Origin of the sequence: Pseudoalteromonas sp. S1727, assembly GCF_005886375.1 — a bacterium.
GTDB classification, from domain to species: Bacteria; Pseudomonadota; Gammaproteobacteria; order Enterobacterales; family Alteromonadaceae; genus Pseudoalteromonas; species Pseudoalteromonas haloplanktis.
The window spans coordinates 1-57,671 of sequence record NZ_PNDT01000001.1; the positions used below are offsets into that span (position 1 = coordinate 1).

At 40.8% G+C, this 57,671-nt stretch carries 50 protein-coding genes (1 of these 50 running past the window's edge); 22 read left to right on the top strand and 28 right to left on the bottom strand.

The genetic code is table 11. The features are described from left to right. Positions 1-149 precede the first annotated feature (149 nt). The 8 genes from CWB85_RS00005 to CWB85_RS00040 all read right to left on the bottom strand — a co-directional run bounded on the left by CWB85_RS00005 (position 150) and on the right by CWB85_RS00040 (position 9,107). The gene (locus CWB85_RS00005) at positions 150-563 is read right to left on the bottom strand and encodes an ExbD/TolR family protein (RefSeq protein WP_138553728.1); all 414 of its coding nucleotides are present in this window, start codon (positions 561-563) and stop codon (positions 150-152) included. Positions 564-566: 3 nt separating this feature from the next. Then, positions 567-1,244 (bottom strand): MotA/TolQ/ExbB proton channel family protein, encoded by a 678-nt coding sequence (locus CWB85_RS00010; RefSeq protein ID WP_138553729.1) that lies wholly within the window; start codon positions 1,242-1,244, stop codon positions 567-569. A gap of 80 nt (positions 1,245-1,324) precedes the next feature. Further along, on the bottom strand, positions 1,325-4,258 hold the full coding sequence (locus CWB85_RS00015) for a TonB-dependent receptor (protein WP_138553730.1): 2,934 nt from the start codon (positions 4,256-4,258) through the stop codon (positions 1,325-1,327). Positions 4,259-4,448: 190 nt separating this feature from the next. Beyond that, positions 4,449-5,408, bottom strand: coding sequence for a FecR family protein (locus CWB85_RS00020; RefSeq protein ID WP_138553731.1), 960 nt, complete (start codon positions 5,406-5,408; stop codon positions 4,449-4,451). After that, positions 5,401-5,892 (bottom strand): RNA polymerase sigma factor, encoded by a 492-nt coding sequence (locus CWB85_RS00025; RefSeq protein ID WP_138553732.1) that lies wholly within the window; start codon positions 5,890-5,892, stop codon positions 5,401-5,403. Before CWB85_RS00025 ends, CWB85_RS00020 begins: the two co-directional genes overlap by 8 nt. Before the next feature lie 73 nt (positions 5,893-5,965). Next, positions 5,966-7,117: a TonB family protein gene (locus tag CWB85_RS00030; RefSeq protein WP_138553733.1), complete on the bottom strand. Its 1,152-nt coding sequence runs from the start codon at positions 7,115-7,117 to the stop codon at positions 5,966-5,968. Between the two features lie 12 nt (positions 7,118-7,129). Then, a complete protein-coding gene (locus CWB85_RS00035) occupies positions 7,130-7,717 on the bottom strand; it encodes a biliverdin-producing heme oxygenase (RefSeq protein WP_138553734.1) in 588 nt (195 codons plus the stop codon). A gap of 241 nt (positions 7,718-7,958) precedes the next feature. Further along, positions 7,959-9,107, bottom strand: a complete 1,149-nt coding sequence (locus CWB85_RS00040; RefSeq protein ID WP_138553735.1) for a PA0049 C-terminal domain-containing protein — start codon at positions 9,105-9,107, stop codon at positions 7,959-7,961. Between the two features lie 151 nt (positions 9,108-9,258). On the opposite strand from CWB85_RS00040, the gene CWB85_RS00045 reads away from it, so the two are divergent. Continuing rightward, positions 9,259-9,507, top strand: coding sequence for a hypothetical protein (locus tag CWB85_RS00045; RefSeq protein WP_016708760.1), 249 nt, complete (start codon positions 9,259-9,261; stop codon positions 9,505-9,507). Between the two features lie 117 nt (positions 9,508-9,624). On the opposite strand, the gene CWB85_RS00050 is transcribed toward CWB85_RS00045, so the two are convergent. Next, positions 9,625-11,322 carry a sensor domain-containing diguanylate cyclase gene (locus CWB85_RS00050; protein ID WP_138553736.1) on the bottom strand — a complete coding sequence of 566 codons (1,698 nt, stop codon included), beginning with the start codon at positions 11,320-11,322 and terminating at the stop codon, positions 9,625-9,627. A 236-nt stretch (positions 11,323-11,558) separates the two neighbouring features. Between CWB85_RS00050 and CWB85_RS00055 the strand changes: the two genes are divergently transcribed. Beyond that, a complete protein-coding gene (locus tag CWB85_RS00055) occupies positions 11,559-12,434 on the top strand; it encodes a delta-class carbonic anhydrase (RefSeq protein WP_374954835.1) in 876 nt (291 codons plus the stop codon). Between the two features lie 39 nt (positions 12,435-12,473). Here the strand turns inward: CWB85_RS00055 and CWB85_RS00060 are convergent, their stop codons facing one another. The 3 genes from CWB85_RS00060 to CWB85_RS00070 form a co-directional block, all read right to left on the bottom strand. After that, the gene (locus CWB85_RS00060; RefSeq protein WP_016708763.1) at positions 12,474-13,151 is read right to left on the bottom strand and encodes a response regulator transcription factor; all 678 of its coding nucleotides are present in this window, start codon (positions 13,149-13,151) and stop codon (positions 12,474-12,476) included. Then, on the bottom strand, positions 13,151-14,707 hold the full coding sequence (locus tag CWB85_RS00065; RefSeq protein ID WP_016708764.1) for a sensor histidine kinase: 1,557 nt from the start codon (positions 14,705-14,707) through the stop codon (positions 13,151-13,153). The genes CWB85_RS00060 and CWB85_RS00065 overlap by 1 nt, the downstream gene beginning before the upstream one ends. A 177-nt stretch (positions 14,708-14,884) precedes the next feature. Next, positions 14,885-16,225, bottom strand: a complete 1,341-nt coding sequence (locus CWB85_RS00070) for an MFS transporter (protein ID WP_016708765.1) — start codon at positions 16,223-16,225, stop codon at positions 14,885-14,887. A 144-nt stretch (positions 16,226-16,369) separates the two neighbouring features. Here CWB85_RS00070 and CWB85_RS00075 point away from each other — a divergent pair, with 144 nt between their 5' ends. Beyond that, entirely contained in the window at positions 16,370-16,705 is a 336-nt protein-coding gene (locus CWB85_RS00075) for a zinc ribbon domain-containing protein YjdM (RefSeq protein ID WP_138553737.1), read from the top strand. A 191-nt stretch (positions 16,706-16,896) separates the two neighbouring features. Next, entirely contained in the window at positions 16,897-17,574 is a 678-nt protein-coding gene (locus CWB85_RS00080; protein WP_138553738.1) for a glutathione S-transferase family protein, read from the top strand. Positions 17,575-17,644: 70 nt separating this feature from the next. Here the strand turns inward: CWB85_RS00080 and CWB85_RS00085 are convergent, their stop codons facing one another. The 3 genes from CWB85_RS00085 to CWB85_RS00095 all read right to left on the bottom strand — a co-directional run bounded on the left by CWB85_RS00085 (position 17,645) and on the right by CWB85_RS00095 (position 20,971). Beyond that, a complete protein-coding gene (locus CWB85_RS00085) occupies positions 17,645-19,372 on the bottom strand; it encodes a SulP family inorganic anion transporter (protein ID WP_016708768.1) in 1,728 nt (575 codons plus the stop codon). A 132-nt stretch (positions 19,373-19,504) separates the two neighbouring features. After that, positions 19,505-20,161 carry a tellurite resistance TerB family protein gene (locus tag CWB85_RS00090; RefSeq protein WP_138553739.1) on the bottom strand — a complete coding sequence of 219 codons (657 nt, stop codon included), beginning with the start codon at positions 20,159-20,161 and terminating at the stop codon, positions 19,505-19,507. An 87-nt stretch (positions 20,162-20,248) separates the two neighbouring features. Further along, a complete protein-coding gene (locus CWB85_RS00095) occupies positions 20,249-20,971 on the bottom strand; it encodes a HugZ family pyridoxamine 5'-phosphate oxidase (RefSeq protein ID WP_138553740.1) in 723 nt (240 codons plus the stop codon). Between the two features lie 251 nt (positions 20,972-21,222). On the opposite strand from CWB85_RS00095, the gene CWB85_RS00100 reads away from it, so the two are divergent. Beyond that, positions 21,223-22,287 (top strand): efflux RND transporter periplasmic adaptor subunit, encoded by a 1,065-nt coding sequence (locus tag CWB85_RS00100; RefSeq protein ID WP_171038963.1) that lies wholly within the window; start codon positions 21,223-21,225, stop codon positions 22,285-22,287. Next, positions 22,287-25,382: an efflux RND transporter permease subunit gene (locus CWB85_RS00105; RefSeq protein WP_138553741.1), complete on the top strand. Its 3,096-nt coding sequence runs from the start codon at positions 22,287-22,289 to the stop codon at positions 25,380-25,382. The genes CWB85_RS00100 and CWB85_RS00105 overlap by 1 nt, the downstream gene beginning before the upstream one ends. Positions 25,383-25,458: 76 nt before the next feature. Here the strand turns inward: CWB85_RS00105 and CWB85_RS00110 are convergent, their stop codons facing one another. Then, complete coding sequence (locus CWB85_RS00110) at positions 25,459-26,052, bottom strand: LysE family translocator (protein ID WP_138553742.1); 594 nt, start codon at positions 26,050-26,052, stop codon at positions 25,459-25,461. A 100-nt stretch (positions 26,053-26,152) separates the two neighbouring features. Between CWB85_RS00110 and CWB85_RS00115 the strand changes: the two genes are divergently transcribed. Further along, on the top strand, positions 26,153-26,602 hold the full coding sequence (locus tag CWB85_RS00115) for an Lrp/AsnC family transcriptional regulator (protein WP_016708774.1): 450 nt from the start codon (positions 26,153-26,155) through the stop codon (positions 26,600-26,602). A gap of 305 nt (positions 26,603-26,907) precedes the next feature. Then, a complete protein-coding gene (locus CWB85_RS00120) occupies positions 26,908-28,575 on the top strand; it encodes a methyl-accepting chemotaxis protein (protein WP_016708775.1) in 1,668 nt (555 codons plus the stop codon). A gap of 144 nt (positions 28,576-28,719) precedes the next feature. Here CWB85_RS00120 and dps read toward each other — a convergent pair whose 3' ends face one another. Further along, positions 28,720-29,232: a DNA starvation/stationary phase protection protein Dps gene (dps, locus tag CWB85_RS00125; protein ID WP_016708776.1), complete on the bottom strand. Its 513-nt coding sequence runs from the start codon at positions 29,230-29,232 to the stop codon at positions 28,720-28,722. Positions 29,233-29,517: 285 nt separating this feature from the next. Here dps and CWB85_RS00130 point away from each other — a divergent pair, with 285 nt between their 5' ends. Continuing rightward, positions 29,518-30,885, top strand: a complete 1,368-nt coding sequence (locus tag CWB85_RS00130) for an alkaline phosphatase PhoX (protein WP_016708778.1) — start codon at positions 29,518-29,520, stop codon at positions 30,883-30,885. Between the two features lie 43 nt (positions 30,886-30,928). Here the strand turns inward: CWB85_RS00130 and CWB85_RS00135 are convergent, their stop codons facing one another. Both CWB85_RS00135 and CWB85_RS00140 read right to left on the bottom strand, forming a co-directional pair. Beyond that, a complete protein-coding gene (locus CWB85_RS00135) occupies positions 30,929-31,495 on the bottom strand; it encodes a PepSY-associated TM helix domain-containing protein (protein WP_138553743.1) in 567 nt (188 codons plus the stop codon). Continuing rightward, positions 31,488-31,952, bottom strand: coding sequence for a DUF4920 domain-containing protein (locus CWB85_RS00140; protein ID WP_244390301.1), 465 nt, complete (start codon positions 31,950-31,952; stop codon positions 31,488-31,490). The genes CWB85_RS00135 and CWB85_RS00140 overlap by 8 nt, the downstream gene beginning before the upstream one ends. A 165-nt stretch (positions 31,953-32,117) precedes the next feature. Here CWB85_RS00140 and CWB85_RS22730 point away from each other — a divergent pair, with 165 nt between their 5' ends. The 3 genes from CWB85_RS22730 to CWB85_RS00150 all read left to right on the top strand — a co-directional run bounded on the left by CWB85_RS22730 (position 32,118) and on the right by CWB85_RS00150 (position 35,448). After that, positions 32,118-32,438 carry a TonB-dependent receptor plug domain-containing protein gene (locus tag CWB85_RS22730; RefSeq protein ID WP_249314741.1) on the top strand — a complete coding sequence of 107 codons (321 nt, stop codon included), beginning with the start codon at positions 32,118-32,120 and terminating at the stop codon, positions 32,436-32,438. Next, positions 32,410-34,344 (top strand): TonB-dependent receptor domain-containing protein, encoded by a 1,935-nt coding sequence (locus CWB85_RS00145; protein ID WP_249314742.1) that lies wholly within the window; start codon positions 32,410-32,412, stop codon positions 34,342-34,344. The genes CWB85_RS22730 and CWB85_RS00145 overlap by 29 nt, the downstream gene beginning before the upstream one ends. A gap of 129 nt (positions 34,345-34,473) precedes the next feature. Then, positions 34,474-35,448, top strand: coding sequence for a GNAT family N-acetyltransferase (locus tag CWB85_RS00150; protein WP_138553744.1), 975 nt, complete (start codon positions 34,474-34,476; stop codon positions 35,446-35,448). A gap of 4 nt (positions 35,449-35,452) precedes the next feature. On the opposite strand, the gene CWB85_RS00155 is transcribed toward CWB85_RS00150, so the two are convergent. Then, positions 35,453-36,232 (bottom strand): DUF2189 domain-containing protein, encoded by a 780-nt coding sequence (locus tag CWB85_RS00155; protein ID WP_138553745.1) that lies wholly within the window; start codon positions 36,230-36,232, stop codon positions 35,453-35,455. Between the two features lie 347 nt (positions 36,233-36,579). On the opposite strand from CWB85_RS00155, the gene CWB85_RS00160 reads away from it, so the two are divergent. After that, positions 36,580-38,265 (top strand): sensor domain-containing diguanylate cyclase, encoded by a 1,686-nt coding sequence (locus tag CWB85_RS00160; RefSeq protein WP_016708784.1) that lies wholly within the window; start codon positions 36,580-36,582, stop codon positions 38,263-38,265. Between the two features lie 111 nt (positions 38,266-38,376). Here CWB85_RS00160 and CWB85_RS00165 read toward each other — a convergent pair whose 3' ends face one another. Together CWB85_RS00165 and CWB85_RS00170 are read right to left on the bottom strand one after the other, a co-directional pair. Next, positions 38,377-42,357, bottom strand: a complete 3,981-nt coding sequence (locus CWB85_RS00165; protein ID WP_016708785.1) for a S8 family serine peptidase — start codon at positions 42,355-42,357, stop codon at positions 38,377-38,379. Positions 42,358-42,447: 90 nt separating this feature from the next. Beyond that, positions 42,448-42,987, bottom strand: coding sequence for a hypothetical protein (locus CWB85_RS00170; RefSeq protein WP_138553746.1), 540 nt, complete (start codon positions 42,985-42,987; stop codon positions 42,448-42,450). Between the two features lie 252 nt (positions 42,988-43,239). Between CWB85_RS00170 and CWB85_RS00175 the strand changes: the two genes are divergently transcribed. From CWB85_RS00175 to CWB85_RS00200, 6 genes are all read left to right on the top strand, one after another. Then, a complete protein-coding gene (locus CWB85_RS00175; RefSeq protein ID WP_138553747.1) occupies positions 43,240-43,773 on the top strand; it encodes a GAF domain-containing protein in 534 nt (177 codons plus the stop codon). A gap of 261 nt (positions 43,774-44,034) precedes the next feature. Further along, positions 44,035-44,625: a transcriptional regulator BetI gene (gene betI, locus CWB85_RS00180; protein WP_016708789.1), complete on the top strand. Its 591-nt coding sequence runs from the start codon at positions 44,035-44,037 to the stop codon at positions 44,623-44,625. A 1-nt stretch (position 44,626) separates the two neighbouring features. Next, the gene (gene betB, locus CWB85_RS00185; protein WP_138553748.1) at positions 44,627-46,090 is read left to right on the top strand and encodes a betaine-aldehyde dehydrogenase; all 1,464 of its coding nucleotides are present in this window, start codon (positions 44,627-44,629) and stop codon (positions 46,088-46,090) included. Beyond that, positions 46,090-47,760 carry a choline dehydrogenase gene (betA, locus tag CWB85_RS00190; protein WP_138553749.1) on the top strand — a complete coding sequence of 557 codons (1,671 nt, stop codon included), beginning with the start codon at positions 46,090-46,092 and terminating at the stop codon, positions 47,758-47,760. The genes betB and betA overlap by 1 nt, the downstream gene beginning before the upstream one ends. A gap of 134 nt (positions 47,761-47,894) precedes the next feature. After that, positions 47,895-49,112, top strand: coding sequence for a BCCT family transporter (locus CWB85_RS00195; protein ID WP_138553750.1), 1,218 nt, complete (start codon positions 47,895-47,897; stop codon positions 49,110-49,112). Positions 49,113-49,121: 9 nt separating this feature from the next. Continuing rightward, positions 49,122-49,829, top strand: coding sequence for a TorF family putative porin (locus CWB85_RS00200; RefSeq protein ID WP_016708793.1), 708 nt, complete (start codon positions 49,122-49,124; stop codon positions 49,827-49,829). 219 nt (positions 49,830-50,048) lie between these two features. Here CWB85_RS00200 and CWB85_RS00205 read toward each other — a convergent pair whose 3' ends face one another. The 4 genes from CWB85_RS00205 to CWB85_RS00220 all read right to left on the bottom strand — a co-directional run bounded on the left by CWB85_RS00205 (position 50,049) and on the right by CWB85_RS00220 (position 53,461). Continuing rightward, positions 50,049-50,855: a substrate-binding periplasmic protein gene (locus tag CWB85_RS00205; RefSeq protein ID WP_016708794.1), complete on the bottom strand. Its 807-nt coding sequence runs from the start codon at positions 50,853-50,855 to the stop codon at positions 50,049-50,051. Between the two features lie 151 nt (positions 50,856-51,006). Beyond that, a complete protein-coding gene (locus CWB85_RS00210) occupies positions 51,007-52,251 on the bottom strand; it encodes a hypothetical protein (RefSeq protein WP_138553751.1) in 1,245 nt (414 codons plus the stop codon). Next, positions 52,248-53,084 (bottom strand): ABC transporter ATP-binding protein, encoded by an 837-nt coding sequence (locus tag CWB85_RS00215; protein ID WP_138553752.1) that lies wholly within the window; start codon positions 53,082-53,084, stop codon positions 52,248-52,250. Before CWB85_RS00215 ends, CWB85_RS00210 begins: the two co-directional genes overlap by 4 nt. 2 nt (positions 53,085-53,086) lie before the next feature. Continuing rightward, on the bottom strand, positions 53,087-53,461 hold the full coding sequence (locus CWB85_RS00220; RefSeq protein WP_016708797.1) for a GntR family transcriptional regulator: 375 nt from the start codon (positions 53,459-53,461) through the stop codon (positions 53,087-53,089). 94 nt (positions 53,462-53,555) lie between these two features. Between CWB85_RS00220 and CWB85_RS00225 the strand changes: the two genes are divergently transcribed. The 3 genes from CWB85_RS00225 to CWB85_RS00235 are packed head-to-tail and all read left to right on the top strand — an operon-like array spanning position 53,556 to position 56,950. Next, on the top strand, positions 53,556-55,076 hold the full coding sequence (locus CWB85_RS00225; protein ID WP_138553753.1) for an alpha/beta fold hydrolase: 1,521 nt from the start codon (positions 53,556-53,558) through the stop codon (positions 55,074-55,076). A 3-nt stretch (positions 55,077-55,079) separates the two neighbouring features. Then, positions 55,080-55,814 (top strand): ABC transporter ATP-binding protein, encoded by a 735-nt coding sequence (locus CWB85_RS00230; protein ID WP_016708800.1) that lies wholly within the window; start codon positions 55,080-55,082, stop codon positions 55,812-55,814. Then, positions 55,811-56,950: an ABC transporter permease gene (locus CWB85_RS00235; protein WP_016708801.1), complete on the top strand. Its 1,140-nt coding sequence runs from the start codon at positions 55,811-55,813 to the stop codon at positions 56,948-56,950. Before CWB85_RS00230 ends, CWB85_RS00235 begins: the two co-directional genes overlap by 4 nt. Positions 56,951-57,016: 66 nt before the next feature. Here CWB85_RS00235 and CWB85_RS00240 read toward each other — a convergent pair whose 3' ends face one another. Next, the gene (locus CWB85_RS00240) at positions 57,017-57,427 is read right to left on the bottom strand and encodes a hypothetical protein (protein ID WP_016708802.1); all 411 of its coding nucleotides are present in this window, start codon (positions 57,425-57,427) and stop codon (positions 57,017-57,019) included. 26 nt (positions 57,428-57,453) lie between these two features. Next, positions 57,454-57,671: the final stretch of a flavodoxin FldB gene (fldB, locus tag CWB85_RS00245; RefSeq protein ID WP_016708804.1), read on the bottom strand. It continues 304 nt past the right edge of the window; 218 of the gene's 522 nt are visible here — the last part of the coding sequence; its start codon lies beyond the right edge, outside the window — the gene reads right to left on this strand; its stop codon occupies positions 57,454-57,456.

The window sequence follows — 57,671 nt, forward strand, 5'->3', positions numbered from 1 at the left end:
AGGAGTTATAGCAATTAATTAGCTAATGCCGAGAACAACTACATGTCAAAATTTATGCCTTGTTATCACTGTATTTATCTGTCGCTATAAATGGTCAGTAACTTAACACGATTGGTATAAGTGATAACCCTGCTGAGTTATCACTTAACTTACTTTTTGTTTTCTTCGGTAATAAAGCTCATGCTGTTAATTCCAGCCTGTTGCACTTGCTCCATTAAAAAAACTACATTTTGATATTCAGTGGTTTTATCGCCACGGATATGCAAAATAGGCTGTGGTGTGATAGCGGCTTGTTCAGTTAAACGTTGAATTAGCTGCTCTTTGGTAATTATGTGTTCGGCCCAAAAATAACGGCCATCACTATCTACAGACAGGACGATAGTATTGGGCTTTGCATCTACTGGCTCGCTTTGTGCTGAGGGTAAATCTACCTGGATTGACTGATTGATCACCGGTACTGTGATAATAAAAATAATTAATAATACCAACATTACATCAACCAAAGGTGTCATGTTGATTTCATTCATGATCTCTTCGTCATCATTGTCAAAATTGAATGACATACATTATCCTGCCTTTGTCTGTACTGTGCCTGTTAAGTAATAGGCATGTAGTTGTGATGCAAAGCGATTTAATTGAATGAGCACCGATTTATTACCACGGCTAATCGCGTTGTATGCAAGTACTGCGGGAATTGCCACCGCTAACCCAAATGCAGTCATTACTAAGGCTTCACCAACAGGGCCTGCTACTTTATCAATACTCGCAGAGCCTGAAAGTCCAATGCCAATCAAAGCATGATAAATTCCCCACACAGTGCCAAATAAACCAATGAACGGTGATGTCGAACCAACTGAAGCCAAAATAGCAAGGCCGCCGGAAAGTGACTCGCGGGTATCATCTATATTATTTTTAAGCGCGGTAGTTAACCAATCAGCAAGTGGAACTTGGCCTTGTAGTTGTTCCTCATGATTTTGATGATGCTCTTTAGCTTGCAATCCTTGTACAGCCAACTGCTGAAAGTGCGGTTGCGGAGCCAGTTGCTCAACCCCGTTATTGATATCTTGCTGTTGCCAAAACTTAACCACTAAGTGCTTTGCTTTTCGTAATTTTAGTAGACTAAATAAGCGTACAAAAATAACCGCCCAGGATGCTAGCGACATCGCTAATAAAGAGAAGCCAACAAATTTAATGACTGCATCACTTTGCTGCCATAGCGCTGCAATTCCATAAGGGTTTTCCATTTTACTCTCCAACAACCTAATATGTATAAACAAGCTCAGCCGCAATGCGGCTGAGTTGATATTGTAAAAACATTTTTAATTTAAAAATGCGCCGTAAAAGTAAGTCGTGACGTACGTCCTGGGCCTGGCATTAAACTAAGTGCTAATGCATCGAGATAAAACTCATTGGTTAAATTGGCAATATTAAAGTTCACTTCCATATTATCCGTAATCGCATAACGTGCATAAATGTCAATCAATGTATAAGCGACGGTTGGAACATGGGGGGCTGATCCATGATAGTTCTGCCAGCTTAACTTTCTATCGTAGTCAGTATCTGGTTCACCGGTGTAAGTGACCCTTGTACCTATATCTAAGCTGTCATTAAAAAACTTAGCACCTAAGATTGCAGCGTAAGATTCTTGCGGTGGGATGTGATTAGCAACGTACATACCGGAAAACCCAGATTTGGAACAATCAGGGATTTCTCCTTGTCTGTTAGCGTATTGATTATCACGAAAACTTTGTGCTATTTCACTATCGCAAAGTTCAGCTTCAGTATAATAGGTGGCACTAAGATCGGTGTAAAAACGGCCAACAGTAAAGTGAGTTTGCAGCTCAAACCCTTTGGTATTAAAGCTGTCTGAGTTGCCCATAGCTAAACCAATATCAGTATCGCTGACTAAGGCTCTATCAACGGTTCGGCGGGTTATGTAATCTTCGATTTTGTTATCGAAGTAAGCAATTTTTACTCTGCTTTTTACTGAGTTAAATAGCTCATCATTAATATATGAAAAGCCAATTTCTTTATTCTTGGCACGTTCAGGTTCAATATCAAAGATACGACTAGATACAGACCAACCGCGTGTCGACTCCATTAAGCTTGGCATCCGCAGTGCTTCACTGTAACGCGCATAAGCGAGCCAAGTATCGCTCAACTGCATGTTAACGGCTAAGTTAGGAGCGAAACCACTGTTATCCCTTGCAGTTTTTTCGCTGGCGGTAAACGTCCCTAACGGTAGACTATTTTCACCCCAACCAAGAAAACTACTGTCGATATCAAGGCTTGCAATATCAACAGGGTCTTCGCCCCAATTTTCTACTAAACCTTCACCCGTTACTCGTGGATCAGTTGCTGCAACATATTCGCCATTTTCGTCAGGGAACCAGTTTATCTGACCTAAGCGAGTACCATCTTCAGCAAATAGATAAATCGTTTTAAATTTCTTTTTATCTTCAGTCCAGTAGGTGTTGTTATCTTGTGCTTTAAACCACGAGTAGCGGCCGCCTAGCTCAAAGCTCAACCAATCTTTTGGTGACCATTTAGCTTGTACAAACAGGCTGCTTTCATAACGGTCGCCATCACGGTAAACACGGTTATAATTGATATCTTCTTGCGAATAGTTAACACCATCACCTTTGCCAATAGACTCCTTTTGAAAACTGTACCCATAGTCTAGGCTTGTTGTACCGTGATCAGCACTTGTAAAGATGCTTTGGTTACTGATATCAAAGCCAGTTCGAAGAGACTCTGTTTTTGCTAAGTACAGTACATCTACGCATGACTCACAGTCATGCTGCTCTGGTGCATCTTTACCTTCTCGTGGGTTGGTAAAAACCGAACCGTTATATATCTGCGAATCTGACTCTGTGTGCCATAGATTTATTTTCAGCTTTTGCAGTAATGGGTTTGATGGTGAGGCGTATTGATAGCGGGCGCTGTAACTATCGATATCTTGCTTTGAAGGTTTCCACTGTTTTAACGTATCGCCTTCATTACGGTAGATCTGAGAAGCCATTATCGCACCAAACTCAGCTTTGTATTTTCGATAGCTTAGTTCTAATTTAGAATCGTCATTTATTTTTATGGTTGGTTTGATCAGTAATGACGTGGTTTTGTTGGCCGTATTTAATACTTCTTCACCTGGTTTATAAAAGCGTGCAATCCCTTCATTTACCACTGTATATTTTTCTTCTACCCAGGTACCGTCGACTTCATTCCAGCGGCTTTTCTCTTCATCGTAAAAGTAATCTTCACGGCCTTTATCTCCAGCAAAATAATTACCAATATCACGACGAGAGGCTGCAATAACTAGGTCAAAGCTCTCTTGCTCTGTGGCATAAGCAAGGTTGGCAAATTCTCCATCGCTGTCAATAAGGCCAGGCGCATCTGCGCGCGGTGTCGCATCAAAGTTAGTTTGTGCATCTACGCTATTACTTTGCATACCTGCTTTGAAGCGTACGCCGTGGTGGGCACCATCACGTAAAATATCAGCTGTTTTTAACGTTTCCATTACTACAACGCCGCCCACAGCCCCCATACCTTGCGCATTGTTAGTCGGGCCCTTGTCAATTGATACTGTGCTAATTAAATCGGGATCAACGTACGCGCGATCAGAGATACCAGCATAGCCTCGGTATACCGTATTACTTTGCATACTGCCGTCAATTACAACTGCAACTCGATTTTGACCTTGTACACCACGAATGTTTACATCAATAGCGCCACCATTTCTTGATTCGCCAACTTCAACACCCGGTATACCCTTGAGCATGTCGCCTGCAGAAGTACCTCGGAATTGCTCAATATATTCTTCGCTTAGTTGCACATTTGAACTGGTTTTTAAATAAGGTAAATCGGCTGCTTCAACGGCGGTTTCTTCGAACATGCCCGGAGCAATGTAACCACCAACAACAGACAATGCAGCTAAGTCAGTTGCTGATTTTGAGCTATCTAACTTTTTTAGAATTATTGCATTGCCTTCGATAGTTGCGGATATGTTTGTATTTTTAAGTACTTGGTTTAGGGCATCGCGAACAGTTGCCGGTCCTTGTAATTGTGGGGCATTTAAAGAAGCAACTAGTTCTGGGTCAAAAATTAGAGTCATATTTGACTGTGAAGCGATTTGATTCAGAGTTGCTTCCAGTGGTTGTGGCTTTATATCTAACATCATTATTGAAGTATTTGCCACCGTAGGGACACTGAAGGTTAAACCAATAGCCAGCGCGATAGTTGAAAACTGCATTTTTTTCATTTTATATTCTCATTTGAATTTACTACCCAATAAAACGAATGAGAATAATTATTCCTCACCTCTTTAAAATGTTTTTTATAACTTATTAGATATATATTTAAGATATTGATTAATAACGTTATTTGTTTTTAGTGCAGAACGACGAGGCTGATAGTAATACTTAGAGTCTATAGGTTAGAAAAAAGCCAGTTTATTGAGTGGCCAGCTCTTTACGCGGCAACAATAGCCAGTGATTGTTTTTTGATATTACTTCAATAGGGAGTATTTTAGGTAATAATTGGGCTGTATGGCTCACATCATTTAACTGGAATGTGCCACTGATGGTTAGCTGGGCGAGCTGCTGTTGCCCTAATTGCAATTGATTAGTTTGATAGCGATTTAATTGCTCTATAGCTAGGTTTAATGGTGTGTGTGAAAAGTGGATTTGCCCTTGCTGCCACATTGCAAAGTGTATGTTTGTTAATTCAACCTTACGGTCGTCATAACTGTAGTAGCCTTGCTTATCTTCTAGCAATATGTTGCCAAAAGTAGGGTCGTATACGTTGACTTTACCATGATCCACTGCGATCACAGCGTCATTCTTAAGGCGATTAACATTAAAGTGCGTACCAAGTACGGTAACTGTTATTTCATTTACACTAACTAAGAAAGGGCGGTTAGTTTGCTTGGCTACATTAAAAACGGCTTGACCTTGATGTAGTTCAATCCGGCGTTGCTGATCATCATAATAAACTGACAAGTCGGTATCGCTATCGAGCATAATGTTACTACCGTCAGCCAGTGTTACAGATTTTGTTTCACCCACTGCGGTTGTATATGCCTGTGTGTTAGACGGCGTATAAAAAGAAATACTAATGGAGATAACAGCAACGGATGCTGCCAAAGTGAGATACTTTGACCATTGCATACGTTGTGGCTGTGCATTTTTTTCTGGTAGTAAACGGAGAAAATTATTCACTGTTTCGGGTGGTAACTTAGCAAACTGACTATCTAACGCTAAGCATTCGTTAAATGCGCGGCTATTATCGGTATCGCTTTGTAACCATTGTTGCCATTGGTTTAACTGCTCTTGGCTGGGGTTTTCTTGCAAACGTAATAGCCAGAGCATCGCTTGTTCAAATGACGCTGTGTTATTTTTAGTTTTATTCATCTGTTAGTAAAATCTCGCGACAACGACTCATTGCTTTGACTAAATGTTTTTCAACCATACTTTGCGAAATGTCCATGTGTTCAGCAATTTGTGCCTGACTTAGGCATTTAAATTTATACAATACAAATGCTTCTCGGCATTTATCAGGTAAATTTGCTATACAGTTTTCTAATGCATCAAGTTGCTGTTGAGCCATTAGTTTTGACTCTGGATTTAGGTGTTCTTGCGCATATAAAGCACTTTCTTCTTCTGGCAGTGCAGTAAACTGACATACTTTTTCACGACGATAAAGATCTATCAATAAATTGTTCGCGGTTTTTAAAATTAAAGCACGGTTTTCAGTTTCTTTATTTGTATTAAACTGCTTAGTATCTTGTTTTAATAAACGCGCTATCGCTTCTTGGATCAAGCTTTGTGCTTTATCCCGACAACCTGTTCGCCGCGTCATAATGTTAACGACGTTGCTAAAATCTAAAAAAGGCATGATCCACTACTGCGTTGTAAAAACTGTCCCTATTTTACCTCAGTTTAAGGTTAAATATAAACAGTAATAATTATCATTTATTGTTAATAAAAAATTCAATAGGTAATAATAATGTGTGAGGCGCTGTTAACTCATTAGGCACTTTAGGGAGCGGCTCTGCATCTGCGATGGTCTTTAAAGCGGCTTGATCTAGCACTTCTACCCCTGAGCTTTTTATTATCTGCAATGAAATAACCTTGCCATCTCGAGCTAAAATAATTTCTACATATGTGACGCCTTGTTGCTTCTTCATAATCGCACTGGTGGGGTATTTTCGATATGCCATTAAGTGAGATAATAAACTTGCCGTCCAACTTTGCTTACCCTGTGTTACTTGCTGCTTTGATACACTGTGCTGCTGCATTGTGGTGGTTGCAACAGTTGCTTGTTGAGGTTGCTCCGTTACTTTAGGGAGCGGTTGCTGCTTTTTAATATCTGGCTTAACCTCTTGCTGAGTTTTTGTTACTGACTTAATTTCTGCCACGTGTATTTCTGTAGGCTGCTTCTTTACTAGCACTTTCTGTTGTGCAATAGGTTTAGGTGGAGGGACATTTTGCTGTACGGCTGTTTGGCTTTTCGTTACTTGCTCGGCGATTTTTTTTGCATCTGATACTTCTGGCTGTGGAGCTTGTGCTACAACTAATTCAATCGCAATGACCGTTGGCTGTTGCATCGGCGTTGACTTAACGGAGCTGCTCGCTTTAAAAAATATAATCCATGCCAATACAAAGTGACACAACAAGGCTAACAGCACACCTTGTGTCAGTTTGAAATAGCGTTTATGTGTTTGTTGGTCAAGCACACTCGGTTTTGAGAAAAGGTAATTAACAACGAGTGAAAATAATAACAAGCAAAAAACAGTTAACCACAGTGAATGACTTGTAACCCAAATAATGACCAAGCTAATAAGCATGCCAAAAGTAGCAAAATGCTTAGCTTTCATGGGGATAACTCGTCTTGTTTGCCAATTAGATAAAGTTTTACCAAACCTAGGATGGGAAAGTAGCCAATTCGCGAGTTTGTCGTTTGATCGAGTAAAGCAGGCAAGGGCTAAAATCAAAAATACGGTAGTCGGCATCACTGGCAGCAGCATGCCTATTATAGCTAAGGCTACACATAGGCAGCCTACTATAAAATAAATTAGCTTCTTAATTGGCAAAGTTTGCTTAAGCGCCGCATTTAACATTTATAACAGCAATTACTGATAAATAATATTAAGCAGCTGGTGCGCTGTAGCAAACGCATCTTTTGCACCTTGATAAAGCTCCTGCTCATCATTACTGGTCAAGTCCAATGCCTCTACAGCTTGCATAAACTCTCGCCATTGACTGCCACGACCATTACCTGGGCCTGCTAAAAAGCGTGCTCCAAAGTCCGCATCTAATCCGAGCTGAGTAACTTCTTTTGCTAACATTGCAGCGCCAAGTTTGGAGCCTTCAATTACATATAACCAACCCACTGCTTGCGCAAGGGTTAAGTTATCTAGATTGATCTGCTGCGTAGCGGTATGTGCTTGCATGCCCAAATCTTGTAAATCAAGGGCTATGGCGTGACAACGGTTCCGGCTTGCAAGATCGGCAAAAAATGGCGCCAATTGTTGGCTGTTGTAAAGTGGCTCAACATGGTTTAGCAACAGGTATTGAAAACGTAAAAAATCTGCATAGTTTTGTTTTGAAGCGAAGGGGGATTGGACCATTATTTTTTGATCTAAGTCATCGTGTACTTCAGCAGTTGTACGTTTTAGTTGAGACATTCGTGGGTAGTTTTCTTGTGCAATACTCGACATAATTGTGTTCTAATTGACTATCATTACTTATTAATACGAATGACGCGCCAATACCCACACCTAAAATTTAATTTTTTATTGCATAAATTTCGCAGTCATACTTTTTGAACTGCATGTTTTTTATTTTTTAACTTTAAAACAAGTGTTTAGTATTTTTAAGTTCAACTTTGGTTTGGTGAGCCTTGAACCTTGCTCTGAACTAGAAATGTACAGCCACCTTTTAAAAGGTGGCTTTGTTACATTATAGGGCGAGTAAACTTCTTTCTAACATGGCTTTGATTTGTTGGACAATTTTAGCCTCAGTTTCAGGTTCAAATTGTGCTATGCGAGGGGTGTGAATATGCCCTGTAGGAATGTCAGAATTCAGTTCATCGCGTAGGCGAATACTGCGGTATGAAATTTCATTTGATAAGTAGCCACCGCCACCACCTTTAACGGCAACAGCACCTTGCAATTGTGCGAGACTTTTTGGTTCAAACGCTTTCTCAAGCGTAATGACTTTGTGGTTGTCGTTTACTTTAAACTGCCCTTGAGCTTGTAACATGTGCTCTACGGGTAGACTGAATTCTACAAATTCACTGCCAGGTAGTGGTCGGTCATTTAAACTTGGGATAAGTGGCGCTGCTTGTGTACCACCGTAGATGATATTAGCGTTATCAGGAGCAGTGACACTGCGGCGCTTGCCCGGAAAGCGTTCAAGATCAAATTCTTTACCACCCATACTTACAGTAACAATCATATCTACATTATTCAGTGCGTAATAAGGGGCGAGTAGTGCTTCAATAATGCCTTGATCAAAATCTTCGTAACGCACTGGCACCATAACCGTATTTATCTCAGCGGTAATACCTTTATAGGTGATCACTTGGCCATCAAGTAATAGTGCCGCAACACCGGATGGGTTACTTTGATTGATGTTTTTATCCAGTAAAAATGGGTCAAAGCCAGTGAGTAATATTTTTTTATTGGTGCTTTGCGTGTAAGCCAAATCGGTGCGACCGCGACTGCCGTTTTCTAACTGTGTTAACAGTGCATTTTGCTCTGCTGATGTAAGTGCAAAAGCAGGTTTTACAGTACGGATCACTTTACTTGATAGTAACCGTGCCCAGTAAAGTTCGCGATCATCATAATTTTTAGATGTTGTAATGCGCTGTTTCGCGTCTAACCATAGTTGGCTTGAATAATCATGGAGTAAGTCGGTAGCTTGCTTATAGCTTTTTAAGTTTTTCCAATCTTGCTCAAATTCAGCAATATCCTTAGCAAATGCAGCTACAACGTGCGGTATTACCGTGTTGGCCTTTTCAATACGCTGTTCTTCAACCGTTAAATTGGCGCTTAAAGCACTGAAGGAAGATAAGATTAAGCTCGTAGTTAAAAGTTGTTTGATCATGGGAGTCCTATGCGATTACAGCTATGTTTAGAGGTACTATCTAACGTATATAAGTTAAGCGCAAATAAATACGTTAATTATCGGCTTACTTAACCTGTGCCACTCAAACTGTTATTCTTTATAGATTAAGAAGTAACAGAGTAAAAACACGATGATCAACGATAACGATATAATCGACACCCTTGAAGAGCTAGAAGCATTTTTATTACTGATTGATAATGGTGGGCTAGGTTTAAAAAATGTTGCAGGGGTCGCGTTAGCAACGAATAATACCAATGGTCGCCCGTTTATCGCGGTACTTGATGATACCCATAAGTTGTTGTTAGGGCGTTGGGTAACTCAAGATGTATTTGAAAACGGCAAAGAATTAGTTCGCCGAGGACCTAAAAAACTTCACTAAAGTGCTGAGTTCATCTTGGCTTGAAGCTAGTTGTCATACCAATCGTGTTAAGTTACTAACCATTTAGCTCGCTAGAATGGTTAAATATTTAAGTCGATTGGTATCAGCTACCCGCTTTCAACTAGCTGCAACTACACAATTTCTACCTTGTTTTTTGGCCTTGTAAAGCGCTTGGTCGGCCATCGAAATGCTGTCCTTTATATTGTCTGTTGTATGTGAAACAGGCTGAAGTCCAATGCTGACTGTAAATCGAACCTCTAGGTTAGCTTCTGTTCTCACAATACACTTTTCAGCATCACTGCGGATGTGTTGCGCGATAGCGTGGGCTTTTTCGGCATTACAGTTAAGTAATAATAGAAACTCTTCGCCGCCCATTCGACACGCAATATCATTGGCGGCTTGGTGTTTTATTAAAATATCAGCAAACGCTATGATGACTTGATCACCCACGTCGTGGCCATATGTGTCATTTATGTCTTTAAAATGATCGAGATCAGCAACAATGATCGATAATTCGGTACCTGCTGTTTGGCTTTGCGTCAGTAATTGTAAGCATGTTTTGTCAAAATAGCGTCGATTATAGAGTTTGGTGAGTGGATCGGTATCTGCGAGCCGTTTTAACTCTGTTTGTGCTGACTTTATTTTCTCTAATGTTCTGATCCTGTATGACAAAATAAATGCCATCATCAATCCTTCAAGTACGATCCCTATACCTACGCCATGGCTATTAATTTGATTTGATTCGGTGATACCTTTGTAATAAAGAACTGCCAGCATATTAAAAATAATAAACATCGAATGCCCCAAAAAAAAGTATTTCGCAAGTGGGTCACGTTTTCGCCAAAGCGAGATAGATACGCCGAGCGTCACTGTCATCATTAATGCAGCTAAGGTACTCGCTGGTTTTAATGCATTGACTAGATCAAATAAGCTATAAACAAATTCAGCAACTAAAATAGTTAATATGATACATAGTGCAATATGCTCTTTCGGGTAACGGCTTTTGGTTTCAAATATAAGCATCATAAACAAAATTAAAAAACTGGGCATGCTATATAAAGTAGAATTGAACTGCAGAAGGTCAGCACTAAAGATACCAAAAAAGTTAGCGCCGAGACCATAAGATAGTGATACCCAAATGATGCCTGAAATTAAATAGAAGGCATACACGATATTTTCGATTTTTCTAGCTGATAAGTATAAGAAAAAATTATAAATCATTAATGCCAGCATCATCCCGACCAATAGAGAGATGTAATTACTGCTGCCAATTAACGCCCGCTTTGAATGTTCTTCGTCGTATAATGATAGGGCGTACCACTGATGGGAAAACGTCACGCTTCGTACAAAAATTGTTTTACGTTCATCAGCTGCAAGGTCAAATGAGAATATGGCAGTTCCGCCATATATGTTGTTATGAGGGCCTACTTTATCAAGTTGAATATTAACTTGGTTTAACAAATCTCCATTTTTTGTTTCATAAAAATCAACATTTTGTAGGTGGTAGGCATCTTCATTATGTAAAAATAACGTTCGCTGCTGGGGGGATTCATTATGAATGACTATTTTAGACCAGGTTGTTTTGGCATTTGTGCCTAAGGTTATTTCACTTTTACTCTGGATAAAGGGTTGTTTTTGTATTTGTTTAAAGGGCATTTCTTCGCTGGTGTCGATAAAGTAACTCATTGGAAATTGAGTTAAATTCACTTCTGCGGTGTTGATACTAACGTTAGGTGATTGAGTATGATCAGTGTGTGCGCTTACACAGCAGGTAATAAAAATTAGCGAAATAAAGCATAAAAACCATTTAAACATACATAAAATCCTTCTTACGAAAGGCTTATTTTTAACTTTAAATGTTAGTTTGTCGAGTCTTAACGCTAAGCATAATTAAATATTTAAACTCAGTGGCTGGAGGTTATAAATTATTATATTTTTGCTAATAATTATGTAGCGGTTGAGCTGGCTTTTAATCTTATTTTAATGTTCCTGAAAAGTCTTTTTTAGATACTTTCAATAACATGGCCTTATTAATAAAATAAAAGGCATAAATAAAAGTGAAGCAGAAGAAAACAGCAGTATTTGCAAAATGTACATGGTTTATTAGTTTCTCTACATTGGCTGTAAGTGGCGTAGTCGCTGCTAATGGAATTAGTGATAGTGTGCTGACTGAACAGCGTAGAGCGCTTGAGAAAAATACTCAGGGTAAAGGATTTGGGCCGCAATCCCCACGTGATATCGATCAATACTATGGCACCAACTTACGTCACTTTGCTGCGGCTCCCAATCGTAGTGATCTTAATTTATGTAATATTCACTTTCATAAAAATGCTGAACATAAAGGCGGTGAGTTTACCACTTATGCGGGCAACGGCGATGGTAAAGGTCATAATACAGGTTACGTATACGATGGCATATTGTCGGCGAGCCAATTAAAACCTATTGCAGGTAAGGTATGCGCTGCAAAAGGTGACTCGTTAAAAGTGGGTGATACTTTAGAAGTACACTTTGTGTATTCGTCAGCACAAGTGAGTCCAGGGCCGACTTTAGCCGCTTGTTTAGCGGATAGCACTATGAATCCTGCGTTTCGTGTTGAAGGTCAGGTTATTGTATTAGCTAATGATAAGCAGGCTGTTAACTTTGCTCAGCTCACTGAGATAGAGCAAGTAAATGGTTACTATCAAGCACCTAATATACCTACAAATATGGGGATCCCCGTTGAGTATTTAGGTTCAACAACAGGGCCTGCTTATAACGAAAAAGCGTCGCCGATACAGGTGAGTTGGAGCGTACGACCCCTTGTTGCTGTGGTTGATATAAACAGTGTTGGTAAGTGGTGCGATGACAATGTATTTAATGAAGACTATGCTCATGGTGTTCGTAATTTAGTACAAAACCCTAAGTTATTGTCACCTATTTCACACTAAGCAGATATAGTTGGGTGCGTGAGTACTTGTCGACTCGCGCTACTTTAAACTCATCCGATAGCCATTACCACGCAAGGTTTGAATAGTGAGATTGTGCTGTGTTTCGATTTTTTTCCTTAGTCGGCTAACATATACATCAATAATATTAGTATTGGGATCATTGTAAGTTTGCCATACCCGACTCAATATTCGTTCACGCGACAATACCTTGTCTTGGTTTTCAACAAAATACAGTAGTAACTCAAATTCAATTTTTGTTAGCGGTAATTCTTGATCGTTAAGTAAGGCAATACGTTGCTGGATATTCAGCGTCAATGAGCCAATATCGAGCGTTGTTTGACTTTGTTGGTGCCCAGTTGTCATACGTCGCTTTAAGGCTAATACACGGGCTAATAGTTCATCAAAATCAAAGGGTTTACATAGGTAATCATCTGCCCCCATTTCCAGCCCTTTGACTCGTTCAGGCACTTCATCTAATGCTGTTAGCATAAGCACCATAGGTGGGCTGGGAAGAGTTTTAATAGCGTTAAGTATCGATATACTATCTTGGCAACCAAATAGCCTGTCTAGTATTAGTATGTGCGGGGTATTTTTTTTAATAAACGGCAGCACTTCGTGTAATTCATTGATGCTATTGCATTCATAGCCTTCACTGCGTAACCCGCGTGAAAGGAAGTTTAAGAGCGGCTGCTCGTCATCGGCGAGTAAGATATTCATTATGTATGCTCCAGAGGAAGCGAGATAGAAAAAACAGCGCCTTGGCCTTGTGTTGAAGTAACACCGATTGTGCCATCATGGGCCTCAATAATGGCTTTGGCGATTGGTAGCCCAAGCCCTAAGCCTTCACTGTGCTTACTAAAGCGGACAAAGCGCTCAAAAATATTGTCAACTTCAGCTGCTGAGATCCCTTCACCATAATCCTTAATTGCAATAGTGAGCATTGAGCTTATTTTAGTTAGTGTAATTTCGATCGGTTGGGCTGATTTTGAGTACTTGATTGCGTTATCAAATAAAATAGCCAGCACTTGTTGGATCCGTTGTGTATCAATGGTTATAAACAGTTCTCTTAAACTAGCATCAGCATCGAAGGTAATTGTTCGGGTTAGATTGAGTTTCTGCCATTTGTTAACTTCTGATTCGACTAACCGCACAATCTGTGTAGGGGCAACTTCTAAATTTATTTGATTCATTTCTGCTCGTGTTAATAGTAATAAATCATCCACTAAGCGGCTTAAGCTGAGGGCTTGCCCGAGTATCGATTTTAGTGTTTGATTAAAATCATCAACCGACACTGACTGCATGCGCAGTGTTACTTGTGCTTCCCCGCGAATAATTGTTAATGGGGTGCGTAGTTCATGGGACACATCGGCAATAAATTGGCGGCGTCTTGAATCAATTTTAGTAAGCAATAGGTTGGCTTCTGTGAGCTCACTGGTGCGCTGTTGAACTTCAAGCTCTAATTGTTTTCTTGATTGTACTGCGTTTTTTTCATGTTCTTGTAGGCGTAGTGCCAGTTGGTTTATGGAGGTGGCGAGTTCTTCAAACTCATCATCCAAGGTGACTGAAATCGGTTTTTGGTAATGTCCTAATGCAATCGAGTTAGTTGCATTAGCGATTAGGATCAGAGGCTGATAGAGCTGATTAAATAACCAATAACAGCCATATAATATTAATGGAATAGAAAGCGCACCTAGGCCGATCGCAAACCATAATATTGTTGTGTTAAGCATTTCTATTTTGGCGTTGATTGCCGCAACAACTCGGGTTTGTCGTGCTACTGCTGAATTTATAGCTTCTCTGAACTGGTCATCAATAGTGACCTCAAGTAAGCGCTTTAATTGCGCTTGTTGATTCAAAGGGGCGGTATTACCGCTACTGACTACAGCTCTAAACTCAACGGTTATTTTATCAATGAGTCGTACCAGTTCATCAGTATCTTCAACGCTGCCTTTGGTAAAGGATAAGCCAAGTGCATTACGCTGCTCGATCTCTAGTTTTTTTATCTGACTGATTGACTGTTGGATCAGGTTTTGTTTTTGACGCACATAGGCTTGGTTAGCATTTTGGCCAAAGATAATTTCGTCGGTTAATTGTTTAAAAAGTCGGTAAGAGATGCTTGAGAGCTTTTCATGTTCGACCAATAATGACTGGGCAATATTGCTTTGTTGTAAGTTTTTGCGAGTTAAATGGGCGGAGATTGCGGTGCTCAGGAGCGCCAAAAATAAAATAAAAGCGGTGGTAAGACCAAAATAAAAAAGTTTGCGCTTATACATAATTGCTTACTAGTTTGAGATATCCATTAAGGGTACATTGAAGACTTCTAGGAAGCAATAAAACCGGTATGAGGAACGTGTTTCAACTGCTTTGTTAATGTTAGAAAAGCTATATCAGCTAAAGTGTTACCTGCTGATTATCGCTTTTTTAGGAGTCGTTACTTTTGGCTTTGCATACTAAGTATCACTTTGGCGATCCTTAAAAAGATCGCCCTGCAGGGGGTTTTGATTGGGCGTGTCGTTATTTTCTTCGTATTCATCATCCACCTCATCGACCACCAGCATTTGATCATGAGCGGTGGTCTCTTCAATTCGTGGGTCCATGGTCGCCGCTAGTGGAGAATTGGTAACGTCAGACGTACCGACCACGTAATCGCTCGGCTCAGGTTGTTCTACTTTTTGTTTTGAATTTATGAAGGTAAGTAATAAATACATCAATACTGTTAATGTTGCTAGTGATGCATATAACGCTTGATGGCCAAAATAACTCATGATCTGTGCATTAGCGGTTGAGCCAAGTGCAGCGCCTGCTCCAAAAGCAACCAGTAATGCTGAAGAGACGCCTACGCGCTCTTCGTCTTCCACTCGGGAGTTGGCTAAAGCCGATGACAATGGATATAACGTAAAAGCAAACAAGCCGAACATAAACGTCAGCACAAAGGCAAGCGTTTGTGAAATTGGCAGTATAAATAAAGCAAGGCTGACCAAGCAGATGGCGACAGCATTACTGCGCAGTAGTACACTGCGGCGAACTCTATCTGATAGCATGCCCATGGGCCATTGCGCTAATAAACCAGCTAAAATAGTGGCAGACATAAAAATGGCGATTTCAGATGAGCTAAAGCCCGACAATTTAGCAAAGGTTGGCGCAAGACCGTAAAAACTACCATTAATAATGCCAGCAAAATGCACTGCGGTCATAGACTGAGGTACTTTTTTAAAGTAATCAAACAAGCTTACTTGAATTGGCTTCAAGGGCTTTGGGTGAATTCTGCGGGTGATTGAAATTGGAATTATACCAATAGCCAGTGCCATGCAGACTAAAAACAGTGGTGCATAGCCTAACTCAGGAAATTCAGCCAAAGCGAACTGGCCTAAAATAGTGCCTAAATAGGAAGTGATCATATAAAAGGAGAACACCCGACCACGAGACTCAGGTGCTGCTTGTTCGTTAAGCCAGCTTTCTAGCACCATGTAATTACACATCATACCTAAACCCACGCAAAGCCTTAGGGCGAGCCAAATATAGATGTTATCGCTCACACCATGCGCCGCAACACACGCTATTACCGCGGCAGTACTAGCAGCAAAAGTACGTATATGGCCGACCGATTTGATAAGGCGATAGCCAAGCTTAGCCCCTAATAATAAGCCGAGGTAGTAACATGAGGTCATCAAACCTATCCACAAGGTTGAGGTGCCATGCTGCCCTAAGTATAAAGCTAAATAGGTGGTAAGTAAGCTGGTGCCAATAATTAAGAAAAGGTTGGCAAAATATAACGAAAGAAATGATTTCATTTATATACAAATTATAAGCTTGGACAACTAGATACTAGAATAATCAAGGGGGTTTTCCAAGTGCTTTACTCTGAATGTCTACAAATAGACAAATAAACATTGAGCCATTACCATACAGGTAAATTTTAATACCTGAGTTAAATTATGTCGTTACCAGCATGCCCGAAGTGTCAATCTGAATATGTATACCAAGATCAAAGCTTACTAATTTGCCCTGAGTGTGCTTATGAGTGGGATCCTGCCAGCGCCGCATTAGACGATGAAATTAATGTAAAAGACGCCAACGGCACGCTATTAGCTGAAGGTGATAAAGTCACTGTCGTTAAAGATTTAAAAATTAAAGGCAGTTCGCAAGTCATAAAAATCGGCACTAAAGCGGTGATCCGCTGGATCAAAGATAGCAAAGATCACCAACTTGATTGCAAAGTGGATGGCGTAGGGGAAATGATGGTAACAGCCAAGTTTGTGAAAAAAGCCTGATAAACTAAATAGCGCTAGTTAATTCTGCGTGTCGGTTCGTCCATTTGCTATACACGCGCTAATTGCCATAGTTACAATTTAGTTGGGCATATTCTATGCCTAGCTTAAGCATCTTTGTATTGGCTTTAACTATAATTTGAACGATCGCTCAAGTTGTGCTTTAATCATTATTCAATTTTGAGGAGCCCAACATGATCAAATTTTATTTTCACCATACGCCTAACCCAATGAAAGTTGCACTTTTTCTTGAAGAAACAGGGTTACCATACGAACTTGTGCCAGTTGATACCTTAAAGGGTGAGCAGCATACCCCAGAATTTAAAGCAATTAATCCGAATGCCAAGGCGCCAGCCATAATGGACGGCCAAACTCGAGTATTCGATTCAAACGCTATTTTAATGTACCTATCTGAAAAGTACGGCAAACTGGCGGGTAAAGCAGAAGATCGCGCTGAAATGCTGTCGTGGTTAATGTTTATCGCGTCAGGTTTGGGTCCCTACTCAGGGCAATCAGTACACTTTAGACACGCGGCCCCAGAGAAACTCGATTACGCTATCAACCGTTATTTACGTGAGGCGCAACGTCATTATGAGGTATTAGACACACACCTTGCAGGACGTGAGTTTATCGTCGGTGATGAGTTTACAATTGCGGATGTATCTGCATGGGGCTGGATAGATAAAGCAACCGTTGTTTTAGGCGAAGAAGGGTTAGCGCCATACCCTAATTTACAACGCTGGTTCACACGTATTGATAGCCGCCCGGCAGTTGAACGTGCTCGTAAGGTGGGCACTGATATCAACTTTAAAAAAGAGTTTGATGAACAAGCGCGTCGTGCGTTTTTTCCTTCAAACTATCCAAAAGTTTAATTTTGCGATCAGAGCATATAAAAATCAGGCCAGCAGCGGCCTGATTTCGATATTAGATTTTTGCTAACTCCTACACTCCCTCATTATCAGCTGCTGCAAACTGACTTACTTCCTGTGAGGGCTGACTAACCCTGTTTTTTTGTAAAGCTACATATAGGTCTGAATGTACGTAGATACCTTCTTTACCAGATGTCATACCAGCAACGTCAAACCATGAAAGGAGCTGTCGTTTTCTACCGGCTATTTCTAATCGAATGTTACGCTTTTTAAATATCACGTCTAAATCGGCAAGCATCGCCATCACACTTAAATCTAAATGGGTAAAACAGGGCACAGCATCAATAATAACGCACTGAGTGTCGTCTTTTTGCCGTGCGTATTGCTCTAACAAGCGGCGTTTAAAGTAACCTGCATTAAAGTAAGTTAAGGGCGAATTGAAGCGATAAATAAATACACCTTGCACAGCTTTGGCTTTATCTGTGCTATCAAGGCTTCTTACTACCCCGTTGATATCAACACCTAATACAGTGTCGGTTGGTCGCATTACGGTGCGAATGAACTGAAATAATCCCAATAGTACGGCCAGTGTGATGCCAGGTATAACGCCAATAAATAACACAGCAAGTAAAGTTGCCAGCGCAAGGTAAAAGGCGTGTTTATCTTTGCGTTTTAATTGCCATACTGCTTTTAAGTCTAATAAATGAATTGAAGCAATAATTAGTACTATGCCTAATGCGGCACTGGGTATGAACTCCAGCGGTGCGGTTAAAAAGAGTGCAATGATGGCAATAATAGCGGCTGCGATGATTGAAACCAGCTGTGTTTTTCCGCCGCTAGCATCGTTGACGGCAGTACGAGAGTCTGCACCGCTGACGGCAAAACCTTGTGATAATGCCGAGGCAAAGTTCGCAATACCTAAGGCTCTAAATTCTTTATCCGCATCGATATCATAACCATTTTTGGCGGCAAAACTACGGGCAGTCAGCATCATGCTAACAAAGCTCACGATCGCTAAGTTCAGCGCTGGCACTACAAGCTCACGAATAATACCAATATCATAAATGGGTGTATTAAATACTGGTAAACCACCAGTGACTGTGCCAATGGTATTGATTTCAAATTGTTTTAAATTAAAAAGCCAGACTAATATGGCAGCGAACGCAATGGCAAACATGGCAGCAGGCCAAGTTGGCTTTAGGCGCTTCATGGCAAAATAAGCAGCAAGAGTAAATAGAGCCATTAACAGGGTGGGAATATGAGCTTGTGATAAATAAGTAGGTACTGCGGCTAAGCGTTCCAATAAATATTTTTCATCGAAGGTAAAGCCAATTACTTTTGAAAGTTGACTAACAATAATTGTGATAGCCACCCCGTTTAACAGACCCATTAGAATAGGTTTAGATAAAAAGTCAGCCAGTACACCTAATTTAAATTTGCTGGCAATTAAACACCAAAAGCCGGTCATGGCGGTCATAGTGACGACCAATTGCCAATGTTTGACCGTATCACCTGCGGCAAGTGGGGTGACTACCGCTGCAATAACCGCGCAGGTTGCGGCATCTGGCCCAACAATGAGCTGTTTAGAGCTACCAAACAGGGCGTATAAGATCATGGGTAAGATACATGAATACAGACCAACGGCGGCATTTACACCAGTAAGTTGTGCGTAGGCGATTGCAACGGGCAAAGCAACAGCGGCAACAGAGAGTGCAGCTCTAAAATCATCAGTAAACCACTTTCGTTCATAATGAAATAAAGTGTTTAAACCCGGCATAAAATCATACAAACGCGATAGCACAACAGTTTCCTAGTTAATCGTAATTACACGTGGATAGTAAATTTAATATTAGTGCATGTATACCCCAAGATACAGACTTCATAGCTTGGGGAAATTTGTTTTTTGAAACACAGGGTAGAGAAGGACGAGCAGTTATTGAGCTGCTAATTGCAGGTGGATGCTGCTCACTAATTCGCTAGGTAAACACAGCTGATCAGCAAGAGCATTAAGGTATTGTTGTGAAATGGACTGTTGTAAATCAATTGCGCTGGCACTTGCGGCGTAGACCTCGATCCCCGTTTGTGCATTTGGCACAGCGTGCACAAGCTCCGAGAGTGTCATTGGCTTACGTAGCTCATCAAACAGCATGGCTTTTTCCTGCATTGAAAGTGCCATGGTTTCTACTTGAGCAAATATCTTTTGTCGCTCTGTTTCGTCGATATGGCCATCAGCATAAGCGGCTGCGATCATGGCACGCATTAAGATTAATTGACCCGAACCGCTTTCATCTTCCACGACTTGCGAAAAACACTGCTCTGGCATGGTCGCAGGTGTAAAATCAAAACGGTTCGTGTGCTTTGGTATTGGCTGTTGGGTTGCTTTATGTTGCTCTGAATATTGTTTATAGGCTTTCCAAGCAAGGCCTCCTACGGCAGCTAATGCACCGTATTTAATTGCTTTTTTACCGGTCTTCTTACTGCTTTTACCGCCCACTAGGCTTGTTAAGCCACCGCCAGCAACACCGCCTAAAAAGCCACTCAATGCACCTGATTTACTGAGGTTACCTACTAGTTTTTGTAAGTCTTTCATGCTCTTCTCCTAAATTAGTATCGATTTTAGGGTATATGCAATTTGCTTAATTTAACACCATTTAATTGTTACAAAGCAATACCGACTTTAGCTGGCTTCGCGCGCAGTCTTGGTTAATTGAACGAGCGCTTTGCGTACCGCCATTGGGCTGTCGCACGGCTCATCAAAGGCAATGTAATAGTTACGGTTTAGGCTTTGTAGGTAAAAGCCTTGCGGTAATAAACCACTCATAACTGGTGATGCGTCATCAAGGTTACAGTGCTGTTTTAAAATCAGGCTCATGGCATCTTGGTGATCAGCATTCATGTGCTCAATCATGCTTTGTTCTTGTGACTCGTCCCATTGCTTACTTGGCTGTTGCCACTCGGTTTGTTCTAACCAAAATATTTTGCCAAAACCACCAATGTAGCGCACCCGTATTGTATCTAATTGCCACAGATTAAAGTCATGAGCATTGCGATAACTTTGTGCTTCAGGAAATAAGGTGACGTACTTATTAATCAGGACCTCGGCGTGCTCTTGGCTTACTAAGCTGCCATCACCGACAATGGTTACTCGACCATGTTCATTTTGATCGCCTCGTTCTGCAGCATCAAACACCGTTAGGCTCATACGTTTATCATGCAGTAGGTTTTTAGTATGCTGCGCTATGTCACTAATAAAAAAGTAAATGCGGCCTTGTTCGTCACACATATAAGGGGTTACTGAGCCAAACGGGTAACCTCTTAAATTATGCGAGAGGGTAGACATAACACCACTACTTTTTTGAAACACTAACTTTTTGGCCTCATAAAGTGCTTGCTGTCTCATACGTACTCCAGTTGTTTAATTACTTTTTATTGCCGCTATTTTGCGTTTAAAGCCACTGCTTTGCAAATGATTCTTGTTTACGTGGCGGGGTTTGCATTATAGTAGCCGTATCCTTATTAAATTGCTGGGTATGTTGTTACTCATAGGCTTTAATCTAAACTTTATCTAACAAAAGTAGCATGCCTTTAATAAGTCGTTTTTATTAAGTAGTTTGTATTGGATAGTTTTTCTTAGATAGTAAAGGAGTTATCTTGAAAATTTTTATGTGTTGTTGGTTTATTGGCTTAATGCTTTTTAACTCATTGGGCTTTGCGGCTGAAGCTGTGAATGTGGTAACACAGCAGGTTAAACAGCAGCAGTTGGTGCCAAAAATAACCCTTACGGGATCGTTAAAAGCACAGCGTCATGCTCAACTTTCAGTGCTTGCTGATGGAGTAATTACTGAAATATATGCAGAAGCAGGACAATACCTAAAACAGGGTGAGCCTCTACTGGCGTTAGATTCCGCGTTAATAAAAGCGCAATTACAAGCCAATGATGCTGATGTCGCGCGTGCGCAAGTGGCCGTTGATGACGCCAAGCGGCGTTTTGCTGAGGCACAGTCACTATCTAAGCAAAAACTGTTTGCGCAAACTGAGTTGGCAGACAGGCAAGCCGCTGTTAAAGGCGCGCAAGCAAGTTTACTCGAAGCACAAGCAAATCAAACTTATCAACAACAGCTTTTAAAACGCCACCAATTGGTTGCCCCCTTTAATGGTATCGTGGCTAAACGTATGGTGGATTTAGGTGAGTGGGTTACCCGCGGGCAAAGTGCCTTTGAATTAGTCAGTAATGAATCGCTTTGGCTTGATCTATATATGCCACAAGAGCATTTCTCAGCGATAGATATTGAAACTGCCGTTGACGTATATTTAGCTTCACGTCCAGATCAGACGTTTAATGCAAAAGTTATAGCGAAAGTGCCGGTCGTGAATACAACACACCGCAGCTTTTTACTGCGCTTAGCTATTACTAATTCAGCTGACTTACAAGTAGGGTTGTCGGCAACAGCAGAAATCGCATTAAAACCTAGTGCTAAAGCGAGCGTAGTGATTGAGCGAGATGCGTTGTTACGTCACCCTGATGGCGGGTTTAGCGTTTTTACTGTATTTGAAGACGTTGCCACAAGGCAAAGTGTTAAAGTGGGCTCACGTATGAATGGCCACGTTGAGATAACACAAGGCTTGAATGCTGGACAGTGGGTGGTTACGCAAGGTAATGAACTGCTCCAAGATGGTCAAGCGGTTAAAGCAGTAACGCAAACGGGGGCTAAATAATGCTCCAAGGTGCGGTAAAACACGCAACGCTGGTGGCTGTTGCAGTGCTTATTTCGTGTATTTTAGGGCTTGTAGCTGCGTTTAAAATTCCGGTGCAGATGATCCCTGATTTAGATGTACGCACAATAACAGTGGTAACGCAGTGGCCAGGTGCGACCCCACAAGATGTGGAAAAAGAAATCCTCATAGAGCAAGAGCGGTATTTACGCTCATTACCAAATTTAAAGCGGATGTCGAGTTATGCCAACACCGGCGAGGCAGAGGTAGAACTTGAATTTCCGTTTGGCGTTGATGTTAATGAAGCATTGATCAATGTAAGTAATGCATTAGCTCAAGTGCCTAACTATCCTGAGAATGTTGATCAACCTGTACTCTACAGTAGCTCGTTTTCATCGAACGCGTTTATGTTTTTCTCATTAAAGCCGCTAGCAGGGAATCCGCTGAATATTGATATTGATATGCTGCGGGACTTTGCGCAAGACAATGTTCGCCCAGAAATGGAGCGTGTAGCAGGTGTATCGCAAGTTAATGTACGTGGCGGAGCGTTATATCAAATACAGATATTAATTGATCAGCAAAAGCTTGCCAGTAGAAACATTAGTTTAGTTGCCGTAAGAGATGCCATTCGCAGCCGAAACCAAGATGCATCAGCCGGTGACATTGACAGCGGCAAGCGCCGATACTTATTACGTATGGTAGGACGCTTTCAATCAGCGCAAGCGCTTGAAGAGTTAGTGATTGCACAAGATCAAGACCGTACAGTACGGCTCAAAGATGTAGCGAAAGTACAGTTAGATCACTATGAACTGCGCGATGTGTCATATAACGATGGCGAGCGAAACTTAATGCTGTCGGTGCGCCGCGAAAGTGGCTCAAACGTGATGGCCATTAAAGATGAAATGACTGCAGTGGTAGAGCGCATAAACCGAGATTTATTGGCACAAAATGGCCTGCAATTAACCTTGCTCAGTGATGATGTACGTTATGTAAAAGGGTCAGTTAAAAATGTTTGGACCAACTTAGGAATTGGTGCATTACTGGCAACTTTAGTGATGTTTTGGTTTTTGAAAAGCCCACGTTCGACTTTAATAGGTGTAATGGGCGTACCAATTTGTACTATTGCTGCATTTTTGGGGCTCTTATTATTTGATCGCACTATTAATGTTATTTCATTAGCTGGGGTAGCTTTTGCTATTGGTATGACAGTGGATAATACCATTGTAGTCCTTGAAAATATTGAACAAGCTAAGCAACGTGGACTGTCAAAGCTCGACGCTGCAATTGCAGGGGTGCAAGAAGTATGGCCTGCTGTATTAGCGTCAACGATGACAACCGTGTTGGTGTTTGCGCCTATTTTGTTTATTGTGCAAGAAGCGGGGCAACTGTACTCTGATGTTGCTATTGCAATTTCAGGGGCAATTATCGCCTCTATGTTAGTGGCTTTGTTAGTGGTGCCGGCCGCATCTGCGCGATTTGCGTGTACTACAAAAGCGGATACCGCTATGACCTCTAGAATGAGGTTACCACGGTTTATCCCATCTTTCTTAGCCTCAAAAATGCAGCGGATTATATGCGTTGTTGTGGCGGTAATAGGCTTGGTAGGTGGTGCTTGGTTATTTATGCCCGAAGCAGAATACTTGCCTGAAGGGGAAGAGCCGAAGGCATTTTCAATGATGATTGCCCCACCAGGCTATAACTTGAGCCACATGCAAAAAATTGGCGATGAATTACTGACTTACTTTAATCAGCATTTAAATGCGCCGAGTGCTGACTTTGAGCAAGGTAATACTGAATTACCTTCGTTGAAATATTATTCATTATCGGTTGGTGTTGGCAATATTTGGTTTTTAAGTGAACCTAATAATCCTGAACATATTGATGCGATGATGGCGGCAATCACCGCCAAATTTAAAAGTTATCCCGGCATGCGGGCGTTTTCATCGCGCGGCTCAATTATTTCAAGCAATGATGGCGGCACGCGTGCAGTCGCACTTGATATCAGCGGTACAGAGCAAGTGGATTTATACCGCGCTGCCGATGCCGTGTACCGCCTGGCCAGTGAGGTGTTTGATAATCCACAAGTGGATTCAGAGCCTTCTTCATTAACTCTCGATCAGCCTTTAATTGAAATTCAGCCACGCTGGCAGCGCCTTGCTGAGGTGGGCATGACCGCTGATGAGCTAGGTTATACCGTTGCGGCGTTAAGTGATGGCGCTTATGTGGATGAGCTTATTTTAGATGATGATAAGGTCGACGTGTTTATATTCTCTGAAGCGGGTAATAACCAAAGTCTAGAGGGGCTTGAGCAAGCACCGGTAGTAACCTCACAAGGGTTACTACCGTTAAATGCGCTGGCCAACCTAAACGAAAAGGCCGACAGTGACAGTTTACGCCGAGTTGATGGTCGTCGTACTGTGACCGTTTATATTATTCCACCGCGTGACGTGGCACTTGAGCGTGCGCAGCAACTAGTGCGTGAGCAGCTATTGCCGCAGCTTCAGCAGCAAGGTGACTTGCTCCCAGGAGTGAACATCAGTATTGGCGGTGCGGCAGATCAATTAGAAAAAACACGCGATGCCCTCAGTGGTAATTTTATTGTCGCTCTAGCGTTATGTTACTTATTGTTAGTCGCTATTTTTAAACATTGGGGCCAGCCATTATTTATTATGGCAACCGTGCCATTAGGAATGGCTGGTGGATTATTAGGGCTTAATCTAATCAATGGATTTGGCGCTGTATTTGGTGGCTTCCATCAACCGTTTGACATGATCACTATGCTTGGCTTTTTGATCTTATTAGGCACTGTGGTTAATAACCCAATTCTGATTGTTGATCAAAGTCGTCGTAATTTAGTGGCAGGTATTGAGGCTTACCCGGCGGTTATTAGCGCACTTGAAACGCGTTTAAAACCCATTGTTATGTCAACCATGACAACGCTGTGCGGTTTAGCACCCTTAGTATTTATTCCTGGTGAAGGCTCTGAGTTGTATCGTGGGGTGGGGATTATCGTGTTGTGTGGTATTGCCGTATCAACAGTCGTGAGCTTAACTGTGCTGCCAGCGATGTTATTAATGGTGTATAAGCAAAAGAGTTAGCTCTAGAGTTATAGCTTTAGAGCTATTATAAAGGAAGTTTAGTATTTGCTAAGCTTCCTTATTGGTGTTCGTGGCTTTAAACCATACTAAATAACACTGAGACCATTAATAGCAAAGCCATTGTTATATTGAATCTTTGCAAACGCCGCGGATCTTTTAAATGGTGTTGTAGCTTTTGCCCTAGCAGTGTCCATGAGCTCACGCAGGGCAAGTTTATTAAACCAAAAACCAAGCCAACGATCAGTGTTGCGTGGACGTTTTTTGATGGAGCGTAAACGCTCATGGCACTCAGTGCCATGGTCCATGCCTTCGGATTCACCCATTGAAATAGTGCAGCTTGTACAAACGTAAGAGGCTTAGCCTTATCCTGGTTATTACCTTCAGCTGTTTGGCTGGTGGCAATTTTATAGGCAAGATAAAATAAGTAGCCAATACACAACACTTTAAGTATTTGATAGCTGGTTGGAAATAAATCAAATAATTGCATTACCCCAAGACCAACGAGTACTAACATTAATACAAACCCTAATGCGACCCCCAACATATGCGGCACTGTGCGTCTAAAGCCAAAGTTAGCCCCTGAGCTCATTAACATGAAGTTATTAGGTCCAGGGGTGATAGAAGAAACAAATGCAAATAATACTAATGCAGATAATAATTCAATATTCATTTTTAGTTGCTCGGTGGAGAATGATTGTGCAATTATATTCTTATTTAAACGCAATTTTTGCGCTAACTCCGTTTTAAATAATTTTTTTTGGTAGAAAAATATGAAAAAAGATCGAATTAACGAAAGAATATTGCAAGAGTTAAAAATCAATGGCCGAATAGCTAACGCAGAGCTTGCTGAGCATGTCGGTTTATCGCCGTCCGCTTGTCTGCGCCGTGTACAAGAATTAGAAAAAACAGGCGTGATAAAAGGCTATCGCGCCGTTATTAATAATCAAGCATTTGGACTAGGCTTTATCGCTTATGTAGGTGTGGGTTTAAATGAGCATTCGACACAATCGCAACGTGCGTTTGAGCAAGCACTGGAGTTTATAGATGAAGTAAAAGAGTGTCATAACGTGACAGGTTCTTTTGAATATATGTTACGAGTAGAAACGGCGGATATAAAATCTTATAAAGCGTTTCATGCAGATGTATTAGGGTCAATCCCACAAGTACGAACTATAACATCACATATAGTTATGGATTCGCCAAAAGATGAGCGGGCGTAATCTGTTTTAAAGTGTTTACTCTAGGTACTAAACGCGTACAATGCGGCTGCACTCAAACCTAGGTAGCAAAGTGACGCTGCGGCGTTGCAAAGTATTATTCATCTTCATGATTATTTCTTACACGATAGAGTTAATATCAATTTCTATATATTTGTCTTATATCGAGAATTTATATGTGAATATAGCATGTGGGTAGCTTTAGTTTCGAATAAATACTTTATTGTAAATAGGTACTATTATTAGGTTTTATAAGCTCTTGATGTAGCAATACCATTGAGCTTCTACATTGTTACACGAGGGATAAAATGAGTAATTTAAGTCTGAAAAACAAGCTGTTGTTATTAGCTATATTACCATTCACGCTGCTGTTAATTAGCTTAATGGCCAGCTCATATTATTTAGAGCACCATAATCAACAACTAAATTTTGCATCATTTAAAGCAAAATTGATTACTGATAAAGAAAGTCTATTAGCAAACGAGGTTGAGATAGGCCGTAAAGTTGTTAGTTACGGACTTTCTAAAGGTACTAAAGAAGATGCAATAAATGCATTGCGTGACCTTACGTTTGGTAATGATGGTTACTTTTTTATCTATGATACAAAAGGCGTAAGTATTTTTCATGCGCTTTTAGGTGATGCCATTGAAGGACAAAATCAGATAGCAATGACAGATCCTAACGGCAAAAAAATCATCGTTGGCTTACTTGAGCAAGCTAGGCAAGGTGGTGGTGCTTTTTATTATCATTTTCAAAAACCTAATACATCTGGTTTAGTTGAAAAAATAGGGTATGCAGCGATGATCCCTGGCACTGATTGGATGATAGGGACAGGTGAATACATGGATGATATTGAAGCCGAGCTTGCTAAATATCAAATGACAATACAAGAACACATGAATGAAAAAGTAACGACATTATTATTGATCGCATTATTTTGGGTGATTTTAACGGTGTTTTTTGCTTTAGTTGCGGCTAATACTATGGTTAAACCAATTCAAAATATGGTTAAAAGCTTAGATGATATAGCAAAAGGACAAGGCGATTTAACTAAGCGATTAGAAGTTCATAGCCACGATGAAATAGGTCAACTAGGTAACTCCTTTAATGTTTTTGTGAGTAAGTTACATAGTATTATTGCTAATGTAGCGGATGTAACTTGTGATGTAAAAGACTCATCAAATAGTATTAATACGCAAACTCAGTTAATTGAAAACCAATTACTAAATCATAATCACGAAACAGAATTAGTAGCCACTGCAATTACAGAAATGTCTGCCACCTCTCAGGAAGTAGCACAAAATACAACGCAAGTTGCAGTATCGACTCAGTCAGCTACTCAAGACGTTGCCAATGCTCAACAATGCGTCGATGTTTCTTTAGATGAAGTTTCAAATTTAATGAAAGAAATTAATCAAGCCGCTGAGCAGGTTAATTCATTAAGTGAACAGTCGAAAAAAATTAATAGCGTATTAAGTGTTATCGGTGGCATTGCTGAGCAAACTAATTTACTTGCCCTTAATGCGGCCATTGAAGCTGCAAGAGCAGGGGAGCAAGGCCGTGGTTTTGCTGTTGTTGCTGACGAAGTGAGAAGCCTTGCCAGTCGTACGCAAGAAAGTACGTTAGAAATAAATGAAATGCTTAACGAGTTACATACTCTTGTCACGGCAGCTGTTGAGGCAATGTTAGCCAGTCAGCAAAGTTGTAATCGCTCAGTTGAGTCATCAAGAGCTATTTCAGAAAGTTTAGGCGCGGTAACAAGCGCCGTGACAACTATTAATGATATGAGTACACAGATTGCCACCGCAGCTACAGAGCAAAGCAGTGTGACTGAAGAAATTAATCGCAATGTTTTTGCTATTCAAGAAATAGTTAATGAACTTACCCGCTCAATAAAAACGACTTCAACGGTTAGCCATCATTTAGCTGAGCGAGGCGAAAGCTTGGGTGATCTCGTTGGCCAGTTCAAAATTTAATATAGTAAGCGCAAAATTGATACTTAATTGATGGTTTGGGTATAAAAAGTGTTTAAATTACAAAAGGCCAAGCGTTAAACGCTTGGCCTTTGTTTAAGTGCTTGCTTTAATAGAGGCTATTAAAGCAAGTAAATAGCTGCTAGGTTAGCTTTGTAATTCACCGGTTGATGATTCAATGTGAGCACGCACAAACCACTGAAATTGCTCAAGCTCAGCAAGTTGCGCGATGATCATATCTTCTGACACAGGATCAAGCTCAGATAGTTTCTCAAGAGCCTTACGGTGGTCGCCATTTACTCCGTTGTATACTTTATCAAGAGCAACAAGGTGATCCTTCACTAATCCTTTACCAATTGAGTAATCTTCCCAAGAGCGGCGATCAACAATTGATTTAGGTGTCCCTACTGGCACGCCACCTAATGTGGCAATACGTTCTGCGATAGTATCTGTCATCTCTTGAACAGCAGCTACTTGCGGGTCGAGCATTTCGTGTACACCAATAAAGTTAGGACCCACCACATTCCAGTGAATGTGTTTTAAGGTAAGCTGCAAATCAATTAATGCAACCATACGGTTGTCGAGTTGTGCAATTGCTTGCTCTGCAGCTTCACTATTCATCCCAGGGGCGGTAAATTCAGCGACTTTACTATTACTCATAATTCCTCCTAAATTAAAAACTAAGCGGGTATACCTTAACCGAAGCAATGGGCATGCCGAGTTTAAATTTTAATAATTATCAGCTTTTTCAATCTGTTATATTTATTTTTTGCGAAGTGGCTATGATCACAAAGGTAATTGATATGAAAAACATGCATGGCTGTGTAAATTATTCATGGCTTGAAATTATGACAATTTCGTGAATTTACTGGTTGGCCCGATTTTTGTTAACGCTTTTAATTTATGATGTTGGCAAATTTTGTCAGCAATAAAAAATGAGCAGTAATGATTAACAGAAGACAGTTTTTATTTAGTGCGGGAACGCTTGCGTTTGTAGGACTCTCTCGCAGTGCATTTGGTAAAGTGCCAGTCACAGACTTAGGCAGTGATCTTGCTGCTTATGGACCTTTAATTGCAGATAGTAACAAACTTTTAGATTTACCTGCAGGCTTTAGTTATAAAGTGATTTCTCAGCTTGGTGAGAAAATGGTTGACGGTCAATTTGTGCCTGATAAAGCCGATGGCATGGGGTGCTTTGAGCTTGATGATGACAGGGTTGCCTTGGTTCGAAATCATGAACTAAAACCCACTGATTTAGCTAAAGCAGATGCTGGCGCGCAAACGCATAAAACACCGCAGGCTTATGATACTAATAAACAAGGTGTCGCTTTGCCAGGCGGCACCAGCCATATTATTTATAACCTTAAAACAGGTCAAAAAGAGCAAGAGTACTTATCTCTCATTGGTACTATCCGTAACTGCTCTGGCGGTATAACGCCGTGGGGAACTTGGCTTACCTGCGAAGAAACTACGTTAACTAAAGCCGATGGTTTTGCTCAAGATCACGGTTATATTTTTGAAGTTCCTGCAAATGCTAAAGGCTTAGTGGATCCTGAGCCGTTAAAAGCGATGGGGCGCTTTAACCATGAAGCTGCCGCAATCGACCCGAAAACAGGTATTGTTTACCTTACTGAAGACAAAGGCGACAGCTTATTTTATCGCTTCATTCCAAATGAGTACGGAAAATTACACAAAGGCGGCAGGTTGCAAGCTATGGTTATTAAAACCACACCACAATTTGATACCCGAAATTGGGCTGGTGCTAATATGGCATTGCATCAAAATATGGATGTTGAGTGGGTTGATTTAGATAATCCCGAAAGTCCAAAAGATGACTTACGCTTACGTGGCTATGCCAATGGCGCTGCATTATTTGCCCGCGGTGAAGGCATTCATTGGGGTAATAATGAACTGTATTTTTGTTGTACTAATGGCGGTAAAAAGCAACTTGGTCAAGTTATGAAGTATGTACCATCGCAGTTTGAAGGCACGAGTCAAGAGCAAACCGATCCAGGGAAAATTCAACTTTTTGTTGAAAGCACCGATGGCTCGCTTTATAACTTTGGTGATAACCTAACCGTTGCACCAAACGGGCATTTAATTGTTTGTGAAGACCAGTACACTGATGTGGTTGATAACCATTTGCGTGGTGTAACACCTAAAGGTGAGGTATATAACTTTGCTCGCTTAAATACTCAGGCTGAGTTAGCTGGGGCTTGCTTTTCACCGGATGGTAAAACCCTGTTTGTAAATGTATTTACACCAACGAAAACCTTGGCCATCACAGGTCCATGGGATAGTTTTAAGGGTTAATAGTAAGATAAAGTGAAGATACTTATCTTCACTTTATCGCAGCTCATAGAAATATATATACTGCAGGTAGGGCAATACCGCTGATCACCCAGAGTGATCTCATCCCCCAAGGACTGTGTTTGCCTTTAATCATAAACAAGCCACTTAAAGCCAAAAAAATCAGTAAAGCCGCAAAGGCATCGGAAAATATAATCCAAGATGCTTTCGTCTCGTTCAGATGCAAGCGGTTAAATGCTTGAAACACATGACGAGGGGTTATTTTCTCATATATTATTTGCTGATCTTTTAGATTTAATAACAGGTTGTTGCCATTTTTAAAAAATACTTTAAATTGCGTCGGCGATGCCCAGTAAGAGGCTTTCACTTTTTCATCAATCTGACTTGTTACAAGTAACTGACTTATTAGCTTTTCATCATTATCAAGTGACCAGTTTTGGGTGGATATAGGTGCTATAGCTTGCTCGACACGGTAATTAGGATTCCAGTCATCTTTGTGATTAACCGCTATGCCTGATACAGCAAAAATGATCACTAAACCAATGCAAAAATAACCGATATCACGATGTAAACTCCGGTTTAATTTGTACCAATTTATTTTTCTTTTATTCAAGAATCTCTACACCTGTAGGTACAAGTTGATAAATTGCCATAGGCTCTGTCACCGTATTTTCGTCAAATTCGTTTCCTGCTTGCTGTGCTCTGTGCGCTAGTAAGGCTTTGGTGCGGTCTAAGTTTAGTTGGATTTTATTTAGCTTTCCGGTTGCAATTGCTTTACTTCCTTTTGCTGTCATAGGAAATACCATATCACCGTCATTAACCTTAATTTGCAGGTTTTCAAAACGCTTATCAGAGGCAATCGTCATCCAGCAGCCACGTTTAGCGCATACACCAACAACGGTACCTTCAATAGTAATTGGTTGATCTAAATAGTTATCTGGTGCGGCCATTATAGTCGAAATTTTTAACCGATTAGTATTATCGACAGGTTTACCAAATTGTTCGGCTGCAGCTGAAGATAGTCCAATAGTTGCAATCATCAGAATTAATATTTTGCAAAAATTCATCATAGTTCCTTTTGTATTAAGATAAATTAGCCAAGTTAATTATAAGATTCGGATAAACAATCCACTTTTTTATATAACCATAAGTAATTATTTATTGCAATTTTAGAGTTAAGACCCTAAAATCGCCACAAAACTAAATGGTAATGATTTTTATTAAGGAGTGATGATATGAAATTTTCGTATGTTTTTCTATGTGTTGGAGCGGCTCTTTCTAATTTTTCTACATTCGCAGCGACTGACTCTGATAAAAAAGCTCAAGACATAGAGCAAATTGAAGTGTTAGGTCATAAGCTAACAGCTCTAAATCAAGATGTTGCGAGTTCTGTATCGGTACTTTCTACAGAACAAATAGATAGGCAACAAGCGGCTGATTTAAACCAAATACTTAAGACCCTCCCAGGGGTTGAGCTGTCAGGCAGTGTTGCGCCTTTATCAGGGCAGCCGGCTATTCGCGGCTTATATGGCGAACGTATTTATATCATCAGTTGATGATGTAAAACGTAAAATTGATTCCGATGGTAGTCAAAACATCGCGCAAATTAATTCATTAGGTATTAACCCTGATCAGTTAAAACAAATCCAAGTTTTACGTGGTGCTGACTCACTGACGGTAGGCTCTGGTGCTATTGGTGGCAGTATTCGCTTAGTGACCAAGGATGCAAGTGATTATTTAGGTGATGAGCAGGGCTTTGGCGCTCGATTTTCGGTGACACATCAATCGGTTTCAGACGCGAATGACTTTAATGCTGATCTGTTCTATTTAAATGATGTTAGTGATACCGTTTTATCACTCGGACAAGTTGAATATGATGATATTGATGTTGTTGCTAAGGAAGATGCAACGGATGACGAACAAATTCAGCAACTGAGCAAAATACAAAACAAATCAAGACGACAAAATGCGACCCTAAAAAATACGTGGTACTTTAACTCACATCATAGCCTTAAAACTAAGCTAGATTACAGTAAAACTGAGTCGGTTGATCAGCCCTATGGTCAGCGACTTGATTTAGCTATTGCATACCCCACGCTTGCTGAAGATTACAAAAATGATTATCTCGAAGGCATGCTTAAATACACCTATCAAGGTGAAAGCGATTACGTTGATTTAGATGTACAAGCTTTCTATTCTAAAAAAACTTACGATGAGATTACCAAAGGGTATATAGAGCGTGGAACCAATAAAATAAATTACGATAGTAACAGTGAAGGGCAAAGTGCCCGTAAAGGTATTCGGTTTGCAAACTTATCGACCTTTGAAGGTGCTATCAACCATAAACTTGCCGTAGAGTTACAATATGACACTGAAAGTTTCAAGCAAACTCAGTGGAAGGATCAGCAAGCGTCTACTTATTACGGCAATAGCGATGCACAAAACTGGTCATTATCTTTGATTGATCAAAGTACATTCTTTGATGAGCGCTTGTTAATTACCGCAGGTTTAAGGTTTGATGCGTATGAGCGTGAAAGTGACCACTTTGAACAGTTTGATAGCAATGAAGGTAATGAGCTATCGAGCGAACTTGGCCTTACATTTAAAGTAACTGACTACCTTAATCTATATTTAAAAAGCGCTGAAGCATTTAGAGCACCCTCGCTGCAAGAGCTTTATAAACAAGATGAATGGCGCTGTCATATTGGCGGCAAGATTTGCTACAGCGAACCACAGCCAGATCTTAAACCAGAAGACTCAGATAATCTTGAAATGGGTTTTGGTCTCAGTTGGCAAAATCTGCCTTATGCAGATAACTTAAGCTTTAAAGCCATTTACTTTGATAACGAAATCAATAATTACATCGATAACGTGCCATTTATGTATTACCTCGATGCTGATGGCGAAAAACAACTTGGTTCGCCAGGGCCACAACCTGCTAATGGTATACCTGTTGCTACTCACCGTGATTATAGTGCTAAGAATATTGGTAAATTATTTAGTCATGGTATTGAAATCGAAGCACAATATACCTTTAAAGCAATCGATATGTATGTAGGTTATTCAACGATTAATATGGATGTTGAAGGAATGCCTAACTTCTTTTTAGGAACCATTGATTACACGCAGCAGCCTTATGCTGAAGCACCGGCAGATAAAATTACTTGGAATACTAACTATCAATTCACCGAGCAGTTTAATGTAGGTTTACAAATGCTGCATTACCGTGAGCAAAAACGTTTAAGCGATACCTACTTAGAATACGGTTATGGTACAGATACATACACTGTTTATAACCTGAATGCCAAATATCAAGCCACCGGCAGTTTAGAAGGTTTCATCGTGAGGTTAGGGGTGGATAATTTAACGGATAAACGTTATTTAAGAGCGCCAGCCACTGAGGCGAGTGACCCAGCCGAGCTTGGTCGTAACTATAAAGTGTCGCTAAGTTATCAGTTTTAATCTTTATTATGATTGAATAAATAAAACAGGCCAAATTATGGGCCTGTTTTTGATTAAAAACATAAGTTGTTTGATAAAAACTCATTTCGTCCCCATATAAGGTTTATCTTGGACTTGTAAAGGGAAATTATGCGCCATTATCCACTCTATAAAATCGACGACATGTGTTTACGCCGTCTAGGAGTTGGGGTTCTTAACACCTATAACCTCACAGATATAACTGATTTAAATATCGAAAAAGCAATCAACAAAGAATCTCAGGATTTACTCGCATTAAATGACGATTGCACGAGTGATGACTTTATTGAGTTACGCCAGCGGCGTAATATCAGTGATGACGTGGTTGATGACGACTTATTTGCACAAGTTGTTGAAGGCGACGACGGTGGTTTATTCATAGTCAGTGTGTGTCGTAATGATGATGACGAAACCATGTTTGAAGTCTTTAGCGAACATGCATTAACAGAATCGGTTTTAAAAGAACTCGTCACTTACATTCGCAAGGTGTTTTGTTGGTGCACGCCTAAACACATTTGTGTGTGGCCTGCACCTAAGTCACAACAAGCGCAGCAATTACTGTCACTACCAGATGCTCGCGCCGTTGATTCTTTGTTAGGCAGTCAAACGCCATTGCTTGGTGTGTGTGATGATTTAAAAGCGGATATCTCTTTACAGCCCTTTGAGCTAGATAAATATTGGCCTTGGTATGAGCAGGAGTACAACAAGTTTCTAACCGAAAACCCAGCAATGGCAAGTATAGTGCCAATCAGCGAGAAAGAAGAATTGATGGATTCGATTGAAGCTGACTTATGCTGCATGGCATTTTATAAAGGCGAGCCTTTCGGCATGGTTATGGGGGAGGCAAGTGAAGAATTGGGCTTTGATGGTTTATTGGTGAGTGATATTTTTATTGCTAAACAATATAGAGGCCAAGGTTTAGCCTCACCGATGCAGCGCCTCTATTACCAGCAGCATGTTCACGATTTTGAGCTTTTCTTTGGTTATATTGATGCGAACAATCAGCCTTCATATAAAAATGCACTTAAACAAGGCCGCAAATTACTACGCCAAGAGCTTTATTTACCGGCGCAATTGTTTATATAAAAACTTACTCATATTCTCTTGGTTTTTTGGTTTTGATCACGGCAATATAACCATGCCAACTGGCGTAACTTAGTAGCGGCATAATGACAATAAAGCCTGTTGCGCCAGTGATAAAACCAATCGCAACTAATATAAAGATACAGCCAGACCACACAACCATTGCGCTAAAATTAGTTTTAACGGCATTCATAGAAGACATAACAGCGGTCATTATATCGACTCGTCTTTCCATCATGATCTGTGGCGTAAATGCTGAAATGGCAAACACAGTGACGAGCAATATTCCGCCAATGATGGTACCTAAAGTTAAAAATGCAGAGAGTTCTTCAAACGTCGGGTTTGCATGGCTTGGGTATAATGCATGCACTAACGCCGCAAGACGCATCCAAATAATCATGACCACCATAAGCAATACGGCAAAGCCCCATTCACCAACAGGATTTCTGAACATAGACTTTAACGAATGCAGTAAAGTCGGTGTATGACCTTTTTCAAGCTCCCAAGCTACATCATATAAACCCACAGCAAATACAGGGCCAATTAAAGCAAACGCCACGGTCGCGGGGATAATAACAAGATGGGTTCCTGTGAAAACGGCAGAATAAATAATTGTCAGTGGTATCACTGTAAATATTAAGCCATAAATAAGACTCAATATAGGTGCTTGAGTCATATCTTTAAAGGCGAGGGCAAGCCAATGAAAGGCTGCAAAAGTGCTGACTTTGTTGCACTCTAAACAACGCGCAAATTCAGCGTTTTTATCAATTGTGTTAGTAGTTGGCATATCGATGATCCTCTTAGAGCTACTCTATAGGTTTAGGATATGGATGTATTATTTACAAATCGTCAATTGAATATTTTCATGTTAGATGGAGTGTTTAGTGCATATTTTGTGTTGTAGTACAGCAGTGAATATTAATGTTAAATAAAGTTTTTAGTTTTGTATGTTTTTACTAAAACTTAGTGCTACTAGTCTAAACTCAAAGATGAGTGCGCTTAGCAGTACATAGTAGATAGCAACTGTTTTGCTTTAATTTTCTTGAGGTATCTATGATCCACCATGTTACTCATATTTATACAGATCTGAAGACATTAACAGCAGAGCTTGTAGTAGGGGAGGTTTCTTGTGCAATGACAGGTTCACAGGCGCAGCTAGTTCAGGTTTATTGTGGCGAAGCTGAACAGAAAAAAATAACTGCAATTACAGCGCTCATCAGCGCTAAGTTACCGATGGCTATAGTGGTTGGGGCAACTACGATAGGTGAGGTCGCTCATGGCCAATTGATAACGAATCAAACAGTGATTGGCTTTACTTTTTTTGAGTCATCAAGAATAAAGGTTGTTGCTATGGCGTGTTATAGCGATGAGCTTGGCACGGGTGCTGAGTTAGGTCGACGCATCAGCCAATCATCTACTGAAATTGCAGGTATCTTGCTACTTTCGACTCCTTTGAGTATCGATGCATCCAAACTACTGCAAGGGATAGAATCAACCCTAAGTGGTTATCCTATTTTTGGTGGCGGAGCTGGGGATTATTCAGCAACGACAAACTCATTAGTCTTCTCTAAAACAAAGATGTTTGATAGAGGAGCAATAGCTGTCATTTTTTGTGGTCGCGATCTTCATGTTGAAGCCACGACTTATTTAGGGTGGCAACCACTGAGCCGCGCTATGCGGATAACGCAGGCTGATGGTTTGAATGTTTTACAGGTAGATGATAAACCTGCATTTGATGTTTATCATCGTTATTTGGACATACCCAGTGATGAGCAGTTCTTTTTAAATGCATTGGAGTTTCCGTTTTTGCTAGAGCGCGAAGATGGAATGTTGGCGCGAGTCCCAGTAGCAACAAATGAAGGTGGAGCACTGCGATTTGTTGCCGATATAAAAGAAGGCGAGACATTTCGTATTGGCTATGGCGATATCGATTTAATAATTGAAAATTCAAAAAGCCTTCATCAGTCAATGGCACAATTTTTCCCTCAGGTGGTTTTTCTTTATACGTGTGGATGCCGACGCTTTTTAATGCAGGAGAGTGTGGAGTTAGAGACTTTACCGTTACAGAGGATAGCCCCAACGTTCGGGTTTTACACCTATGGTGAATTTTTTGGTACTTCTAAATTAACCTTATTAAACTCGACAATGGTGGCGGTAGGTCTACGCGAAGGATCTCAGCCTAAAAGAAACTTAGTTACAACAGAAAGTAGGGTGTCAGAGCCTTTAAGTTTGCCCGACCCTTATGCTAATAAACATACTCGCATAGTATCTAGATTACTACGTTTTATTGATGCGGTGACATCGGATCTAGAAGCCTCCATAGAAGATGTCACTCGGTTGTCGATCACCGATCAACTTACACAGTTAGCCAATCGTATGCGACTTGACCAAGTGTTAGATAAGCAGATAAAACATGCGAAACGCTATGATTCAACATTCTCTATTATTTTGCTTGATGTGGATTACTTTAAACAAGTTAATGATAAATATGGTCATATTGTTGGAGATGATGTACTCATACGTATAGCACAGACACTAATTGAGCATACACGCGATGTAGACATTGTTGGTCGTTGGGGGGGAGAGGAGTTTTTGATTATTGCGCCCAGTATCGAAATAAATTGTGTCGTACAGCTTGCTGAGAAATTACGTGTCGCAATTGAAAGTGTAGAATTTCCAGCTGTTGGGCGAAAAACAGCCAGTTTTGGCGTTGCTGAATTTCAGTTTCAGGATGACCCAAATAAACTCGTTGCACGAGCTGATGAAGCTCTTTACGAAGCCAAGCGGGCTGGTCGTAATTGTGTTAAGTTTGGTTATTAAAGATATGTAATTTAGTATTGACAGGCAATTGAGTGTTAGCGCTACAGAAAAATAGTGAAAAAACGGCCATGGTTGAATGGCCGCTTTTATGTTTCACGTTGGGATAACTTATTAATCTATCATGTAAGCTCTTATAACAGCTTGATCAGTTGTACTGTTATTTACATCAGTCATAATCACACGCAGGTGAACAAAGTCCCCAGCGATTGCGTCATTTGGGATTGTTGCATACCAATCTCCATTGATGTTTTCAATTTGAGCAATTTCAGCTATATCATCAGGTAAGATACGATCTGTGTTAAGTGGGTAGTTTTGACTTTCGTCAACGCTACATGATGTATAACGATACATACGACATTCACGGCCATAGCGGTACATTACTTTTACTTGGGTTAAGTCAACTTTGCCAATACCTTCCACAAGACCATTAATTTTAATACGTACCGGCGTATTTGCAGGCGCAGTATTTTCAAGATCAAGTGGAATATCTATTAGTGGCATTAAAATCGGCTGCACACCTTGCGTATCAGCATTTGAAGTGAATGTATGACTTACATAAATTTCTGAACCTAATAGCTCTTTAGCAAGATGAATATTACCCACACCGCGTTTATAAGTATTTACAGAATATTCTACCGTTGCATTCTCATCAGGCATTTCTATATAGCCGTTAGTTAGAGAAATTTGCTCGCCATTTAATTTATAACCCACAGCTGAACTTAAGCTATAGCCTAAACCACCATCATGACCTGCGGCATCACCATACGCTGAGTTTTTCACGTGCAGTAAGTTAGTGTCTCGGTAACCTCGAGGTGAACCATTACTTAGTAAAGTTGCACTCAACGGTGCTTTATCCCAACTTGTAACCGCTTTATCGCCAATACTATATTCACGTGGGCCATTAAATAAGCCACCATCAGTATTGAAGTTAATAGAAGGCATTACAAGATTAGTCCATGTAACGCTAGGTAGTTCAGTATTTTTATGGTTACCTTTACGGCGACCATTGTGTGACTCTTCACCACCTGTTGCAGTAAAATATTCAGTTCGAACTTGCGGCGTTGCCACCATTTGTGGGCTACCTGTGCTATAAAATTCACCGGTACTTGGCAATGATGTATACGTGTCAGTGTATTTTATGCGGGCTGCGCCTTGCGTATAATGAGTTGACTCAACTTGGGCTAGATCTTTATTTTTTATTCGGATTTCGCCTGTTTCAATTGCGCCATCAGTCCAATGAGCGATGCTATAAACGTAAGGTGAATGTTCATGAGCAGTACCAGACCAGCTAATTGTTAAATCTTGGTTCGCTTCTAACTCTGCATAGATTTTAGCCATTTCTTCTTGTGCAATTGAAACCACCGGAATATCTAATCGACCTGCAATATTTGGCTTATAACGACCATTTCTATTTATAACTGAACTGATAACACCTACAGCGCCATGTTCAAGTGCTTTAGCTACTTGAGTAGATGTAACATAATAATCAGCATCAACGAGGGCTATTTTCCCAGCAACATCAAAGTTATTCCAATCAGTGTTGTAGCCACCATCACCAACGGCTACTACCTGAGCACTACCTGTGCCGTTAAATGAGAGTGCAGCACCTGCTAAAATATAATCTAACTGATAACCACCTTGAGTGGTTAAAACAGGTTTTGGTGCATAGGCACGTGTTGTTACAAAACTACGGAAGCGTTCATCTTGGCCTGTTGAAAGAGCATAGAAATCAGTAACATAGTCAGGTGCAAGTTCGATTGCAGCTAATTTTAGTGTTTCAGCATCACTTAATGCATAGGTAAAACCAAATGAAAACCCTTGCATTTGTGATGGTTTATCTGTTTTGAAAGTCACTGGTTTAGCTTGATTTGCATCAAAGCTAATTGCGGTATCAGTGTCTAAGTTAACATCGAGTTCAGCCATCATTGCAGCTGACTCAACTAAACCACCAAATTGTGTTGGATTATCGTAAGTCATGATGTTGGCAACAATGCTGTATTGACCTTTTGGTAATTCAATAGTGCTACTACCATTAGTGAATTGGCCTGATTGGCCCCAGCTATCTTCACCACTCATGATATAAAATTTAGATGGACTTGCCGCTGGTAAGCCTAAACGATCTGTAGCATTGAGGGTTAAGTTTACTGTTGGTGGCTCTATCCAAAATGACACAGGTACAGTGAGCTTTTGTAACTCATCAAACTTACCATTTTTATAATGGCCGCGTTTTTTACCATGATGATCTTTAACTTCTTTACCTACAAGGCGACCAGTGATAGTGCCGTAGGCTGCATTTTTCAGAGCAACGGTAGGGTTGATCCATACCGGTACTTCAGCCGTGCCGTTGGCCGGTACGGTGATTTTTTTGCTACCGATACCAGCAAGTCTATACGCTGTTAATGGCTTATCGTCCTCGCCCACAAATGTGATATCTAAATCAAAGGTAACATCTTCATCACTTAAATTTGTAAGTGTGACGCTCGTTTCATGTACTTGGGACTCACTTTGTGAATCAAAAAAGCCAAGCTCAAGATTCGGCGCACCGATCACTGATTGGATCATTGCTTGGTTAACATCCATAGGACCTGCGCCTTGGTCGAGCACATGAGCACGAGTTGGTGCAACAGATGATGTTAATACGGCTTTTAATTGTGCTGGTGTTAAGTCAGGTCGAGCTTGTAGTACTAAAGCCGCCCCACCAGATACATGAGGAGCTGACATTGAAGTACCTGAATTTGCACGGTATGCATAGTCTCCTTTGCCGCCAGATGCCGCAGCAATAACACTAACACCTTGTGAAGTAATATCAGGTTTAGCTGAATGACCATCAGGTGATGGACCGCGACTTGAGAATTCTGCGGTATTACCGGCGCGATCAATTGCACCCACAGTTAATGCACTTGGCGAACAACCTGGTGAGCCGATTGTTTCGCGGATAAAGCTGTTACCAGCTGAAATAACAAATAAGGCCTCATCGCTTAAAGCTTCAACCATATCAACCATAGGGCCATCACATGAGGTTACACTGCCACCTAACGACATACTGACAATATCAGCACCATTATCAACCGCCCATTGCATGCCTGCGAGAATACCTGACGTGGTGCCAGAGCCGGTATCACTTAATACTTTACCAATCATGAGTTGTGCACCGGGGGCCATACCAACGTATTTACCATCGGACTCGATACCTGAGCCTGCTACGGTCGAAGCTGTGTGCGTACCGTGGCCGCTAAAGTCATCAATACCTGTTGAACCATAGCTGTTAAAGTCCTGATATAAAAATACATTGCTTGATAAATCTGGATGATCTGTATCGTAGCCTGTATCAAGTACAGCCACTTTGACCCCAGCGCCATTATAACCAATTGCATAAGGGCCATACGCACCTGTAAGAGGAACTGTCGGGGACGTTTCGTCTACTTCTATTAGTTTCTTCCACCATTTATTACGGTCTTTTGGGTTGTGCTTACCCTTGTGTTTATCGTTATTATTTTTATGTGCTTGAACCATACCATCAAGCCACACACCTTCAACGGCTGTATTTGCAGATAGACCACTGAGTACATCGCTCATTTGGTCTTTTTCAACAGTCATTACCACACTGTCGATAACTTCAAACGTAGCTTTTACTTTTGCGCCAGGCATAGCCATAGAGAAGGGTTTTTTCGCTAATGTATTTGCGCGATATTCAACAATTACTTGCAAAGAGTCTGAGCTTGCGTCGTCATAACCTGCTTGATATAACTTATCAATATTAAACAGTTCTCTATCTAAGGCACCAGAGTCAACTTTTGCTTGTGCGGATGCAGGAATAACGTAGCTTTCACCACCCCGTTTGAAAAGACTGGTAAAGGCCTCTTCTCCATTCTCTCCCAGTAAACGAATACCACCGATAGTGCCATCTGTATTTAAACGAGCAGAGACTTTATCTCCGGTGATCAATGTAAAGCTTAGGTTTCTTTCTGGGTTATTAAGCTCAGTTTGGGCATCGTTTGCATAGGTGAAAGGTGCTAAAGATGACATTAAGCCTAGATATAATGCACCTTTAAGAGCAAGTGCGACTGGGCCTAATTTTGGTTTTTTGTTCATTTTATATTCCCTGGATAAGTTGTAGTATTGACAATAATGAGTCGTGTTTTTATGTGGTTTTAGTCATATATCTCCTTATGGTTCAGGCTTTTAATAGTGCTTTATTTGTTCATCTAAGCTGATTTTCTTTATGGTCAAATTTTTACTGATATCCCCCCAAGTTTGGATAGACTCCGCTTTTTTTAACTGAACGAACTGTGTGTGGATTTTTTCATAAACTATGCTGTTAGCGCCTGTTAGCAACTTTGCTTGAGCAATAGGTGGGGTATATTTAATTAACACGGGATAAGTACTGCTGTGTTGATCATCAAGCGCGTAATTAATTAATTTACGGATATTGAAAAACTCTTTATCTAAAATACCTAAATCAATTAAGGGCTGTGCTTTTGGAGGAATAAAATATTGTTGCTCTGTGAGCGAAATGGTTCTTCGCTTACTGACATCTTTCGCTAGTAAATGAAGAGTCGTGGTGTGCAGGTTTTTTGTGACAATAATCTCGTCACCGGTAATTAATGTAATTTTTATTTTTGTTGGGGCAGCTAGCGCATTTAGCTCACTTCTTTCATTTGCCATTGCCAATAAGTTGCAAGTAATACAAATGAAGAACAATGATATTTGGAAAAATTTCATGCAACGGCCTGTCTATTTAGTTTTATAAGTTTAACAATTAAATTTATTTGTTAACTTATTTTTAACCTTTAGTTGCGTAAATCCAACCCAATATTTGTAGCGTTTTGTACACCCTTTACATTTTTGGGTGATGTGAAATGTATTTGATCTGTAGTGAAGAGCGCCAGAACGCTAATTTATGGATTAGAAATTAAGTGCAAGTATATTTAAGCAGCTATACTTTGCAGTATTCGCTTGTAAAAACGTATCAGAATGAAAAATAATGAACTCCACTTAACCGCCGCATGTTTTTTTGATCATGTAAATCACGAGCAGGTCAGCCTCCCAGCTCGGTTGATTATTGAACTATCAAATCAGCATACTCGCAATGAAGTGCTGAAAATTTTAGCGCGCTGGTTACCGCATTTATTTCACTGGGATAGAGCCAGTGTTGCGCTGAGTTTGCAAAGTGGTTACTTGAGCATAGTTTCAGTGATAGGAAAGCAAGCGATCCCTTCAAAAATTCCTATACCGATAGATTTCACCTTGGCAGGACGCGTCTTTAAAACGAAAACTTTAATCGCATGTCATCAATTAGCTGGTAATACAGAGCAGGATTGTCGCATGCTTTTTGAAGGCGGGTTGGTTACCTGTATGGATGCGCCTATAGTGTTTAATGATCACTGTTTTGGCACGCTTAATGTAGCGCGTAGTCAAGGGCAATTTAATCAACAAGAAGCCATTCAACTGTTTTGTGTAGCCAGCTTATTAGGTATGAGTTTTAGTTTATGTAATTTAACTCCTTAGCTGCTTTTTCGTCTATTGCAGGTTACTCGTCCTGTTGTTCATTTGGCTAAATATTGCAGCACTTCGCCACTGCTAATCAAAAATTAAGATTACTTCTACTTTTTTTGCATCTTTTTTCTAAGCCAATTTATAAAAGCTAATACAGTTACTTAGAGGCACTTTGTTGATGTCATTTTAGCTTGTTTACAGTTTGTCAACCTTGAATTATCAGTTCACTTACTCTAACCTTTATTTTTATTGAACGTTCAATTAATAAAAAGCATGCCTAAAGTTGGAATGGAACCTGTCCGTCGTCAGCAGTTAATTGACGCTACTATTGAGTCGGTTGCTGAACTTGGATTACAAAGCACAACCATTAACAGTATTAGTAAAAAAGCGGGATTGTCGTCAGGCATTATTAGCCATTACTTCGGTGGTAAACAAGGCTTGATTGAGGCAACGGTACGCTATTTATTATCTAACTTGAAGCGTGAGTTGATTGAACGAGTCACCACGACGACAACGCCTGAGCAAAGGTTGATGTTTATCGTTGAGGCAAACTTTGCGCGCTTACAATTGCAAAGCGATACGACAAAGACGTGGTTAAGTTTTTGGGCGCAATCAATGCATGATGCGCAATTACACCGCTTACAAAACGTTAATAGTCGCCGTCTTTTGAGCAATCTAACTTGCTCATTTAGAAAGTTAATGAGTGCGGCAGATGCTAAGCGTGCTGCCGAACTATGCGCTGCCATGATTGATGGACTTTGGCTAAGAGCGGTTTTAAGTAAGTCAGACGTAGATCAATTTGAACATTGCGAGCAATTAGCCAAAGGCTATGTAAATTCACTTATCAAACAGTATGGAGCTTAATGTGACAACGCCTGTTTATCAAAATTTTATCAACGGTCATTTTTTAAAGAATCAAAGCGGCGAGACTTTCGCTGTTAAAAATCCTGCCACCGATGAAGTAATTTACCATGTAGAAGTCGCTGATGCGTTTGTACAAAATGCAGCCATTGAAAGTGCCAAACAAGGTTTTGCAATGTGGTCAGCAATGACGCCTATCGAGCGTAGCCGTATCTTATTAAAAGCCGTTGAATTACTGCGCGCACGCAATGATGAATTAGCAAAAATTGAAGTACTCGACACCGGCAAACCTTGGCAAGAAGCCGAGTGTGTTGATGTACAAACGGGTGCTGATGTTATCGAATATTTTGCAGGCCTTGCCCCTGCGCAAGTTGGCCAACAACAAATGGTTGGTGAAGACTTTTACTACACGCGCAAAGAACCCTTAGGGATTTGCGCAGGAATTGGCGCATGGAACTACCCACTGCAGATAGCGTGTTGGAAGTCAGGCCCTGCGCTTGCTGCAGGTAATGCACTTATTTTTAAACCTTCAGAAGAAACGCCACTTGGTGCAATTAAACTCGCTGAAATATTCACGGAAGCGGGCGTACCAGCCGGTGTATTTAACGTGGTACAAGGCGCGGCTGAAGTGGGCCAATGGTTAACACAAAGCGATGATATCGAGAAGGTATCGTTCACCGGTGAAGTCGGCACAGGTAAAAAAGTGGTGGCTAGCGCCGCAGGTTCGCTTAAAGATGTCACCATGGAGCTTGGTGGAAAATCGCCATTATTAGTATTTGATGATGCTGATATTTCCCAAGCGGTGAGTGCGGCAATGCTGGGTAATTTTTATACTCAAGGTGAAATTTGCACTAACTGCACCCGCATTTATGTACATAAAAATGTATATCAGCAATTTATTGATGAGCTTAAAACGCGCACTGAACAAAATATTATTGCCGGTGACCCAATGAACCCTGAGGTAAACTTAGGTGCGCTTATTTCAAAAAATCATCATGATTTAGTGATGGGTTATATTGATAAGGGCATTAGTGAGGGCGCTACGCTGCTCACGGGTGGTAAAGCACTAAAACCTGATTCTGCGCCAAACGGTTACTTTGTCGCGCCGACGGTTTTTACTGATTGCACCGATGACATGACTATCGTTAAAGAAGAAATTTTTGGCCCAGTGATGAGCGTGCTGGTGTTTGATGATGAAGATGACGCAATTCGCCGTGCTAACGATACCCATTTAGGCTTAGCTGCAGGTGTATTTACCAAAGATATTAAACGAGCACACCGTGTTATTCATCAGTTACAAGCCGGTATTTGTTGGATCAATAGCTACGGTAACTCACCAGCTGAAATGCCAGTAGGCGGTTATAAGCAATCGGGTATTGGCCGTGAAAACGGTATTGAAACACTTGATCACTACACACAAACTAAATCAATTTACGTTGGTATGACAGATATAGAGAGTCCATTTTAATGACTGCACAAACATATGATTACATCATAGTTGGTGCAGGCTCTGCAGGGTGTGTACTGGCGAATCGTTTATCTGAAGATAGCAACAATCGCGTGTTGTTATTAGAAACTGGCGGCAGTGATAAAAGCATTTTTATTAAAATGCCAACAGCGCTGTCTATTCCGATGAACACTGATAAATACGCATGGCAGTTTCATACGCAAGCTGAGCCATTCTTAGATAACCGCAAAATGCATTGCCCACGGGGTAAAGTATTAGGTGGCTCGTCGTCAATTAATGGCATGGTTTATGTGCGTGGTCATGCAAAAGATTTTGACGAATGGCAACAACATGGCGCCCAGGGCTGGGATTACCAATCATGCTTGCCGTATTTTCAAAAAGCCGAAACCTTTTATTTAGGTAAAAATGAGTACCGAGGCGATAACGGCCCTTTAGGTGTTAATAACGGTAATGAAATGGCCAACCCGCTGTATAAAGCCTTTATTAATGCCGGTCAGCAGGCCGGTTATGCCGCTACTGATGATTACAATGCAGGGCAACAAGAGGGTTTTGGCCCGATGCACATGACCGTTAAAGACGGTGTGCGCAGCTCGGCAAGTCGTGAATATTTAGACCCTGTAAAGTCTCGTAGTAATTTAACTATTGTCACTGGCGCTTTAGCTGAAAAAGTATTGCTTGAAGGCAAAAAAGCCACGGGTGTTGAGTACAGTATCAATGGTCAAACTAAGCAAGTATTTGCCGCCAAAGAGGTGGTGTTAAGTGCAGGCCCTATCGGCTCACCGCATTTGCTACAGCTTTCAGGTATTGGTGATAGCGACACACTTGCTGCGGCAGGCGTTGAAGTGAAGCATCATTTACCTGGTGTTGGTCAAAACTTGCAAGATCACTTGGAGTTTTATTTTCAATACAAGTGTAAGCAACCCATTACCTTAAACGGCAAATTAGGGCTCATTTCTAAAGGGCTTATCGGTGCCCGTTGGTTGTTAAATCGCAGTGGTCTTGGCGCTACAAATCACTTTGAATCGTGTGCGTTTATTCGTTCAAAACCGGGTGTTGAATGGCCTGATATTCAATATCACTTTTTACCAGCGGCCATTCGCTATGATGGTAAAAGCGCGTTTGATGGTCATGGTTTTCAAGTGCATGTGGGTCATAATAAACCAAAAAGCCGCGGCGCGGTCACGATTCAATCAGCAGATCCCAAAGTTGCACCAAAAATTCAGTTTAACTACTTACAGCATCAAGATGATATTGAAGGGTTTAGAGCGTGCGTACGCTTAACCCGTGAAATTATTGAGCAAAGCGCGTTTGATGAGTTCCGCGATGATGAAATTCAGCCGGGCAAAGAGATTCAAACCGATGAGCAAATAGATGCGTTCGTGCGCCAAGCAGTAGAGAGCGCTTATCACCCGTCTTGCTCATGTAAAATGGGTGAAGATGAACTGGCTGTAGTGAACTCAAATACGCAAGTACATGGTATTGAAGGGCTACGCGTAGTGGATTCATCTATTTTCCCTACCGTGCCAAACGGTAATTTAAATGCGCCAACCATTATGGTGGCAGAAAAAGCGGCAGACTTAATTTTAGGTAAGCCACCACTTAGTAAATCGCATGCAGCGGTTGCCATGGAATCACAATGGCAAACAAAGCAGCGTAGTTCGGAGATCTAACTCGGCCACCTGGAGTGCATGGCACTTTGGGGCTTGCAGTGGCGCGCATCATAAGTTGTTTGTGGTGCGTTAATGCGAGGCTAAAACACACGGAGAAAAAATGACGTATTATCATTTATTTTGGGGGGCAAATTATGACCTTATGGCTTAGTGCTGGCATTATTTTTACCCTACTAGCAATTATCGCAATATTAGTAAAATGGGGAAATGTACAGTGTGTAGGCGTTACACCTGTTAGAACATTTACCTTTATTGCCATCTTATTTACATCAGGCTTAGACGTTGGCTTGATCATGTTTCCACTGACTGAGTTTGCAGGTTATGCAGACATAAAAGCAAGCCCAGAGTATGCGTTTGCCAATCCATTAGCCATCGAGTTTGGTTATTGGGGCTTTCTGATCTGGGGATTTTATTTCCTTACGTGCTTTTATTTCTGTGTAATAGAACCCAAAGTGAAGTTTTTCGAAATTCCGTGGGTTAAATTAATCAATAATGTGGTAATTATTGGTACTTGTGCATTTACTGCTTTTTTATTGTTGTCTAATTTACCTTGGTATTTACCGAGTTTAGGTGATGGCGAGTCGATTATTCCTACTTTTTATTTAATTGTATTTGCAGCGATTTGTTTTGCTGTTTACTCTAGTACCGATATAAAATACGTGCGCTTTTTAAGTATTTCAACTACTTGGCTATTTATTGCCCTAATTGCTTTTATGTGGCTTGGTGCGTTTATGGGTGAAAACGGGCAAGTGTCTGACTTTACAAATAACCTTGCATCTATCGGTAATTACTTTGGCAACATCAATGAGTTTGTTTTACCGCTTAATGATTACCATGAGTTTTACTTATTTTGGTGGTTTGCTTGGAGCATCATGATTGGCCAGTTTACCTCGCGTTTTGTCGGTGGATTAAAGACCTACCAAGTGCTTGGCGCTATGTTAATTTTCCCATCAATCCCAATTGCGATTTGGTTTAGTGTACTTTATCAGTACTACGAAGCGGGTATACCGACTGAAGGGATTAAGAATATTGCCATGGTATTCGTTGGCGTTGTATTTGTGATCAACTCACTGGATTCACTTATTCGCTTGTACACTGATAACTTGAATATGACTGTTAAGCGCTTGGGTAAATTTAACTATATTGCGCTTAATGTTGTGGCACTGTCATTGTTAACCCTATTATTTAAACTAAACTTTTTACAAATACAGTGGGTTGGGGCATTGGTTATTGGTTTGTTTTTTGCGTGTGCTGCGTTCATAGGTTACAGCAAATTTAAAACAGTGAGTAACATTGATAGTTCGCCAAAAGATAACAAAATTGACTACACCAAAATTGAATCAGTAAGCTAAGGAATTAACATGACAACACATAAAACACTACTTGCAGTTGCACTGCCATTCGCACTTTTCTCAGCTTCTGCTTTAGCTGACTGGTCAACGACCATTACTGGCGTGTCAGATTACACCTTTAATGGTGTCAGCCAAACGCAAAACGATCCGGCAATTCAAGGCAGCCTTGATTATTCATTTGGTGATTCAGGCATGTACGCCGGTACGTGGGCATCAAATGTTGATTTTGGTGATGATACTAATATTGAATGGGATGCTTATTTTGGCCGCTATGCGCAGCTAAATGATGCACTGAGCGTTGATTATGGTTTAGCGTATTACAGCTATCATGGGCAAAGCAATTCAAGCGATGGTAACTATTTTGAAGCCTATACTAAGTTCGGTTATGCCAGTGAGTTAGGTCAAACAGAGCTTAATTTTTGGTACAGCTGGGATTATTTTGGAACAGGGGCTGGGCACGTAATTTCGATGGTTGCACACACTGTTGAACTTGCGCCAAATCATGCACTGCGCGCAAGTTTTGATATTTCAAATTCACTTGATGGTGATAAGTTTGCATGGGATACCGACGGTAAATCGTATAACCACTATCGCCTTGCGTATCAAACTAGTTTTGAAGGCTTTGATATTGAAGTGGCAGCTGAAAACACCAGCTTAGATATCGATACAGCTGATGAGCGTATTGTGCTTTCTGTAGGACGCACTTTCTCACTTTAATTTTCTAAGAGTTTGTTTAAGCACTAAAGCGGCCATGATCACATGCCGCTTTTTTATGCAATTAATACCAATCGACTTAAATATTTAACCATTCTAGCGAGCTAAATAAAGCGCTAATAACATTGAAAATAACAACTTTATATAAAAAGTTATGCTTTGTTATCACTCCAGTTATCTGTCGCTATAAATGCTCCGCAACTTAACATGATTGGTATTACTTTAAGGCTTGATAGGGTGATAATCACCTTGCTCTAAGCCTTTAAAGTAAGCTTGATAACGGCCATCTTGTTTAAACTGCTGTAAGTGTAAATTGAATATTTTAAGCAGCTCACTACTTTGCTCCGCATTATTTGGAAACAGCAAAAAACTGTTATTGAGGAGGATGGGCTGAGGGTGGTGGGTGATAGCTTCAGCAAGTTCAGGAAGCTGATTGTTGAGTATGTGATAACCTATATTTATCTCTTGCGCAAAGGCATCTATTCGGCCTGCTGATAAGCGACGAAAGTTTTGCTCTGTACTGCTTACCTGTGATAAGTCGAATATATCTTCTGCAACAGCTTTATCGAACTCAGGGCCATAGCTGTAATTTAGTCCTCCGCCTATGATAAGGCCTCGAAGATCGTGAAAATTGTGCCATTCAAAATGGTTATCTTTTTTATAAAAAAATACAAACTTTTCCCTGAGCACCGCATCGCTATAATTATAGTTCTTGACCCTGTCTTTACTAAACATCCAAACCGCAGTTGCTGCATACTTACCGTTGTAGGTGTCATGGTAAGCACGACCCCATGGTAAAAAAGTAAAGTTAGCTTGGATCCCTGCCTCGCTAAAAATATCTTTGATAAGATGGGCAACAACGCCTTCAAAAGGCAGGGACTCACTCAAAAATGGCGGCCATTCCCCCGCGCTTATGGTGATGCTTCTCTTATTGAGTTCTGTCTTTATTGGCACTGCGAAAGCGCAGGTCGTGCAGCTGAGTAACAACCATGTAATGCAAAGTGGTAATGCTACTCTAGCATTAAACATTTCGTGCTCCTTGAATTATGGTTTTAGTTGTTAACTAATTGTAGTTTGATATTAACGCAGCAAATATGCAAAAGCGAATTATCACTTTATCGCTTACAGTAACGCTTTATATTTTGATTGAGAATGCCCTATTAATGAATAGGGCAATTTACTATAAATATCGAGCTGTAAAACGGTTTATTGCAGCCATCGCGAGAGTATAAGCCACCATTAGAGTGAGTTTGCTTACGCTGTCGCCGTTATCAAACATATAGTTTGCCAAGCCCATATTTAAGCCAAAAGAAATACACATAAAAAAGCTGAGTAAATTTATATTCTTGCATACATTACCAATAGCAAAGCTAAGTAATACCCCCGCAGAGCAGGCCAACGAGTAGCTTAATATATTGAATATTAAAAATGTTGGATTAACTAAACTAAGCGTCGAAGCTGTTACAAAGCACAGAATCGCCACTAAAATAGCAAGTTTTAACACACTATTACTAAGAGCGACTTTTGCGCTATAGCTACTATTGTAGATAGGGAGGGTAGATAACAACTCCCATGAATTATGTTTTTGCACTTTGCTCCATAAACTCAATGAAACAATTGCGAATAAGGTCAGTGTTAAAACAAAAATGACATGCTCAGTGATGTTATAAAACAAGTTTACCGCTACACCAAGAGTGCATAAAAGTGTAAGCAAAATAAGGTATTGAGAGAGCCCTGAACCCACAAAGTAACTAAGTGGGAATAACCCTTTATTAATTGAGCTGCCGTAATTCGATAAAAGCCCACTAGGAATTGGCGACCAACCAGATTGCAGACCATTGCGATAATTTGTTAATGAGTCAGAGCGCCATTTATACGCAGATGAAAAGTTCTTATTAGCCAACACGATAGCGATATATGCAACGACATTAACTGGGATTAACCAAATCGGAAGTTGCTCTATAAGTACACACACTAATGTTGCGATAAAAAAGCTAAGGTAGCACACAGAAGTAAATAAATGACTGAATGAGCGATTCAAAAACCAAATGATCAGTCCTATAAGATTAGCAAGTGTGAGGGTGACAAGTAGGTTTATATTTCCAGCAATAATGATACTTAAAATAGAAATTAAGTTATTAAATACTATGAATACCTTACCTTGAAACATCACATGCTCGCGGTACCCCGCAACCAGAGTCTGCCATTCAGTTGCTTGCATTTTGATGCTTTGCCACGCTATTGCACTGTACATACAGATAGTTGAAAACATGATCATTAACGTAATAAGTTCTTCAATGCCGGTAGCAATAAGGCACAGAAAAGAGGTGATAGTTGCAGCGATAAAATAGCTGGCAGACCCCACATCTTTTAACCAAAAGTTAACAGCTCCTTGATACCACGGGCGGGTGCTGGCTTGCATCATCCATGTAGCTCCACAAACAACTGTTCTAGAGAGAGTGTATTGATTGCTAAAGCATGAGGTATAGTTTCACCAGTGTAGCCATAAATGATGGCACAGTTTTGCTGTTGGTTAAGTACCTTGTATGCACTAAGATCAACGGTCGATTCTTTAAAGCTGACTTTTCTTACCGTATCTCTTATTACTTCAAGCTCATCGAGTAGCAGCAGCTCGCCATCTTTTAATAATGCGATGTGGCTTGCAACACGCTCAATATCAGAGGTGATATGCGACGAAAATATAATGCCAGAGCCAGCGTCTAATGCTAAATCGAAAAGGTCACTCATAAATTCGCGTCGAGCAATCGGGTCTAAACTAGCAACCGGTTCGTCTAAAATTAGCAATTGCGGCCTATAAGCCATCGCCATAATAAGTGCGAGAGTTTGGCGTTGGCCGATAGATAGGTCATTGATTGCATCACTAGGGTTTAACTCAAAACGCGCGAGCCATTTTGTCTCTAACTGCATATCCCAATTGGGGTAAAAGCTACGATGTAAAGCCAAGGCGTCAGCAATTTTAAAACCTTCATAACCAAAGGTTTGTTGAGCAACATAGCCTATTTTTTCTTTACTGCAGGCGCTTAGTTGATGGCTTAAATCGCCTAATATTTCTACTGCACCTTGGTCTGGCTTTATTAAACCCAGCGCGCTACGTAACAAGGTTGTTTTGCCTGCGCCATTTTTACCTAATAAACCAATCACCATTCCAGGCTCAACGCTTAAGTTTATGTTGTTTAATACATGGCGCTGATTGTAATGTTTAGAAACATTTTTATAGCTAAGAAGTGGTTGTGTCATTGTTATAGTTCCCACCGTTTTTTTATTAATTCAGATAAGGTTGTTTGGGGCACATCAAGTTGTTTTGCCTGCTGAATAAGTTGATCAATTGCTTTGAAAAGTAATGTTTCTTGCTGATCCGTTTGTTGTGTTGTTTTTTCTGCCACTTTGGTTGCCTGCCCGCGACGACGCTCAAGCCAACCTTGATCGACTAATTGGCCTATGGCTCTAGAGACGGTCATAGGGTTAACTGCAAAGTGATCCGCTATTTTTCTCACTGATGGAAGCTCTTCTCCCGCAGCTATTTGCCCGCCCACAATCAAACGCACGATTTGCTCATGTAGTTGCTTATAAATGGGATCGCCACTATTGGGGTTGACATTAATAAATTCTAACATTACTCTTTCTCTACTGTATTAATACATTAATACACCGATACACTAAGGTTTAAGTTATCACATTGAGTGTAAAATGCAAACAAGGGAAAGCGTAATGAAAAGTACAATAAATCGTTGTAAGAGCATGATAAGTATAGCGATGATGCCAGTTTTACTGGCTGCATCAACAGCGTTATACGCACAAAAAAAACCAAATAACTCACCCAACCTGACCCCATGTTATATGGAAGGCCTATCAGATAGATTAATGTGCGGCAGTATTGCGCAGCCTTTATCTGATGATCCTAATGATGGAGTGATTGATATTCACTTTGCCGTTATACCAGCAATAAAACCAAGTAATCCAGACGAAGCCGTACTGGGCTTTGCTGGTGGCCCAGGGCAGGGGGCTATTGATTTAGCCGCTATATTTAACCGTAACTTACGTTTTGCCCGTGAAACACGCGATATTGTATTAGTTGATCAACGTGGCACTGGTTATTCGCATCAGTTGCAATGTGACAGCGATGATTTAAAAACCCAGTTTGTTTTTAATGATGTTATTGCTGATCTTCAAGCTATGGGAGCAGAAGATACCCAAAAGTGTAAAGCAAAGCTCAATATTGACTTAAGCCATTTCACAACCCCAGTTGCAGCTAAAGATTTTGAAGCGGTACGTAAAGCACTTGGCTATAAAGGTTTTCACTTGTTTGGCGTTTCTTATGGGACTCGCATAGCTCAGGAATACATGCGTCAATTTCCAGAGTCGGTGCTAACGAGTACTTTGGATGGTGTGGTTCCTATGCAGCAAAGTTTGGCGGCCATCGGCGGTGCGATTGATGGTTCATTGGCTGCATTATTCAAGCGTTGTGAAGCTGATACTTTGTGCGCAGAGCATTACCCAAATTTAGAAAATAACTTTCATGCATTACTGGCACAACTTGAGCAACAGCCCGTAAAAACACAGGTAAGGCACCCTCGTACTCACGATGTTATAGCTTTTACAATCACAAAGATGAAGTTTTACAGTGCGATACGGTTTGCACTCTATAGCCAAGCTCAACGGGCAATTGTCCCCATGGTTATCGAAAAGGCGCTAAGTGGTGACTTCTCACCTTTGGCAGGCATGATGGCGAATGTCGATTTAACCGAAGCATTAGCAATGGGGATGCATAACGCCATTGTGTGTGGTGAAGATTGGCCAAATTTAACCCCGCAAACCCGCCAAGAATATGGCAAAACTTATATGGGTAAAGCAATGATTGCAGGGTTTGATATCGCATGCCCTATTCTTAATGTGCAAGCTGTTGATAAGGCATTTTATCAGCCGCTAAAAACCAGCACGCCGACGCTACTGTTATCTGGTGGGCGAGATCCCGCAACACCAGCAAGTTGGGCTGAGCTGGCAATGGTTGAGATGACAAATGCCACTCATTTAGTTGCACCGACTGCAACACATGGTGTTGGCTCACAAACCTGCGCACCGAAAATAATCGCAAAATTTATTGCACAACAAAGTATGCAAGACATTGATACAGACTGTCTTGAAGAGCCTAATGACAAACCGTTCTTTATGAATATTAACGGCGTAGCCGTTGCAAATAAGCAATTAACAGATACAGCTAACAAGGAGTAAGTGATGATTAAAGTAACTAATTTAGTTAAAAAAATTGGCGATGTGAATGCGCTCAATAGTTTAAGTTTTACTGCTCAAGACGGCAAGATCACAGGGCTGTTAGGACCTAATGGCGCAGGTAAAACCACCTGTTTACGCACTGTGTTTGGATTATTAAAGGCAGATAGCGGAAATGCAGAAATTGACGGTATTGATGTTGCCAAAGAGCCAATGACTGCAAAGCAAAAGCTGGGTTTATTCCCTGATCCTTGTGGCTTATATGAGCGGTTAACGCCACGGGAATACATTACTTTTTTTGCACAGCTAAGCGGCCTTAATGCCAGTGAAGCTAAGCAAGCGACTACCGAAGTGATAAATAAATTAGCGATGAATGATATTGCAGACCGTCGTTGCCAAGGGTTTTCGCAGGGGCAACGGATGAAAACAGCGCTAGCTCAGGCGGTGGTTCATAACCCATTGAATATAATTTTAGATGAACCAACCCGCGGCCTTGATGTAATGAGTACCCGCATATTAAGAGAGCTGTTATTGCTCCTCAAAGCGCAAGGGCACTGTGTGTTATTTTCATCTCATGTTATGCAAGAAGTTGCCGCATTGTGTGATCACGTGGTGATCATGGCTAATGGCCAAGTGGTGGCTCAAGGTTCTGTGGCAGCGTTATGTGAACAAGCAGGTAAAGAGACGTTAGAAGAAGCATTTGTCGCATTGATCGGGAGTGACGAGGGGATTGCAGCATGATTAATTTATTAAAGGTGTTATATAAAAAAGAAGTGATGGACGCCAGTCGCGATAAACGTTCCATAATGGCGGGGTTGTATTATGCGATAGGTGCACCAATCGGTATGTGCTTGTTAATGAGTGTGTTGCTGCAGCAATTAGCCTCACCGGAAGCACTTAACATTAATATTGAAAATAGTGAGCGTGCGCCAGGACTTATTGCTCACCTAAATAGCCAAGATATTTTTGCCAGCCATGATGAGAATGAGCGTAAAGCAATTACCTTAACGATCAGTGAAGACTACCAACAAAAAATGAGTGAAGGGCGTCCAGCTACAGTAACGCTGATTGCAGATAAATCAGATGATAAGCTTCGTAAGCACATCACCCAAGTTGAAAAAGCAATCGCGTTGTACAGCTCTGAAATAGCCAGTTTGCGTTTAGTCTCTCGTGGTGTGGATCCTAGTTTGATGCGTGCAATCGCTCTTGAAGTACATGACCAAGCGACCCCTGATTCAAAAGGGGGCATGATATTGGGAATTGTTGTATTAACACTTATTTTAGCGTTATTTTATGCTGCGATGAATTTAGCAATTGATACCAGCGCCGGTGAGCGAGAGCGAAATTCATTATCGTTATTGTTAAGTCATCCATTACACAGTTTGCATATTGTGTTGGCTAAAATAGGCGCTATAACTACGTTTTCGATGTTAGGGCTAGTGGTCATTTTAGTGGTCTCTAAGTTTTCATATGCAATGGTGCCGTGGCAGCAAATGGGCTTTAGTATCACTATTACGCCTGAGTTTATGCTGTTTAGTATCGCGATATGCTTGCCTATTGCTTTGATGTCAGCCAGCTTACAAGTGTTTGTATCTTTTATGGCTAAGTCATTCAAAGAAGCGCAGTCTTACGTCACTATGGTGTTATTTATTCCCATGGCGTTAAGCATGATAACGACTTATGATATTGCGACAGATAAAGTGCAATGGTTGCCGATAGCTGCTCAGCAATTTGCACTGATGGAGTTTATAAAAGGGAACCCAATTCCAGTACCGCAGTTACTGTTATCAACAGTGATCACACTGGTATTATTTGCAGCCTTTAGCTTTTTAAGTGCGCGAATGCTGAAAAGTGAAAAAGTAGTGTTTGGTTTATGATTGTGGGTTAATAAACGAGTCAGCAAAGCGAGCTCTCGGTCGCTTTGCTGAAATCTAAAATCCCCTTTAGAAAAGCTGTTTTACCTCATCCAGTTTTATCTGCTCTATTGCAGGATCACTGAGTAACATTTTAAACACCTTAGCAGCCTGTGATTTATCAATATTAGCGCTACTAAAGGAAATGGTTTTAAACTCTCGTTTAATTGTTAAACCATCAATTGCTTGCAGTGACCCTTGATGCTTAATTAATACAGGCAGTTCTGTTTTTGTATCATCGTATTTTGCGAAAGCAAGTTGTGATAGGTTAAATAAATCATTAGCAAGTTTACCTGCATTGATAAATGGCACTACAGCATCAGGAATAAAAAATAGCTGTCCATGGCGGTCATAATGTTGACTGCCAGTGCAGTTCAGTGGTTTTACGGTGTTATTACTGAACTCGATTATATCGCCATTGATCAAGGTAAATTGTGCCATTCGTTGTCCCGTCGCAGCAGCGAGATTTATAACGTCTCGCTGTACTCAGTCATGATTTGCTCAACCCAGTTAGCAATCCGTTCATCACTGTGCTCGTATTGGCTGTCTTCGTCGAGCGCTAAACCAACAAAGTGTTTGCCGTCTTCGGTGAGTGCTTTGGAGGCTTCAAACTCATAGCTGTTGTCGTTTGGCCACAGGCCTAATAAAGTAAATTGTTGGCTACTTATTTCATCATGCAACATGC

What these genes read in the sequence shown, in the direction of transcription:
- CWB85_RS00045 (WP_016708760.1), top strand. Translation starts at nt 9,259, where the DNA reads ATGATCAACGATAACGATATAATCGACACCCTTGAAGAGCTAGAAGCA.
- CWB85_RS00035 (WP_138553734.1), bottom strand. Translation starts at nt 7,717, where the DNA reads ATGTCGAGTATTGCACAAGAAAACTACCCACGAATGTCTCAACTAAAA.
- CWB85_RS00225 (WP_138553753.1), top strand. Translation starts at nt 53,556, where the DNA reads ATGAAAAGTACAATAAATCGTTGTAAGAGCATGATAAGTATAGCGATG.
- CWB85_RS00065 (WP_016708764.1), bottom strand. Translation starts at nt 14,707, where the DNA reads ATGTATAAGCGCAAACTTTTTTATTTTGGTCTTACCACCGCTTTTATT.
- betA (WP_138553749.1), top strand. Translation starts at nt 46,090, where the DNA reads ATGACTGCACAAACATATGATTACATCATAGTTGGTGCAGGCTCTGCA.
- CWB85_RS00015 (WP_138553730.1), bottom strand. Translation starts at nt 4,258, where the DNA reads ATGAAAAAAATGCAGTTTTCAACTATCGCGCTGGCTATTGGTTTAACC.
- CWB85_RS00110 (WP_138553742.1), bottom strand. Translation starts at nt 26,052, where the DNA reads ATGAATATTGAATTATTATCTGCATTAGTATTATTTGCATTTGTTTCT.
- CWB85_RS00120 (WP_016708775.1), top strand. Translation starts at nt 26,908, where the DNA reads ATGAGTAATTTAAGTCTGAAAAACAAGCTGTTGTTATTAGCTATATTA.
- CWB85_RS00220 (WP_016708797.1), bottom strand. Translation starts at nt 53,461, where the DNA reads ATGTTAGAATTTATTAATGTCAACCCCAATAGTGGCGATCCCATTTAT.
- CWB85_RS00230 (WP_016708800.1), top strand. Translation starts at nt 55,080, where the DNA reads ATGATTAAAGTAACTAATTTAGTTAAAAAAATTGGCGATGTGAATGCG.
- CWB85_RS00140 (WP_244390301.1), bottom strand. Translation starts at nt 31,952, where the DNA reads ATGATGAATTTTTGCAAAATATTAATTCTGATGATTGCAACTATTGGA.
- CWB85_RS00160 (WP_016708784.1), top strand. Translation starts at nt 36,580, where the DNA reads ATGACAGGTTCACAGGCGCAGCTAGTTCAGGTTTATTGTGGCGAAGCT.
- CWB85_RS00145 (WP_249314742.1), top strand. Translation starts at nt 32,410, where the DNA reads ATGGCGAACGTATTTATATCATCAGTTGATGATGTAAAACGTAAAATT.
- CWB85_RS00195 (WP_138553750.1), top strand. Translation starts at nt 47,895, where the DNA reads ATGACCTTATGGCTTAGTGCTGGCATTATTTTTACCCTACTAGCAATT.
- betI (WP_016708789.1), top strand. Translation starts at nt 44,035, where the DNA reads ATGCCTAAAGTTGGAATGGAACCTGTCCGTCGTCAGCAGTTAATTGAC.
- CWB85_RS00205 (WP_016708794.1), bottom strand. Translation starts at nt 50,855, where the DNA reads ATGTTTAATGCTAGAGTAGCATTACCACTTTGCATTACATGGTTGTTA.
- CWB85_RS00030 (WP_138553733.1), bottom strand. Translation starts at nt 7,117, where the DNA reads ATGTTAAATGCGGCGCTTAAGCAAACTTTGCCAATTAAGAAGCTAATT.
- CWB85_RS00010 (WP_138553729.1), bottom strand. Translation starts at nt 1,244, where the DNA reads ATGGAAAACCCTTATGGAATTGCAGCGCTATGGCAGCAAAGTGATGCA.
- CWB85_RS00200 (WP_016708793.1), top strand. Translation starts at nt 49,122, where the DNA reads ATGACAACACATAAAACACTACTTGCAGTTGCACTGCCATTCGCACTT.
- CWB85_RS00105 (WP_138553741.1), top strand. Translation starts at nt 22,287, where the DNA reads ATGCTCCAAGGTGCGGTAAAACACGCAACGCTGGTGGCTGTTGCAGTG.
- CWB85_RS00060 (WP_016708763.1), bottom strand. Translation starts at nt 13,151, where the DNA reads ATGAATATCTTACTCGCCGATGACGAGCAGCCGCTCTTAAACTTCCTT.
- CWB85_RS00005 (WP_138553728.1), bottom strand. Translation starts at nt 563, where the DNA reads ATGTCATTCAATTTTGACAATGATGACGAAGAGATCATGAATGAAATC.
- CWB85_RS00070 (WP_016708765.1), bottom strand. Translation starts at nt 16,225, where the DNA reads ATGAAATCATTTCTTTCGTTATATTTTGCCAACCTTTTCTTAATTATT.
- CWB85_RS00240 (WP_016708802.1), bottom strand. Translation starts at nt 57,427, where the DNA reads ATGGCACAATTTACCTTGATCAATGGCGATATAATCGAGTTCAGTAAT.
- CWB85_RS00025 (WP_138553732.1), bottom strand. Translation starts at nt 5,892, where the DNA reads ATGCCTTTTTTAGATTTTAGCAACGTCGTTAACATTATGACGCGGCGA.
- CWB85_RS00235 (WP_016708801.1), top strand. Translation starts at nt 55,811, where the DNA reads ATGATTAATTTATTAAAGGTGTTATATAAAAAAGAAGTGATGGACGCC.
- CWB85_RS00130 (WP_016708778.1), top strand. Translation starts at nt 29,518, where the DNA reads ATGATTAACAGAAGACAGTTTTTATTTAGTGCGGGAACGCTTGCGTTT.
- CWB85_RS00210 (WP_138553751.1), bottom strand. Translation starts at nt 52,251, where the DNA reads ATGATGCAAGCCAGCACCCGCCCGTGGTATCAAGGAGCTGTTAACTTT.
- CWB85_RS00115 (WP_016708774.1), top strand. Translation starts at nt 26,153, where the DNA reads ATGAAAAAAGATCGAATTAACGAAAGAATATTGCAAGAGTTAAAAATC.
- CWB85_RS22730 (WP_249314741.1), top strand. Translation starts at nt 32,118, where the DNA reads ATGAAATTTTCGTATGTTTTTCTATGTGTTGGAGCGGCTCTTTCTAAT.
- CWB85_RS00050 (WP_138553736.1), bottom strand. Translation starts at nt 11,322, where the DNA reads ATGTTTAAATGGTTTTTATGCTTTATTTCGCTAATTTTTATTACCTGC.
- CWB85_RS00170 (WP_138553746.1), bottom strand. Translation starts at nt 42,987, where the DNA reads ATGAAATTTTTCCAAATATCATTGTTCTTCATTTGTATTACTTGCAAC.
- dps (WP_016708776.1), bottom strand. Translation starts at nt 29,232, where the DNA reads ATGAGTAATAGTAAAGTCGCTGAATTTACCGCCCCTGGGATGAATAGT.
- CWB85_RS00080 (WP_138553738.1), top strand. Translation starts at nt 16,897, where the DNA reads ATGATCAAATTTTATTTTCACCATACGCCTAACCCAATGAAAGTTGCA.
- CWB85_RS00040 (WP_138553735.1), bottom strand. Translation starts at nt 9,107, where the DNA reads ATGATCAAACAACTTTTAACTACGAGCTTAATCTTATCTTCCTTCAGT.
- CWB85_RS00095 (WP_138553740.1), bottom strand. Translation starts at nt 20,971, where the DNA reads ATGAGACAGCAAGCACTTTATGAGGCCAAAAAGTTAGTGTTTCAAAAA.
- CWB85_RS00150 (WP_138553744.1), top strand. Translation starts at nt 34,474, where the DNA reads ATGCGCCATTATCCACTCTATAAAATCGACGACATGTGTTTACGCCGT.
- CWB85_RS00020 (WP_138553731.1), bottom strand. Translation starts at nt 5,408, where the DNA reads ATGAATAAAACTAAAAATAACACAGCGTCATTTGAACAAGCGATGCTC.
- CWB85_RS00165 (WP_016708785.1), bottom strand. Translation starts at nt 42,357, where the DNA reads ATGAACAAAAAACCAAAATTAGGCCCAGTCGCACTTGCTCTTAAAGGT.
- CWB85_RS00075 (WP_138553737.1), top strand. Translation starts at nt 16,370, where the DNA reads ATGTCGTTACCAGCATGCCCGAAGTGTCAATCTGAATATGTATACCAA.
- CWB85_RS00175 (WP_138553747.1), top strand. Translation starts at nt 43,240, where the DNA reads ATGAAAAATAATGAACTCCACTTAACCGCCGCATGTTTTTTTGATCAT.
- CWB85_RS00090 (WP_138553739.1), bottom strand. Translation starts at nt 20,161, where the DNA reads ATGAAAGACTTACAAAAACTAGTAGGTAACCTCAGTAAATCAGGTGCA.
- CWB85_RS00155 (WP_138553745.1), bottom strand. Translation starts at nt 36,232, where the DNA reads ATGCCAACTACTAACACAATTGATAAAAACGCTGAATTTGCGCGTTGT.
- CWB85_RS00215 (WP_138553752.1), bottom strand. Translation starts at nt 53,084, where the DNA reads ATGACACAACCACTTCTTAGCTATAAAAATGTTTCTAAACATTACAAT.